Source organism: Anoxynatronum sibiricum, from assembly GCF_039414295.1.
GTDB classification, from domain to species: Bacteria; Bacillota; Clostridia; order Peptostreptococcales; family Tindalliaceae; genus Anoxynatronum; species Anoxynatronum sibiricum.
Map to the genome: position 1 here is coordinate 115344 of NZ_JBCITM010000007.1, position 57671 is coordinate 173014.

The 57671-nt window shown below is 51.2% G+C and carries 52 protein-coding genes and 2 riboswitches (2 of these 54 cut by a window edge); of the genes, 2 read left to right on the top strand and 50 right to left on the bottom strand.

Annotated features, from left to right (window positions below):
* From AAIG11_RS08685 to AAIG11_RS08700, 4 genes are all read right to left on the bottom strand, one after another.
* Nucleotides 1-906, bottom strand: the start of a protein-coding gene (locus AAIG11_RS08685; RefSeq protein WP_343185850.1) for an Ig-like domain-containing protein. Its footprint begins 936 nt before the window's first position; the window shows 906 of its 1842 coding nt (coding positions 1-906); it begins with the start codon at nt 904-906; its stop codon lies off the left edge, out of view.
* A 457-nt stretch (nt 907-1363) separates the two neighbouring features.
* Nucleotides 1364-2695, bottom strand: a complete 1332-nt coding sequence (locus AAIG11_RS08690; protein WP_343185851.1) for a 2-hydroxycarboxylate transporter family protein — start codon at nt 2693-2695, stop codon at nt 1364-1366.
* Between the two features lie 49 nt (nt 2696-2744).
* Nucleotides 2745-3908 (bottom strand): NAD(P)-dependent malic enzyme, encoded by a 1164-nt coding sequence (locus AAIG11_RS08695; protein WP_343185852.1) that lies wholly within the window; start codon nt 3906-3908, stop codon nt 2745-2747.
* Between the two features lie 184 nt (nt 3909-4092).
* Nucleotides 4093-4248 carry a hypothetical protein gene (locus AAIG11_RS08700; RefSeq protein WP_343185853.1) on the bottom strand — a complete coding sequence of 52 codons (156 nt, stop codon included), beginning with the start codon at nt 4246-4248 and terminating at the stop codon, nt 4093-4095.
* Nucleotides 4249-4336: 88 nt separating this feature from the next.
* Between AAIG11_RS08700 and argH the strand changes: the two genes are divergently transcribed.
* Nucleotides 4337-5740, top strand: coding sequence for an argininosuccinate lyase (gene argH, locus AAIG11_RS08705; protein ID WP_343185854.1), 1404 nt, complete (start codon nt 4337-4339; stop codon nt 5738-5740).
* Here the strand turns inward: argH and mutY are convergent.
* The 46 genes from mutY to panB form a co-directional block, all read right to left on the bottom strand.
* A complete protein-coding gene (mutY, locus tag AAIG11_RS08710) occupies nt 5695-6783 on the bottom strand; it encodes an A/G-specific adenine glycosylase (protein ID WP_343185855.1) in 1089 nt (362 codons plus the stop codon). The genes argH and mutY overlap by 46 nt on opposite strands.
* A complete protein-coding gene (locus AAIG11_RS08715) occupies nt 6770-8032 on the bottom strand; it encodes a DNA recombination protein RmuC (protein ID WP_343185856.1) in 1263 nt (420 codons plus the stop codon). Before AAIG11_RS08715 ends, mutY begins: the two co-directional genes overlap by 14 nt.
* 131 nt (nt 8033-8163) lie before the next feature.
* Complete coding sequence (locus tag AAIG11_RS08720) at nt 8164-8616, bottom strand: hypothetical protein (RefSeq protein WP_343185857.1); 453 nt, start codon at nt 8614-8616, stop codon at nt 8164-8166.
* Between the two features lie 231 nt (nt 8617-8847).
* Nucleotides 8848-10122: a DUF418 domain-containing protein gene (locus AAIG11_RS08725; protein ID WP_343185858.1), complete on the bottom strand. Its 1275-nt coding sequence runs from the start codon at nt 10120-10122 to the stop codon at nt 8848-8850.
* A gap of 237 nt (nt 10123-10359) precedes the next feature.
* On the bottom strand, nt 10360-11748 hold the full coding sequence (lpdA, locus tag AAIG11_RS08730) for a dihydrolipoyl dehydrogenase (RefSeq protein ID WP_343185859.1): 1389 nt from the start codon (nt 11746-11748) through the stop codon (nt 10360-10362).
* Between the two features lie 28 nt (nt 11749-11776).
* Nucleotides 11777-13111, bottom strand: a complete 1335-nt coding sequence (locus AAIG11_RS08735) for a dihydrolipoamide acetyltransferase family protein (RefSeq protein WP_343185860.1) — start codon at nt 13109-13111, stop codon at nt 11777-11779.
* A gap of 4 nt (nt 13112-13115) precedes the next feature.
* On the bottom strand, nt 13116-13592 hold the full coding sequence (locus AAIG11_RS08740) for a PPC domain-containing DNA-binding protein (RefSeq protein ID WP_283409612.1): 477 nt from the start codon (nt 13590-13592) through the stop codon (nt 13116-13118).
* Nucleotides 13593-13628: 36 nt separating this feature from the next.
* The gene (locus tag AAIG11_RS08745) at nt 13629-14891 is read right to left on the bottom strand and encodes a TRAP transporter large permease (protein ID WP_343185861.1); all 1263 of its coding nucleotides are present in this window, start codon (nt 14889-14891) and stop codon (nt 13629-13631) included.
* Nucleotides 14892-14917: 26 nt separating this feature from the next.
* Nucleotides 14918-15391: a TRAP transporter small permease gene (locus tag AAIG11_RS08750; protein ID WP_343185862.1), complete on the bottom strand. Its 474-nt coding sequence runs from the start codon at nt 15389-15391 to the stop codon at nt 14918-14920.
* A gap of 92 nt (nt 15392-15483) precedes the next feature.
* Nucleotides 15484-16551 carry a DctP family TRAP transporter solute-binding subunit gene (locus tag AAIG11_RS08755; RefSeq protein WP_343185863.1) on the bottom strand — a complete coding sequence of 356 codons (1068 nt, stop codon included), beginning with the start codon at nt 16549-16551 and terminating at the stop codon, nt 15484-15486.
* A gap of 99 nt (nt 16552-16650) precedes the next feature.
* Complete coding sequence (locus AAIG11_RS08760) at nt 16651-17625, bottom strand: alpha-ketoacid dehydrogenase subunit beta (RefSeq protein ID WP_343185864.1); 975 nt, start codon at nt 17623-17625, stop codon at nt 16651-16653.
* Between the two features lie 14 nt (nt 17626-17639).
* A complete protein-coding gene (locus AAIG11_RS08765; RefSeq protein ID WP_343185919.1) occupies nt 17640-18560 on the bottom strand; it encodes a thiamine pyrophosphate-dependent dehydrogenase E1 component subunit alpha in 921 nt (306 codons plus the stop codon).
* 374 nt (nt 18561-18934) lie between these two features.
* Complete coding sequence (locus AAIG11_RS08770; protein WP_343185865.1) at nt 18935-20815, bottom strand: sigma-54 interaction domain-containing protein; 1881 nt, start codon at nt 20813-20815, stop codon at nt 18935-18937.
* 222 nt (nt 20816-21037) lie between these two features.
* The gene (locus AAIG11_RS08775; protein WP_343185866.1) at nt 21038-21577 is read right to left on the bottom strand and encodes a peroxiredoxin; all 540 of its coding nucleotides are present in this window, start codon (nt 21575-21577) and stop codon (nt 21038-21040) included.
* Between the two features lie 185 nt (nt 21578-21762).
* Nucleotides 21763-23172, bottom strand: a complete 1410-nt coding sequence (lpdA, locus tag AAIG11_RS08780; protein ID WP_343185867.1) for a dihydrolipoyl dehydrogenase — start codon at nt 23170-23172, stop codon at nt 21763-21765.
* A gap of 44 nt (nt 23173-23216) precedes the next feature.
* On the bottom strand, nt 23217-24155 hold the full coding sequence (locus tag AAIG11_RS08785; RefSeq protein WP_343185868.1) for an AEC family transporter: 939 nt from the start codon (nt 24153-24155) through the stop codon (nt 23217-23219).
* A 296-nt stretch (nt 24156-24451) separates the two neighbouring features.
* A complete protein-coding gene (gene gcvPB, locus AAIG11_RS08790; RefSeq protein WP_343185869.1) occupies nt 24452-25921 on the bottom strand; it encodes an aminomethyl-transferring glycine dehydrogenase subunit GcvPB in 1470 nt (489 codons plus the stop codon).
* On the bottom strand, nt 25918-27264 hold the full coding sequence (gene gcvPA / locus AAIG11_RS08795) for an aminomethyl-transferring glycine dehydrogenase subunit GcvPA (protein ID WP_343185870.1): 1347 nt from the start codon (nt 27262-27264) through the stop codon (nt 25918-25920). The genes gcvPB and gcvPA overlap by 4 nt, the downstream gene beginning before the upstream one ends.
* 1 nt (nt 27265) lies before the next feature.
* The gene (gene gcvH, locus AAIG11_RS08800; RefSeq protein ID WP_283409601.1) at nt 27266-27649 is read right to left on the bottom strand and encodes a glycine cleavage system protein GcvH; all 384 of its coding nucleotides are present in this window, start codon (nt 27647-27649) and stop codon (nt 27266-27268) included.
* Nucleotides 27650-27740: 91 nt separating this feature from the next.
* Complete coding sequence (gene gcvT / locus AAIG11_RS08805; RefSeq protein ID WP_343185871.1) at nt 27741-28853, bottom strand: glycine cleavage system aminomethyltransferase GcvT; 1113 nt, start codon at nt 28851-28853, stop codon at nt 27741-27743.
* Nucleotides 28854-28990: 137 nt separating this feature from the next.
* Nucleotides 28991-29092: riboswitch (glycine riboswitch) on the bottom strand.
* Between the two features lie 3 nt (nt 29093-29095).
* Nucleotides 29096-29202: riboswitch (glycine riboswitch) on the bottom strand.
* A 91-nt stretch (nt 29203-29293) separates the two neighbouring features.
* Nucleotides 29294-30454 (bottom strand): double-cubane-cluster-containing anaerobic reductase, encoded by a 1161-nt coding sequence (locus tag AAIG11_RS08810; protein WP_343185872.1) that lies wholly within the window; start codon nt 30452-30454, stop codon nt 29294-29296.
* On the bottom strand, nt 30451-31491 hold the full coding sequence (locus tag AAIG11_RS08815; RefSeq protein WP_343185873.1) for an ABC transporter permease subunit: 1041 nt from the start codon (nt 31489-31491) through the stop codon (nt 30451-30453). Before AAIG11_RS08815 ends, AAIG11_RS08810 begins: the two co-directional genes overlap by 4 nt.
* The gene (locus AAIG11_RS08820) at nt 31478-32512 is read right to left on the bottom strand and encodes an ABC transporter permease subunit (RefSeq protein WP_343185874.1); all 1035 of its coding nucleotides are present in this window, start codon (nt 32510-32512) and stop codon (nt 31478-31480) included. Before AAIG11_RS08820 ends, AAIG11_RS08815 begins: the two co-directional genes overlap by 14 nt.
* Nucleotides 32502-34100 carry a sugar ABC transporter ATP-binding protein gene (locus AAIG11_RS08825; RefSeq protein ID WP_343185875.1) on the bottom strand — a complete coding sequence of 533 codons (1599 nt, stop codon included), beginning with the start codon at nt 34098-34100 and terminating at the stop codon, nt 32502-32504. The genes AAIG11_RS08820 and AAIG11_RS08825 overlap by 11 nt, the downstream gene beginning before the upstream one ends.
* Before the next feature lie 93 nt (nt 34101-34193).
* Nucleotides 34194-35366: a DUF3798 domain-containing protein gene (locus tag AAIG11_RS08830; protein ID WP_343185876.1), complete on the bottom strand. Its 1173-nt coding sequence runs from the start codon at nt 35364-35366 to the stop codon at nt 34194-34196.
* A 59-nt stretch (nt 35367-35425) separates the two neighbouring features.
* Entirely contained in the window at nt 35426-36187 is a 762-nt protein-coding gene (locus tag AAIG11_RS08835) for an acyl-CoA dehydratase activase (RefSeq protein WP_343185877.1), read from the bottom strand.
* A gap of 23 nt (nt 36188-36210) precedes the next feature.
* The gene (locus AAIG11_RS08840) at nt 36211-37353 is read right to left on the bottom strand and encodes a double-cubane-cluster-containing anaerobic reductase (protein ID WP_343185878.1); all 1143 of its coding nucleotides are present in this window, start codon (nt 37351-37353) and stop codon (nt 36211-36213) included.
* A 77-nt stretch (nt 37354-37430) separates the two neighbouring features.
* Nucleotides 37431-38183 carry an ABC transporter ATP-binding protein gene (locus AAIG11_RS08845; RefSeq protein ID WP_343185879.1) on the bottom strand — a complete coding sequence of 251 codons (753 nt, stop codon included), beginning with the start codon at nt 38181-38183 and terminating at the stop codon, nt 37431-37433.
* 29 nt (nt 38184-38212) lie between these two features.
* Nucleotides 38213-39055: an ABC transporter permease gene (locus tag AAIG11_RS08850; protein ID WP_343185880.1), complete on the bottom strand. Its 843-nt coding sequence runs from the start codon at nt 39053-39055 to the stop codon at nt 38213-38215.
* Nucleotides 39056-39131: 76 nt separating this feature from the next.
* Nucleotides 39132-40265, bottom strand: coding sequence for an ABC transporter substrate-binding protein (locus AAIG11_RS08855; RefSeq protein ID WP_343185881.1), 1134 nt, complete (start codon nt 40263-40265; stop codon nt 39132-39134).
* 258 nt (nt 40266-40523) lie between these two features.
* Nucleotides 40524-41375 carry a bifunctional 5,10-methylenetetrahydrofolate dehydrogenase/5,10-methenyltetrahydrofolate cyclohydrolase gene (locus AAIG11_RS08860; RefSeq protein ID WP_343185882.1) on the bottom strand — a complete coding sequence of 284 codons (852 nt, stop codon included), beginning with the start codon at nt 41373-41375 and terminating at the stop codon, nt 40524-40526.
* 101 nt (nt 41376-41476) lie between these two features.
* Nucleotides 41477-43153: a formate--tetrahydrofolate ligase gene (locus tag AAIG11_RS08865; RefSeq protein ID WP_343185883.1), complete on the bottom strand. Its 1677-nt coding sequence runs from the start codon at nt 43151-43153 to the stop codon at nt 41477-41479.
* Between the two features lie 331 nt (nt 43154-43484).
* Nucleotides 43485-44027 (bottom strand): GNAT family N-acetyltransferase, encoded by a 543-nt coding sequence (locus AAIG11_RS08870; protein ID WP_343185884.1) that lies wholly within the window; start codon nt 44025-44027, stop codon nt 43485-43487.
* A 59-nt stretch (nt 44028-44086) separates the two neighbouring features.
* On the bottom strand, nt 44087-45001 hold the full coding sequence (locus AAIG11_RS08875; RefSeq protein WP_343185885.1) for a DMT family transporter: 915 nt from the start codon (nt 44999-45001) through the stop codon (nt 44087-44089).
* 64 nt (nt 45002-45065) lie between these two features.
* Nucleotides 45066-45449 carry a Rid family detoxifying hydrolase gene (locus AAIG11_RS08880; protein ID WP_343185886.1) on the bottom strand — a complete coding sequence of 128 codons (384 nt, stop codon included), beginning with the start codon at nt 45447-45449 and terminating at the stop codon, nt 45066-45068.
* Between the two features lie 29 nt (nt 45450-45478).
* A complete protein-coding gene (locus AAIG11_RS08885; protein WP_343185887.1) occupies nt 45479-46492 on the bottom strand; it encodes a pyridoxal-phosphate dependent enzyme in 1014 nt (337 codons plus the stop codon).
* A 4-nt stretch (nt 46493-46496) separates the two neighbouring features.
* On the bottom strand, nt 46497-47672 hold the full coding sequence (locus AAIG11_RS08890) for a M24 family metallopeptidase (RefSeq protein WP_343185888.1): 1176 nt from the start codon (nt 47670-47672) through the stop codon (nt 46497-46499).
* Nucleotides 47673-47715: 43 nt separating this feature from the next.
* A complete protein-coding gene (locus AAIG11_RS08895) occupies nt 47716-48447 on the bottom strand; it encodes an aspartate/glutamate racemase family protein (protein ID WP_343185889.1) in 732 nt (243 codons plus the stop codon).
* 18 nt (nt 48448-48465) lie between these two features.
* Nucleotides 48466-49743 carry a TRAP transporter large permease gene (locus tag AAIG11_RS08900; RefSeq protein WP_343185890.1) on the bottom strand — a complete coding sequence of 426 codons (1278 nt, stop codon included), beginning with the start codon at nt 49741-49743 and terminating at the stop codon, nt 48466-48468.
* Nucleotides 49744-49758: 15 nt separating this feature from the next.
* Complete coding sequence (locus tag AAIG11_RS08905) at nt 49759-50415, bottom strand: TRAP transporter small permease (protein ID WP_343185891.1); 657 nt, start codon at nt 50413-50415, stop codon at nt 49759-49761.
* A gap of 72 nt (nt 50416-50487) precedes the next feature.
* Nucleotides 50488-51648, bottom strand: a complete 1161-nt coding sequence (locus AAIG11_RS08910) for a TRAP transporter substrate-binding protein (protein WP_343185892.1) — start codon at nt 51646-51648, stop codon at nt 50488-50490.
* Nucleotides 51649-51798: 150 nt separating this feature from the next.
* Nucleotides 51799-53016, bottom strand: a complete 1218-nt coding sequence (locus AAIG11_RS08915; protein ID WP_343185893.1) for a M20 metallopeptidase family protein — start codon at nt 53014-53016, stop codon at nt 51799-51801.
* A gap of 19 nt (nt 53017-53035) precedes the next feature.
* Nucleotides 53036-53848 (bottom strand): IclR family transcriptional regulator, encoded by an 813-nt coding sequence (locus AAIG11_RS08920; protein WP_343185894.1) that lies wholly within the window; start codon nt 53846-53848, stop codon nt 53036-53038.
* Nucleotides 53849-53973: 125 nt separating this feature from the next.
* Complete coding sequence (locus AAIG11_RS08925) at nt 53974-55209, bottom strand: Glu/Leu/Phe/Val family dehydrogenase (RefSeq protein ID WP_343185895.1); 1236 nt, start codon at nt 55207-55209, stop codon at nt 53974-53976.
* Between the two features lie 42 nt (nt 55210-55251).
* Nucleotides 55252-56190, bottom strand: coding sequence for a hypothetical protein (locus tag AAIG11_RS08930; RefSeq protein WP_343185896.1), 939 nt, complete (start codon nt 56188-56190; stop codon nt 55252-55254).
* Between the two features lie 28 nt (nt 56191-56218).
* On the bottom strand, nt 56219-57067 hold the full coding sequence (gene panB, locus AAIG11_RS08935) for a 3-methyl-2-oxobutanoate hydroxymethyltransferase (RefSeq protein WP_343185897.1): 849 nt from the start codon (nt 57065-57067) through the stop codon (nt 56219-56221).
* Nucleotides 57068-57526: 459 nt separating this feature from the next.
* Between panB and AAIG11_RS08940 the strand changes: the two genes are divergently transcribed.
* Nucleotides 57527-57671: the 5' portion of an ABC transporter ATP-binding protein gene (locus AAIG11_RS08940; protein WP_343185898.1), read on the top strand. The gene runs 1583 nt beyond the window's last position; only the first 145 of its 1728 coding nucleotides appear in the window; it begins with the start codon at nt 57527-57529; the stop codon falls past the right edge of the window.

Sequence of the window (57671 nt, forward strand, 5' to 3'; positions counted from 1 at the left end):
GGGGTCATCGCCATCATCAGGGTCCCCGTCATCGTCATCATCACCGGGGTCTTCTTCAGGTGGTCTCACCTCAATGGTTGCCGTCCCCACCACTTCATCTGCGGATATTGCCCTGATCGTCGCCGTGCCTTCGCCCATGGCCGTGACAACACCCTCCTGGGAGACAGTGGCCACCTGGGCATTGTTACTCTCCCACACCAGCCAGTCTTCAGCTGCGGTGGCATTGATGGGATTGAAGGCGGCAGACAGCGCACTCCATTCGCCAATGTCCAGGGTCACTGCCCCAGGCGTCACCTGAATGGATTCTGTTGGAATAATGGGTTCAAAGGAATGCCCATTGGTAAGGGCATACTGTTTTGCCGTTGAATAGGTATTAGCCGTCACTGTTTCACTTTCTGCTTGGTACACATAACCTACCACCGTCATGTCACCCGGCTCTGTCAGTGAAGTTACAAAAGCCTGGTCTTCAATGGTGGCAGCCCCATTCCACACCACCACTCTGGTGAGGGGATTCTCTTGAAAAGCACCTTTTCCAATATGGCTCACCGACACCGGAAGTCGGAGGATGCTCATCTGATTTCCGACGAATGCAAAATCACCAATGGACTCAAGCCCCTTAAGAATGCGCAGTGTTAACATGTTCTTTTCCTGAAAGGCTTCCCCAGAATCAGGTTCCGTTGTGCCTTCAATGGCCACAACCGGCATCCCTTCAATGCTTGCGGGAATGATCACATGTTGTTCGTCCTGTCCATACACCAGCCCGGTGATGGTCACTTTCCCATCGTCAACACGATAGGTCAAACTCCCACTAACACCCTGCTGGTCATCAGCAAATACCCCGCCAGGCCAACAGGTTACCATGATCATGATGATTGCCATGAGACATGCCACATTTTTTCGATTCATCAAGATGCCCCCTCTGTCTCTGCAGATCGAACAGATAGCCCTTCACATCTTCTCTTTTCTGCATTTCATGATAGATGCTCATTCTTTCGATCAATGCATCATTCTTGCAAACCGTCACTTTCACATGCTTCATATAGGTTATCGACAGTTGAGGGTTTCCACATTAGCCTTCCTGCTCACCGCGATGAATCTCTTCCCTCTTTTTAGTGCCTATTTTGATCGCTGTTTCTGTTGGTGAATCACGTCAATCACCGATCCATCCCGGCATTCCACAACCCCCACAATGTGTTCTGTAAATACCACTTAGTCAGGTGTGCCGACAAATAAGCCGCAGGCGCTGATAAATCAGCGTCCTGCGGCCATGATAGCGTCGCAATGAAAATCTCGTTTTTCTGTTAATGCATCTTATTTTCTGCCAGATTTCATTTATGGCAATGCGTTCCATCGAATTTCTTCATCAGAGGAAAAGATTGATCAGAAAACTGGCCAGAATCAGCATAAAAGCACCGCCGATTCGAGAAGAAATCTGTGCGAAAGGCATGAGTACCATTCGGTCTGCTGCTGACAGCACCGCCACGTCACCGGTGCCGCCCATGTTGGCCATGCATAGACCCGCAGTGATGGATGCTTCGATGGGATAGAAGCCCATGAGGCGCCCCACGAATCCAGAACCCAGTATGGCAGCAATGACTACGACGACTACCAGGATGATATATTGAATGGTAAAGGCTTGGATGATCTGGCCCAGATTAGTGTAAGATATGCCGATGCCCACCAGGAGAGCACCTGTGGTATATCCCATGATAAATCGGAACCACTGGTTGGCTGCAGATTCAAACTTATGTGGGAGCCATCCAAAGGCTTTAAACACAGCGACAGTGATGATCATCAGGGCGTAGGGATGAATGGATGGGAGAAACTGACCCAAAAAGTTCCCCCAAGTGAAAAAAGCAGTCGCCATGAGCATCCCCATACCCATCAGTTTGATTTCCAGGGGCAGCTCTTTTTCAGGTTGAACATCATCTTTTGCACTATCATCTTTAACCATCATCAGTTGTCCTTCACCTGAGAGGTTGGGTTTACCTTTACCATATTTGTTCAGTAACCCTGCAGCCACAATGGATACCGCGTTCCCCATGGCCAGGGCTGGCACCATGATGGAGAGAACGCCTTCCGGCTCCAGGTTTAGAGGCTGGGCAAATATCTGGGACAGGGGTACGGCGCCGGCACCCATACCACCACCCATGATGGGCAGGGCAATGAAAAGCATTGCTTCACGGGCACCAAATCCAATCAGCGTGCCTACGAGGGCTGCAGCCCCCATGGCGGCAATGACGCCTCCCAGAATAGCGGGCAGGTAACGGATGGAGGCTTTGATAAGGAGTTTACGGTTCATGCCCAAGATACTGCCGGTGATAAGTGCGGCAATGTAGAAGTCCAGAAACCCACCACCCTTCATGAAAGTGTCCATCGTGGCCACGGTGGCTTCAGGCAAAATGTTGAAATACACCAAAGCAGAACTTCCGAAGATGCAGACAATGGCGCCGCCTCCCAAGTAGGTGTTGACAATGGGAGTATGGGTTCCAATTTCAAAGAAGATAGCACCCAAAATGATCATGGAAGCAAAGCCGCCGATCATACCGCCGGGCAGCCGGCCGGTGAAAATCGCTGCCATTACGACTGCAGTTAACAATAGAAATAAAGGGACAGGGAAACCGATGATGGTATAGACTTTCTTCTCAGTATGGGGGAGTTTTTCATTAAAAACACCCACTTGTTCGCTACTCATGAATGATTTCCTCCTTTTTCATCACCTTAATGAACATGCTTCCCACATCTTATGGTGTGTAAGGGATGCGGTTCACACCTGTTTTGACTGCCGCTTCTGACACCGCTTTGGCAACCCTCTCCACCACCCGCAAGTCAAAGGCATCCGGAATCACATAGTCATGGGATCGTTCGTCATCTCCGACGATGGATGCAATGGCGTTGGCCGAGGCGATTTTCATCTCTTCATTTATATCACTGGCACGCACATCCAATGCGCCACGGAAAACGCCCGGAAAGGCCAGGACATTATTGACCTGGTTGGGGAAGTCAGAACGTCCAGTACCAATAACCACCGCTCCTCCAGCCTTAGCCTCTTCCGGCATGATTTCCGGCGTGGGATTTGCCATGGCGAAAACAACGGCATTTTCATTCATCTGTTGAATCATTTCTTTGGTCACCATATTGGGGCCTGATACGCCAATATACACATCAGTGTCCTTAAACGCATCTTCAAGTTTACCCTGCCGCTTTTCCCGGTTGGTGACCCGGGCCATTTCTGCCACATATGGGTTCTTGTGTGACTGACCTTCGCAAATGATACCTTCACGATTCACCAGGAAAATGTCTTTCACGCCAATGTGGAGCAATAACTTGGCAATGGCAACACCTGCGGCGCCAGCGCCCGTAATCACAAACCGGCAGTCTTTAAATTCCTTCTTAACCACTTTCAGCGCATTGATGGTTCCTGCAAGGGTCACAATGGCGGTTCCGTGCTGATCATCATGGAAAACGGGAATATCCAGCGTTCTTTTCAGCTTCTCTTCAATTTCGAAACAGCGGGGCGCAGAAATATCTTCCAGGTTAATGCCTCCAAAGGTGGGTGCCAAATACTCTACTGTTTTAACAATTTCGTCTGGATCTTTCGTATCCAGGCAGATGGGAAACGCATCCACATTCGCAAAGCACTTGAATAGAATAGCTTTTCCTTCCATGACAGGCATGCTGGCTTCAGGTCCGATGTCTCCCAGCCCCAACACAGCGGTTCCATCGGATACCACAGCAACCAGATTACCTTTTGCTGTATAGCGATACACCAGCTCCTTCTCCTCTGCAATCTGCTTGCAGGGTTCAGCCACTCCCGGGGTATACGCAATGCTGAGATCATCCCGCGTTTTTACCGGAACCTTGGACACCACCTCAATCTTTCCCTGATTTTCTTCGTGTAACTTCAAGCTTTTCTCACCTGTCGTCGACAATGCATTCCCTCCTTGTACACTAAAACGTTTTCCGGCATAAAAAAACCTTCATTATTTCACTGAGACCATTTTATGGTAATCTCAGAAAATTGTGAAGGTTATGTCCATAACGTCCATCTTTCGTTCATATTGTTTTTATTTACTATTAATAAACTATCGTTCAGACGATTACTGCTGGTATTTTGGCACCACCATCAGTGTCATGAGTGCCTCCGTTATCACACCGAACTTCCAGTTCCAGATCTTCTCCTTTCCAGTTGCTGTTACAGTGGGTTAAATGCATCTCAAAAAGACTGCGATAAGAATTAATACTCATACATATGCATAAATATGCTTTTTTGTTGACTTCATGCCCCTGCTCCAGTATGATGAAGAAAATCATCCGCATCAGGGGAGGAAAAACCATGAACAACGACACCACCCATAAAGCCCTATGGAGCGGCCGCTTTGCCGCCTCTCCCACCGAGAAAATGCAGCAGTTCAGCCAGTCACTGGATGTGGACTGGCAGTTTTACCGGGAAGATATCGCCGGCAGCCGGGCTCACGGCGCCATGCTTTATCATGTGGGGCTGTTAACAGCCGAAGAGCAGGAGTCCATCGATAAAGCCCTGTATGAAATTGAAAAGGAAATCGAAGCGGGAACCCTGGTTCCCCAGGTGTCTCTGGAGGATGTTCACATGAACATCGAAGCCCGGCTCATTGAGAAACTGGGACCCATGGGTGCCAAAATTCACACCGGACGTTCCCGAAATGACCAGGTGGCCACAGACTACCGCCTGTTTATGAAAAAGCGCATCACCGAGCTGCTGGAAGCGCAGAAAAAACTGCTGGAAGCACTGGCCAACCGGGCAGAAAAGGATATAGATGTGTTTATTCCCGGATTCACCCACCTGCAGCATGCCCAGCCCATTTCCCTGGGCCATTTCTGGATGGCTTATTTCTGGAAGTTCCACCGGGACATGGTACGCCTCAGCGCTGCCCTGGACACCACCGACCTGAATCCTCTGGGAGCCGGTGCCCTGGCCGGTACCACCCTGCCCATTGACCGGCACGTGACCACCAGGCTGCTGGGCTTTGCCGGCGTGACGGAGAACAGTTTAGACACAGTTTCTGACCGGGATTACCTGCTGGAATTCCTCTTCGCCGCTTCCACCTTTATGCTTCACGTGAGTCGTTTGTGTGAAGACCTGATTCTCTGGAACACCTCTGAGTTTGATTTCATTGAACTTCCGGACGCCTTCTGCACCGGCTCCAGCATGATGCCCAATAAAAAGAATCCTGATGCGCTGGAACTGATGCGGGGGAAAACCAGCGGCGTGCTTGCCGCCCTGCAGGACCTGATGGTGAACTTGAAAGGCCTGCCCCTCACCTATAACCGGGATCTGCAGGAAGACAAGCGCCCAGTGTTCCACGCCCTTAAAACCGTGGGCGAAGTGCTGGGGCTGCTTCCCTCCCTGTTGACAGAAATTCAGATTAAAGAAGCTTCCCTTCAACCTCATCTGGAAAAGGGGTTTCTCCTGGCCACGGATGTGGCGGAATATCTGGTGGAAAAAGGGGTGCCCTTCCGGGAAACCCACCACATTGTGGGTCAGGCCGTGCAGCAATGCCTGGCCAAGGGAACCGGCTTTGAAGGACTGAGTCTCACAGAATGGCAGTCTTTCCACGCCGCCATTGAAGAAGATCTTTTTCCCCGCCTCACCATCGAAGCCGCCGTTGACCGCCGCAAAAGCTTTGGCGGCACCGCCCGATCGGAAGTGAAACGTCAGATTGATGCCGCCCGTTCCTCCATCAGCCGCCTCACCTTTTGATACACCTCGGGAAAGGCTCTGGCAGACAGTTCTGAATGAGGCACCCATTCACACGCCGGCGGCAGCTCCGCCGATAGGGCACTCACCACCCACATCGTCCAGTGGCGGTGACTGAACACATGCCGCAGTTTGCCGGCAGCCTCCGGCTGCTGAAGGGCAATCTGCCACCTGGCGGCCGCTTCTTCTGCCGCCAGAGCTGGCAAGGCCTCCATGTCATGGGTTCCTGCCGAAATTTCCATCATGGGAAACGCCCACAGCCCGCCCAGCAAACCGATGGGTGGGTTTTTCTGTGCGGCCACACAGGTGCCTGCCGGATTTTGCAGGTACATCACCAGGTAATGATGCCGGGTGGTACGGTCTTTTTTGATCCGAAGGGGCAGTTGATCCACCCGGTGCTGTCCATGGGCTTCGCAGTGGTCTTGGATGGGACAGTTCTGACACAGTGGACTGGCGGGCAGGCAGATCACCGCTCCCAGTTCCATCATGGCCTCATTGAAGTCACCCGGTCGGTGCTGGGGCATGGCCGTTTTCAGTACCTGCTGCACTTTTTTTACGGTGGCCGGCTCCAGCACGTTTTCTGCCAAGGCTGTCAGGCGGCAGTATACCCGCAGCACATTGCCGTCCACCGAGGGAAGAGGCACTCCATAGGCCATGCTCAGCACCGCCGCCGCTGAATAAGGGCCTATGCCTGGGAGGGCCAGGGCTGCTTTTTCCGTCGCCGGAAAGGTGCCCTGATGTTCCGCCACCATGACCCGGGCAGCCTTCAGCAGGTTTCGCGCCCGGGAATAGTAACCCAGACCCTCCCACAGTTTCAGCACTTCGTCTTCAGAGGCTTGCGCCAGGGCTTCAATATGGGGAAATCGTTCCACAAACCGATTAAAATAGGGAATCACCGTATCCACCCGGGTTTGCTGCAGCATGATTTCCGACAGCCACCGGTAATAGGGGGTGGATGTCTGCCGCCAGGGCATGGGGCGCTGGTTGGTTTCAAACCACTGGAGCAGGGCAGGAGTCCAAGGGAATGTCTTGTTATTCAAAGTCACGATTCATTTCCTCCGTTGACTGGGAAAACTCACTTCCCAACAGTTTTTCCCCGGCTTCCGCCGGCAGGGCTTCCACCTCACGCAACCGCCGCTCAATGGCCCGGGTGCGCACCCCGGCAGTGTCGATAACCTTACCGGCTTCATCCAGCTTTTGACGAGTCTTTTCCAGAATACCGGCAAACTTGCCAAACTCACTTTTCACTGCCCCCAACAGCTCCCACACCTCGCTGGAGCGCTTTTCAATGGCCAGGGTTCGAAAGCCCATCTGCAGGCTGTTGAGGAAGGCGGCCAACGTGGTGGGGCCGGCAATCATCACTTTGTATTCCCGTTGCAGTACTTCGAAAAGATCCAGGCGCAGCACCTCGGCATACAGCCCTTCAAAGGGAAGGAACAGAATGCCGAAATCAGTAGTGTGGGGTGGTTCCACGTATTTGTCCCGGATGTTTTTAGCTTCCGTCTTCATCCGCTGCACCAGCTTTTTGCGGCACTGGTCGATCACCGTGGCATCACCCACTTCATAGGCTTCCAGCAACTGCTGGTAATCTTCCGTGGGAAATTTGGCATCTACAGGGAGCCATACCGGAATGTCGTCCTGACTTCTGCCAGGCATTTTCACGGCAAACTCCACCCGCTCATTGCTGCCGGGGCGGGTAGCCACGTTTTTGCCGTACTGGTCACTGGTCATCAGCTGCTCCAGCAGGTTTTCCAGCTGGTATTCCCCCAACGTGCCCCGGGTCTTCACATTGGTGAGCACTTTTTTCAGGTCTCCCACACCGGCGGCCAGGGTCTGCATTTCCCCCAGCCCCTGATGCACCTGTTCCAGCCGTTCACTCACCTGCTTAAAGGATTCACCCAGCCGGTGCTCCAACGTCTTGTGAAGTTTTTCATCCACTGTCGCCCGCATTTCTTCCAGCCGGGTATTGTTGTCGTGTTGCAGCTGGGTCATTTTCTGCTCCATCACTTCCCGAATACGCTCCATGCGACGCTCTGTGACAGATTCAAACTGGCGCAGGCTGTCCGTCAACTCCCTGCGAGCTTCTTTTTCGTTGCGGCTGAAGGCTTCCCGGTTTTTTTCCAGTTCTTCCTTCATTTGCCGTTCCATCCGTTGAGACTGATGTTCAAGGACTTCACTTTTCCGCAGCAGTTTTTCCAGTTCTTCCTGATAGGATGCAGGTTTCTGCCGCATCACCAGTACCAGCAATAACAGCAGTTGTATCCCCATGATCAGGTAGATGATCCAGACTTCCATTGGTGATCCTCCTTTGCTGTCTTTCTTTTTCATTCCAGCGTTGCTTCAGCCGGATGGTTTTCAACCGCACTCTTCTGCGCTGATGATTCCGGCACAGCAAGGAAAAAGACCGAGATTTCTCAGTCTTTGTTTTAAATATAAGTGTCCACCACTTGCCCTTTCAGGTCTTCTGCACTGATGCTTCCCCGGGTGACCGTTCGGGTTTCACCACCGGCCACATAAGGTTTTCCGCAGTCGGGACAAATTCCCCCATGAAGCACCACCGTCTGGTAAAGGACTTCACGGCCTTCCCGTTGCGCCCGGGCCTTCTCATTTCGAACATGCTCATGTTCATGGGCCCTCACCTTAACCGATGCCTGCTCAGGCGATATATGCGTGGGGCTTTGAAAGGAAACACTGGGGTCGTCAGATTGATCTTTGTATTTTCGGCTATCACAGGTTTCACAGGATTCTCTGCCGCCCAAGGCAGTCTGCTCACCTTTTGAGATCGCCGAAATCCCTTCACCCCCAGCTTTAGGTAACACGACACCACGGGCCTGGAGCAGGTGTTCCATACCACTGCCGTCTCCAACTGGTTTAAACATCACTGCCACCCCCTGCCTACAAACTGCTTATCCAAATAAGAGTCTTTCCAACTGGTACTGCTGTCTGTGATCTGTTGGATTGATTATACCATAAACTCCCTGCCAATGGTAAAGGCAGGGAGCCAGACTTTCGACAAATTACGATGAAGGCAAAGCTTTTGGGGAACTTATGCGGGAAAAAAAGACTGTCCTTGCATGAAATGCCAGCCCTGAAGCCTCAGTGGCTCTGATTCAAGCCGTCTTTCTTCCATAAGTGCCTTTACGCCAGAGGTACTCTGCCGGTCCCTGGCGAAAACGCCTCAGGTAAGGACGGCTGACCAGCAGCTGAAGGGTGTAAATCACCAGCGACAGCACCATACCCTGCCAGAGAGGCATGCGCTGCAACAGTCCCAGACCGTGACCATAGAACACCAGGGAGAGGATCACCGACTGGGTCAAATAATGGGTGAGGGCCAGTCGACCCACACCCTGGAAGAAGGCCAAGCGCTCCTGCCAGCGGGGATACTGCCACAGCCGCAGCAACGAGGTGATGTAGAAGAGGCACAGGGCCACAGTGGAAATTTCCCTGGCCCATTCCGCCGCCAGTCTGGCGGCCAGTCCAGCTCCGGGAATCAATTGAAGATCCACCACCACATAAACGGCTGTCAGTGACCAGCCGATGAGTCCGCTATTACGCCAGATACGGCGAACCCGTTCCTGCTGCTCTGTTGACTCACTTTTGGCTATTGAGTCGCCTTGGCTTGTTGAGTCATGCAGCTTTTGAAAGATGCGGGTTTTGCCTGCATAAAGACCGGCAAGAAACAAGGCCAGCAGCTTGGGAATGATAAAGATCGTTGAAAGAAGGACAATGGGCAGTTCCCGGGTAAGGCGGTAAACAATCGTGGCCGGATAGCTGCCTTCCTGATACTGCTTCACCGTCTGTTGAATCTGGGCTTCATAGATTTCTGTCTGTTGGGGAGTAAGTGACTCCAGGCTCACCGACTGCAGGGCCATTAAGCTTCCCAACACCAGGGTGGCCAGGCACAGCAGGATAATGATCCATTTTTTCAGCTGCTGAGGCTGTTTTTTGCGAAAAGCCATGAGAAGAAAGCCGGTCAGGGCATAGGACATGAGAATATCACCATACCAGAACAGGGCAAAATGAATGAGTCCAATAAACAGCAACAGGAGCAGGCGCCGCCGAAACAGCGGAATGGCCGGAAGGCCTTTTTCTGTCAGTCGTTCAGTGAACAGGTAAAATCCCAGCCCGAAAAGAAATGAAAAAAGGGTGTAGAACTTACCGGTGGCAAAAATCTGAATCAACAGGGCCGCCACCTGGTTCGCCGCTCCTGTGTAGCTTAACGGAGCTGCCGAAAAACCCATCATGGTGTTGTTGTACATTTGGGTATTCACCAACAAAACGCCAATGAGGGCAAATCCCCGGAGCATGTCAATGACATGGAGGCGTTCACCCGCTGAAACTGGTATCGGCCTATCCAAGTATGTGTCTTCTTTCAACTGATTCATCTTAATCCTCCGTTCATGCATCTTCATTAAGTCTCTCTGTTTTCATCTACGATGTCTTGTCTTTTTTGTTTCAATTAACAGATGACAAGGAATAGTGAATCAAAAGCTTATAGCCATTACTAAAACGTTATCAACAGCTTTTTTGCGCATGCTGTTTCCTATGCCAAAAAAAATATAGCGGGCACCGCAACAAGGCGACACCCGCAAGAGAAGGGAGGAGGATAACGAATGGGTTTATCAGGGCTTGGGCATATGAATGCAGTGTCCCTGGGCGGCATGGGCCGCTTCCAGAATAGCCTCTGACAAGGTGGGATGAGCATGAATGGTGGTGCCGATCTCTTTCAGAGTGGCTTCCAGACGCAGGGCCAGGGTGCCTTCGCTGATGAGATCAGTTGCCCGGGGCCCCAAAATATGCAGCCCCAGCACTTCGTCGGTGGCTGCATCAGCCACAAATTTCACCATACCTACCCCGTTGTTCATAATCAGTGCTTTGCCATTACCGGTGAGGGCAAACTTGCCCGTCTTCACGGCATAACCCTTTGCTTTGGCAGCCGCTTCTGTTAATCCCACCGAGGCATATTCCGGGCGAATATACACACAGGAAGGAATGGTATCGAAACGGGCTTCCGTGTAATGACCCATGATGGTTTCCGCCGCGGCCACGCCCTGGGCTGATGCCGTATGCGCCAGCATGGTGCCGCCGGTGCAGTCGCCGATGGCGTACACATGGGGCAGGGAGGTTTGCAACCGGTCATTCACCAGTACCCGTCCTTTTTCAGTGCGAATACCTGCTTTTTCCAACCCCAGAGAAGCAGTAGCCGGCCTTCTTCCAGCGGCCATGAGAACATGTTGTGCTGTCACCGTTACCGGCTGGCCTTGGCACTGGGCATTCACCACAAACCCTGTTGGTGCTTTTTCAATGGTTTTTACCTGGGTGTCAGTATGGAAATGAACACCCTCTTCTTCCATGATCATCTGAACCATTGCCGTCAGCTCCGGTTCCATATTCACCAGAATTTCCGGCAGCATCTCGATGACCGTCACTTTTGTGCCCATGCCTGCATAAATGCCGGCAAATTCGGTGCCAATCACACCGCCGCCGATGACACACAGGCTTTCGGGAATGGTTGGAAGGGACAGGGCTTCGGTGCTGGTGAGAATCTCGGGATGGTCGGCTCCCGGCAAAGGCAGCTGCACACTTTCTGATCCGGCGGCCAGAATGGCCTTGTCAAAGGGCAGTAACCGGGTTCCCCCCGATGCCTCCTTCAGCAGCAGCTCCTGCTCGTTGGCAAAAGATGCCTCCGCCTGAATCACATCCACATTCCATGAACGCAGCAGCCCGCCCACACCTTCCACCAGCTGGTTCACCACTGCCTGTTTCCGTTCCTGGAGACACGGCCAGTTCACCGACACCGCCGGTACTTCCAACCCGTAGGTGTCTGCATGGCGTATTTCCTGAAGCAGTTCGGTACTGTGAGCCAGCACCTTGGTGGGAATGCACCCCACATTCAGGCAGGTGCCTCCCAGGGAAGCTTTTTCCACCAGAGTCACTTCGCCGCCCAATTGTGCCGCCCGAATGGCTGCCACGTATCCGCCGGGCCCGCCTCCAATCACTACTATTCGCATGGTTATTCACCTCAGTTGATCACACCGTCTACCAGAGAAGTGTGAGGGGATTTTCGACAGCTTCCTTCAGGTCCTGCATGAAATGTGCCGCCACGGCACCGTCCACCACCCGGTGGTCGGCTGACAGGCTCAGGTTGATCATTGGCTTGAAGACCAGTGCGCCATTTTCAGACACCGGTGTTTCCACGATACTGTTGACACCCAGAATGGCCACCTCAGGCTGATTGATAATGGGGGTGAAGGCCTCCATGCCAAACATGCCCAAATTGGTAATGGTGAATGTTCCGCCGCTCATCTCTTCCATGGTGAGGGCATTGCCTCTGGCCTTTGCCGCCAGGTCACTGATCTCACGGCCAATCTCGCGAAAGCTTTTCAGATCAGCGTTTTTAACCACAGGCACCAGCAAGCCGTCATCCAACGCAACGGCCACGCCCATGTTCACATAGTTGCGCACCAGAATCTCATTGCCGTCAACACTGGCATTGAGCAGGGGATGTCTGCGCAGTACCCGGGCGGTGATGGCCACCAGGATATCGGTGTAGGTGATTTTGCTTTTTTGCTTCACCCGGTCACGGAAGTTCATCATTTCAGTGGCATCCACCCGCAGCTGGTAATGAACTGCCGGAGAAATCTGCACGCTTTGCAGCATACGCTCTGCAATGACCTGACGCATTTGAGTCATGGGAATGCGGGTTTCTGTCAGGTTGCTACCCGCCAGGCGGGCTTGATCTGCCATTTGTTTCAGAATGTCTTCTTTCATGATGCGGCCGTCTTTACCAATGGTGGCCGGATCAATTCCGGCTGTACGGGCCATTCCCGCCGCAGCCGGCGAGATTTTACAGGCCCCTCCTGCTGCCGATGCCTGCAACACGTCTTTTTCAACCACCCGGCCCTCGGGACCGGTGCCGGCAATCCGGGCCAGGTCAAGTCCCAACTCCTTCGCCCGTTTTTTAGCCAGAGGTGAGGCTTTCACGTATCCTTCCGTTACCACCGCCGATGCTGCCGGGACTATTGGCACTGGAGGGGTTGAAGCGGTTGCTGGCGGAGCTGCCGATACCGGAGCTGCCGTTTTGGTTTCCGCCGGGGCAGTTCCAGTCTCATTCAGCTGGGCAGTGATGTCTTCCCCCACTTCTCCGATAATGGCTACCGGTGCTTTAATCTGCTGTTTTTGCCCCTCCGGCACCAGAATTTTCAACAGAGTTCCAGAAACAGTGCATTCCACATCATTATTAATCTTGTCTGTGGCCACTTCGTAGAGGATTTCTCCTTTTTCCACCAAGTCGCCTTCCTTTTTATTCCATTTGGAAACAGTGCCTTCTGTCATTGTCAGGCCCAGTTTCGGCATATTGAGAATGGTTGCCATGTTTTCACTCCTCTTTCGGCAAAGGGGTAAAGAAGCTGAACCCGCTTTGATGATGATAGATGCGTTTCAGGGAAATATCACTGATTTCCTGGATCACCACTTCCATGGTGGCCAGCACCAGGTTCCCTTCATCCAGCATGTGGCCTGCCAGCACATTTCGGTCTTTGTCGCAGAAAGATGCATGGAGGTGAACCTGCCAGCCGTCATGTTCGTCCAGCCCCACCAGTCCCTGACCTCCCAGAAACTCAAAGGGGCCGTCCAGTTTTTGTGCCTCGCTGTAAACCATTTTGTAATACGTCTCTTTGTTCTCCACCGCGTAGACAAAAGATGCCTTGCGGAGACTGCCGATGCACACGGTGATAAAACCGGCCTTGACACCATGTTCCCGACAGCATTCAATAATGGAGGGAATCAGGTCTTCTCCGGGTAATATGCGTGCCACCAGGGTCTTGCCCCGGGTGGCGGCTGCTGTATAGCTCACAGTCATCCTCCTTTTCCGGCTAATGGCCGTATGATGTTACATGCCCATGAGTGCCGGTAATCCCAGCGACAGGATGGGCAGGTAAGTTACCAGCAGCAATGCCACCAGTGAAGCCACCAGGAAGGGTACAATGGACTTGGATATTCGGTTGATGCCGATATCTGCAATGCCACAAGCCACATAAAGATTCACACCCACCGGTGGTGTGATCTGCCCGATGGCCAGGTTTACCGTCATCACCACCCCAAAATGAAGGAGGTCAATTCCCACGATGTTGAGAATGGGAAGGAAGATGGGCATCAAAATGTAATAGGCACTGACGGCATCGATGAAACAGCCGGCAATGAGCAAAATGATGTTGATGATCATGAGGATGCCATACTTGTTGGAAGTAATGCTTAAAAGCACATCTGCCAGATCCCGGGCAATTCCCTGGGTGGTGATGATCCAGGCAAAGAGGGAAGCTGCGGCAACAATGAGCATGACCACCGCTGAGCTGACGGAGGATTCCACCAGAAGGCTGGGAACTGCTTTGGGTTTCAGGTCACGATAGATGAACAGCCCCACAATCAAACCATAGAAAACCGCCACACCGGCTGCTTCTGTAGGTGTGAAAATACCACCGTAGATACCACCAAGGATGATCACCGGGGTCATGATTCCCCAAACAGCCTCCACAAAGGCTTTTCTCAGCTGTTTTCCCGTTGCGGCACCCGTTTGCTTGATGTTGTATTTACGGGAAACGATGAGACTTGCCACAATGAGCATCAACCCAAATAAAAGACCAGGAATAATCCCTGCTATAAAGAGTTTTCCGATGGATACCTGAGCCACTACCCCATAGACCACAAAGGCGATACTGGGGGGAATGATGATGCCAATGGCTCCGGAGGCAGAAAGCAGGGCCGCCGACATTCCCTTGTCATATCCGGATTCTTCCATGGCGGGTACCAGCATATTTCCCAGGGCTGCCACGGTTGCCGGTCCGGAACCGGAGATGGCTGCAAAGAAACAGGAGGTCAGCACGGTGACAATGGCCAGACCACCCTTGAGATGACCCACCACCAGATTGGCAAAATTGATGAGCCTTTTGGAGATCCCTGATTTTTCCATAATGGTGCCTGCCAGAATGAAAAAAGGAATGGCCAGTAATGTGAACTTGGCTGTTGCCGTGTACATGGTGAAGGGAAAAATAGACAGCGGGATATCAAAAATAAAAAGTGTCACAACGGAAGATAAGGCCAGTGATACCGCAATGGGAACATTCAGGATCAGAAGGATGAACAGTGATCCAAACAACGTTAAGGCTACCGGGCTCATGTTGATCACCTCTTTCCTTTCAGAGTTTCATAGCCGCCCACTAAAAAGGCCGCTGCCATAAACAGACCACCAATGGGAATAGCTGCGCCAAAGATCCAGGCGGGCAGTCCCAGTGCAGGGGTTCGCTGACCAAAGTTGAACTGGTCCCGGGCCATGGTGAAGCCAAATCGCAGCAGTACCAGGAACAGGGCCGCTGACAACAGTGCCACGCCGAACATCATCCACCGCTGGTTTTTTTCGTTAAGTCGGTCATAAATGATGGGCATACCCAGATGGGCTCCCTTTCGGGCGGCCACACTGGCTCCAATAAAGGTGTTGTAAACAAAAAGATTGGTGACCAACTCTTCTGTATAGGCCAAAGAGGTGCTGAGAAGATAGCGGGACACCACATTGGCAATATTAATAATGGCCATCACTGCCAGACTTAAAATTAGGATCAGTTTGGCCACACGTTCCAGTTGATTATAATACTTGATCATGATGGCACCTCCATGTTACAGTGCGGTCTGCCAATGGCAGACCGCTGCTGTAACGTTATAAGGGTTACATACGAATCAGTTGCTGATGTTTCTTAGAAGTTCAGGAACAGGTTCATCAGGTCTTCACCAATGATGGGTTCATATTTTTCATAAACCGGTGCCATCAGGTCACGGAAAGCAGCCACTTCTTCATCTGTCAGTTCAATGACTTCCATGCCCTGCTCTTCCAGGAAGGCAATGGCTTCTGCTTCTTCCTGACGGTTCAGATCGATCTGGTAAGCAGCTGCTTCTGCTGCAGCTTCACGGAAGATCTGCTGCAGTTCCGGGCTGAAAGAGTTGAACTTGTTCATGTTGATACCGATAACCAGCGGGTCATAGGAGTAGTTCCACAGGGTCACATAATCCTGTACTTCATAGAGTCTATTGGTGGTAATGACCGGCAGTGGGTTCTCCTGACCGTCGATGGTTCCCTGCTGAAGAGCGGTGAACACTTCTGCAAAGTTCATGGCTGTTGGGTCGGCTCCCAGTGCCTGAAACAGGTCAATGTACATTTGAATACCGGGGATACGGATTTTCATACCGCTCATATCCGCCGGGGTTCTAACAGCTCGGCGATTGGTGGTCAGCTGGCGGTAACCGTTTTCACCAAAGGCCAAAGGTTCAATGCCTTTGCTTCGAACGATGTCTTTGATGGCTTCCCCCGGTTCACCGGCCATGGCCTGATCCATGTCACTGATGTTGGGAATGATCCAGGGCATGGAGACCACGCTGAATTTGGGGTCCATGATGGAGTAAATGATGGTGGAGTGGAAGGACATGTCAGTCACGCCCTGCTGCACCTGTTCAATACCAACCCCCTGGTTGCCACCAGAAAGCTGTTCGTTGGGGTACACTTCAATATTTACTTTGCCACCGGTGCGCTCGCTGACAATTTCAGCCATTTTCATGCCGCCCATGTACCAGGAGCCCACATCTGAAGTGGTGACGCTCATGCGCAGGGTCATTTCCGGAAAATCAACCTCAGGGGCTGCTGCCGGTTCACTGCCTTCTGCTGCCGGTTCTGGAGCTGGAGCTGGAGCGGGTGTTGACTGCCCACAGGCAGTGGCAAAAAGGCTCACCAACATTAGCAATGCCAATACAAGTACCAACTTCTTTTTCATTCTTTCTCCTCCTTCATTCTCTTTTTTTGTTTATCATGACAGACCTGCCGTTGCGACAGGTCTGAGCCATGCTCTTCAGGTTCATCAGCGCTTCAGTTCCTAGAACATTCCTTTTATGCCTGCCACCATTTCTGCCGTAGTGGGGCGATAAGCCGCCTCCAGCGTGGGGCTGAATGGCACGGGGGTATACTTGGCACCCACACGGACAATGGGGGCATCCAGCTGATCAATGGCTTCTTCTGCCACCATGGCTGAGATCTCAGCACCCACCCCGCCAATTTTCACGGCTTCATGGGCAATCAACAGGCGGTGGGTTTTACTCACTGATGTGAGGATGGTTTCCCTGTCGATGGGTGAAATGGTGCGCAAATCAATGACTTCAGCGTCAATGCCATCCTTGGCCAGTATTTCGGCGGTTTCCATGGCATTTTTCATCATAATGGAGTAGGAAACAATGGTGACATCTTTGCCTTGCTTCACCACATTCGCTTTGCCGATGGGCACCAGAAAGTCTTCATCCTCAGGTACTTCACCGCTCTGGCGGAAAAGGTCTTTGTTTTCAAAGTACAAGACCGGGTTGTCGTCCCGAATGGCAGCTTTGAGAAGCCCTTTGGCATCTGCCGGATTGGAGGGTGCCACCACTTTCAGTCCAGGAATGTGGAGAAACCAGGATTCCACGCTCTGGGAGTGCTGTGCCGCTGCTGAACGAACCAGCCCGTCGGGGGCCCGCAATACCATGGGAACCGATGTCTGGCCGCCAAACATGTAGCGGATTTTTGCCATTTGATTAAAGACTTCATCCATGCAAACACCAATGAAATCTGCAAAGTGCATGTCTGCCACCGGCCGTGTTCCCGCCAGAGCCGCTCCGACGGCAGCCCCAACGATGGCCGTCTCAGAAATAGGAGTATCCCGCACCCGGTCATGACCGAATTCTTCAGGAAGTCCTTTAAACTGTCCGAAGATGCCTCCCTGTTTGGCAATATCTTCTCCCATGACAAAGACGGTTTGATCCCGTCGCATTTCTTCCTGCATGGCCTCCAGGGTGGCCTGTGAAAAGGTTATCGTTTTCATCCTGTACCCTCCTGTTATACGTATAGATCCGTATAGAGTTCTGAAACATCGGGAAAAGGACTTTCCAGCGCAAAGGTGATGGCTTCCTGAATCTCCTGTTCCACTTCATCCCTGATGGCTTTCAGTTCTGCTTCTGTCAGCAGTTGGTCCTGCACTGCTTTTTCTTCGAATCGTGTGATGGGATCGTTTGCCTTGAATCGATTCATGGTGTCTTCCCGGCTGCGGTACACTTGGGGATCTCCCACAAAGTGACCGTCTATACGCAGGGTTTTGGCTTCCAGCAGGGTTGGTCCTTCACCCCGGCGTGCCCGTTCCACCGCTTCCTGGGCCGCTTCGTAAACGGCGAAAATATCGTTGCCGTCAACAGTACATCCCGGAATGCCATACGCAACGGCTCTCACAGCAATATCCTGCACAGATGTCTGTTCATGGAGGGCCGTGGTGGAAGCCCATTCATTGTTTTCACAAACGAAGATCACCGGCAGTTTCCATACTGCCGCCATGTTCATGGCTTCATGAAAGGTGCCTCTGTTGGAGGCGCCGTCGCCAAAGAACACCACCGAGATGTTATTTGTTCCTTTCAGGGTCTCAGCCAGTCCAGCCCCTACGGCCATGTTATAGCCCCCGCCGACGATGCCGTTGGCTCCCAGCATGCCCACACTGAAATCGGCAATGTGCATGGAGCCGCCTTTTCCTTTGCAATAGCCGGTTTTCTTGCCAAAAAGCTCTGCCATCATGCGATCCACCTGTGCACCTTTGGCAATGGTATGTCCATGGCCGCGATGCGTGCTCTGAATGTAGTCTTTTTTGGTAAGATTGGCACATACGCCGGTGGCAATGGCTTCTTCACCAATGTAGAGGTGGACAAAACCCGGGATTTCACCTTTTTGAGAGAATTCACTGATGGATTCCTCAAAGCGGCGAATCCGTACCATGGTGCGATAAAAGTGAACTAATAATTCCTTTGAATACAAATCCGACACCTCCTGAACAGTTTTTAAACTGGTTTGTCCTGACCATCTATACTGCAAAGGGCGTGCCAGTTTTTCCTGTCTGAGGATCTTTATCTGACGCACAGCTGTTTTCAAGGGTTGCACGAATTGTCTAATGGTGTTCCTGCTGAAGTGCATCTTTTCCGACTCAGACTTTATCCACTTAATTGTCATCCAAATTGAAAAACTGCTCAACAAATGAGCAGTTTTTTTACTTGATAATCCTGTGTTTCCTAATACCGCAAGCTTTTCAGCTTGATTTGCGCATTATTTGAGCAGTGCTCATTTTTTGAGCACACATTCCATGTTTCAACGCCTTAGTCCCCTGCATTTACTGTTGATACGGCATCATACTTCTGCATTTTGTTATAAAGTGTATTTCGACTGACATTCAGCAGCTTGGCAGTTCGGGATACATTCCCATTGGTATAGGCAAGTGCCTTGAGGATGGTTTCTTTTTCAACATCCTCAAGCGGCCTTAGATAGAAGTTTACGTCGGGTTTCACTTCCACCGAAGCATTTTCACGGGTAATGAAGGCCGGCAGATGGTCTGGCAGGATCTGTTCTCCATCACACAGGTTAACTGCCTGTTCCAACACATTTTCCAGCTCCCGCACATTTCCCGGCCAGTGATGCCCTTTGAGCATTTCGTACACCCGGGTGTCGATGCCCTCAATTTTCTTCTGTTCCCGGCCTGCAATTTTCTGTACAAAGAACTCCGCCAGCAGCCGTACATCGCACTCCCGCTCCCGCAGGGGTGGCAGCTGAATACTGAGTACATTTAAGCGGTAATAGATATCCCACCGGAACAACCCCTTGGTGCAATCGTTGTATAAGCTGCGGTTGGTTGCTGCAACGATGCGCACATCAACATCAAATACCGTATCGCCGCCCACCCTGACAATTTTCTTGTCCTGAAGCACCCGTAGCAGCTTCGCCTGAATATTGAGAGGCATATCGCCGATTTCATCCAGAAAAATGGTGCCTCCGTGAGCCAACTCAAACTTGCCGGGACGGCCGCCTTTCACGCCGCCGGTAAAGGCGCCGGCAGCATAACCAAAAAGTTCGCTTTCAATCAACTCTTTGGGGATTGCAGCACAGTTGATGGCCACAAATGGTCCTTCACTCCGCTGGCTTTCCCGGTGGATGGCATGAGCAAAGAGCTCCTTTCCAGTACCGCTTTCTCCCTGAATCAGAACACTGGAAAGACTTTGGGCGGCCACTTTTGATTTCTGAATGCACTCCCGCAATGCCTGGCTGTTTCCCAGGATATCGCCGAAACTGAAAGTGGCCTGGGCTCCCACCATGGAGTTGATCATTTTTTTAATCTGTTTAATCTCTTTGAAAATGTCAATGACACCCACCAGTTCACCCTGTTCATCCTTAATGGGCATGGCCGTCTTCAGGAGGTGCATTTTTTTCCCTTTCAGGTTTTCAAGCACATATTCCCGGTCGGTGTAGCCTTTTCCTGTTTCCAGCACGTCAAGAATGATGGGTTTAAAGGGCACCAGATCCCCCACATGTTTGCCAATGCAGGTATGCTGATCAAGAGCCAGCAGCTCAGCGCCTTTTCGGTTGATATACGTGAGTTTGCCGTGCTGATCGATGGTGAGGAAGCCATCGGACATGTTCTCCACAATGGCACTTTGGTATTTCAGCTGTTCTTTCAGTTTGATGGCTTTATCCATGTTCTTAATCTGATTTTCAATGCCTTTGGCAGATGCAATCACCATACCCAACGCATTGGGGTTTTCCTGACGGGTATTCTCCGTGAGGCAGAGCACCCCCTGGAGCATGCCATCGGCATCCACGATGGGTGCTGCATAGCAAGACCAGTTATGATGTGCCGGTGTTGGATGCTCTTCCCCACAGAGTTTTGACGGCATGCCGGTGCTGATGGCTTCAGAGATGGCTGTTTTCCCCACCCCTTCCTTCATCCAGCAGGTACCTTCCAAAAATCGCATTTCATCGTTGCAAAGCTTCATCAGCGTTTGTCCGCCGGCAACCTTCAGAATATTGGCTTTTTCATCCGTCAGGACAATCACAAAATTTTTTTCCGGCATAAACGAAAAGATATAGTCCATGAAAATCTGGGCATTTTGAATCAATTCTTTCTTATCATCCAGCAGGTGTTGAAAGGCTTTTTGATCGATTCTGATCTGGCTCAGTTGATCATCCGGTATGTGTTCATATGACATGAGTTCCCCTCCGTTACCTGTAGTGCAACGGCCCTTCGCTGCAACCGTTTTCAGCAGTGTCTCCCCCATTGGGCTGTCTTTCCTGATTTGTGTCCTATTCTACCACATTCCACCAAAAATGAAAGAAAAAAAGACCGACAGCGATCTGCCGGTCCATCAAAAAGGGAGTGACTGAAAATAACGATATGTTCGATGTAACGATATGATCGATATTGGGCGAAACTACAGCATTTCATCTCCCGGGTTCCAGTTTACGGGGCACAACCCGCCGGTTTTAAGAGCCTGGAGCACCCGAAGGGTCTCCTCAACGCTGCGACCAACGTTCAGGTCATGGACCACACTGTAGCGGACCACACCTTCAGGGTCGATTATGAAAAGACCGCGAAGGGCAATGCCGTCTTCTTCCACCAGCACGCCATAATCCTTCGCCACTTTCTGTGTCATATCAGAGGCCAGGGGAAACTGAAGCTTTCCAAGACCGCCCTTATCATGCGCCTGATGAATCCACGCCTTATGGGAATGTTCACTGTCAGTACTGACACCCAGCACTTCGGCGTTGGCCTTGGCGAAGTCTTCAATTCGTCCGTTGATTCCGGTGATTTCAGTGGGGCAAACAAATGTAAAATCAAGGGGATAGAAGAACATGACCAACCATTTGCCCTTGTAATCATCCAAGGATACCTTCCCAAACCGTTCCCCTTCACCATCCACGTATTTCATTTCAAAGTAAGGGGCTTTGTTGCCAACAAGACGCTCTGCCATTTTTTCAACCTCCTGATGTGTTTGAATGTGTTTATCTTTTTAATTTATATCCTGTCACAGACTATTTAAACATAAATGGTAATTATTTTCAATGCATATTTGTAATTATTTTAATTTCCGACCAAAATATTACCGGCTCCCTTTTGGAGAGCCGGTTCACTGAGGATGCTGCCTGATGTAATTTGTTACTTTTTAGGTTTGCGGGGAGGCGCATTGTGAATGGCTTCACCCTTGGTGGCCAGCACCGCCTCCAGCACACTTTCTGCCAGGGTTGGATGCGCATGAATGGTGTTGGCCACATCTTCCAGGGTCATGTCATGGGCCAAAGCCAAGGCCAGTTCATGAATCAGATCAGAAGCATGGGGTCCCATGATATGGGCTCCCAGCAGCCGATGGTCATCTTCTCGGGCCAGTATTTTGACAAATCCATCAGTCTCACCCATGGCCAGGGCTTTTCCATTAGCACCAAAGAGGAACTTGCCTGAAATATAGGGGATGCCCGCTTCTTTCAGTTCTTCTTCTGTTTTTCCCACACCTGCCAGCTGGGGATCCATGAAAACACAGTCCGGTACTACGTCAAGCCGAATTTCCGGTGTGTGTCCCATGATTCTTTCCACCGCTGCAATTCCCTGATGAGAGGCCACATGGGCCAGCATCATGCCGCCCAAAGCATCTCCTATGGCGTAAATACCGGGCACATTGGTTTCAAAGTTATCGTTCACCTGGATGCCTTTGGCATTATGGGCCACTCCTGCCGCCTCAAGTCCCAGACGACCCAGCATGGGCTCCCGGCCGGGGGCCATCAACAGCACATCAGTGGTGACGGTATCGGTTTCGCCGGTTTTCTTGTTTCGTACCTCCACTGTCAGCACATCATTTTCCCGGGCAACACCAGTGACACGGCAATCCTGCAACAGATTCAGCCCCTGTTTTTTCAGATAGGGCTGAACCCGTTTTACCATTTCGCCATCCATGCGCTTCAACAGCGTGGAAGAGATTACCGTTACTTCAGATCCCATGGCCTGGAAAATAGCTGCCAGCTCAATGCCAATGACGCCACTGCCGGCCACTGCCAATCGCTTGGGTACGTGATCGATGTTCAGCAAGTCATCACTGGTGATAACTCCCGGCAGATCGGCCCCTTCCACCGGCAGGACAGATGGTTTGGAACCGGCTGCCAGCAGTATGTGCGCCGCTTCCAGAATCTGGGTGGTGCCGTCTTCCATGGCGACCGCAATTGTTTTATCTGCCTGAAGGGTTGCCCAGCCTTTGATGATTTCCACTTTGTAGGCTTTCAGCAACCGTTCAATCCCTGACACCAGTTGGGTGACCACCGACTGCTTTCGTTCCTGAATGGTATTGAAATCGATGGTAAACCCTTCCAGCTGAATGCCGAAGTGGCCCATTTCCTTTAGTTCATTAATTTTTTTGGCATTGGTATACAGTGCCTTGGTGGAGATGCACCCCCGGTTCAGGCAGGTACCGCCAATGTCTCTTCCTTCGATAAGTGTTACCTGAGCACCCAGCTGTGCTGCACGAATGGCCGCCACATACCCACCGGGACCTGCTCCGATAATCACCAACTCTTTCTTCATTCAAACTGCCTCCCTTTAAGTGATAAACGCCGCTTTGTTTTTTCTTACACCCCACCCAGCAGCACCAGGTACAGGGGAATCACCACCAGACTGGCGATGGTGGTTGCCGAGGCGCCCAGAGCCGCAAACTGATCGTCTGCCCCGTAAGCCCGGGAAACGATCACCGCCTGGGTCATCACCGGCATGGCTGACTGAATCACAAAGACATTCCGCATAATGGCGGGCACCGGTATCAATTGCAACAACAGATAAATCATCAGTGGTGAAATCAGATACCGCCCCATCAGTACCAGCACCAGTGCCTTGTTCAGCCGCATTTGGCTGAGAGGCAGTGACACCAGTACAATTCCCACAAAAAACAGGGAGAGGGGGGTGGTGATCCGACCCACGGTGGTGGCCGTATCTAAAATAACCCGGGGCAGCGGAATGTTCAGTAAAATCAGCAGCGCAGCGAACAAAAACGCCACAAAGGGAGGTGTAAATACCTTTCGCAACGCCTGCAGTGAGAATCCGCCTTCTTCCCGGGCATCACGCCGGATGCCGTAAACTCCCACAGTCCAGAACATGATGGTATTGGCCACAAAGTAAATCAGTACATAGGGAATGCTCACGTCTCCAAAGAGAGCCACATTCACCGGCAATCCCACAAAAATGGTGTTGGACATGGCAAACATGCAGGAGAAAACACCCTGCTGATTTTGAGGAATCCGAAAAAGCCTTGCTGTGACCATGGCACACCCGTAAGATAAGAGCATACCTGCCAGGGGAATCAGGAAACCCATTCCCATGACCAGGAGCTGTTCCCGGTCGAAAAAATTCATCATGTTGGCCACCATCATCGCCGGCAGGGTGATGTTCATCACCAGCCGGGAAAACATGGCGGAGGTATGCTCATCAAACCATTCTTTTTTAGTGAGCACATACCCGATGGCAATCATGATCATGATACTGAGGACACTTTGGATCGCATTGAGAAAAATCATGGTGGTCGCTCCTTCATCCGGTTTAATCTTCATTAGGCTATTCATTATTATGCATGATTATAACCGACCCAAAGCGCCCCGTCAAAACTTTTTGCTGCCATGAGGCTGCGTCTTCGCAAACCGTCGGCAGTAAAAAGAATGCCGGAGATTCTCCGGCAATCCCAGACTTCAACCAAAAAAGACAGAGACAAGTCGAAACTCTTTGCCCTCACCTGTAGAGTGCCGGAGGTTCTCCGGCACTCTTTTCGTTTACTCATACTGTGTCACGCCATCTTTTTTTCGGTGGTATTGTGGTGCTACTGAGAGGCTCCCGGCATGGCGCATTTCAGCACCGGCTGTCGGGCCGCCTTCACTTCATCCAGTCGGCGTACCGGGGTTACATGAGGTGCTGCTTTCAGCAGTTCCGGATTTTCGTCGGCTTCTTTGGAAATGGCTGCCATGGCTTCAATAAAAGCATCCAGCGTCTCCAGACTTTCTGTCTCTGTGGGCTCGATCATGAGGGCTTCCGGCACAATCAGAGGGAAATAGACCGTGGGCGGGTGGAATCCGTAATCCAGCAGGCGCTTGGCCACATCCATGGTATTGACTTCCAGCTCTTTCTTGCCCAGTCCTGCCAGTACAAATTCATGCTTGCACACCCGGTCGATGGGGAGACGGTAGTAGTTCTTCAGGTGATGCATCAGGTAGTTGGCGTTCAGTACCGCCATCTGACTCACTCTTTTAAGCCCTTCCGCTCCCATGGTTTTCATGTAGGTGTAGGCCCGCACATTGATGCCGAAGTTGCCATAGAAGGCACGAATACGGCCGATGCTTTGGGGCCGGTCTTCATCCAGATAGTAGGTATCGCCTTTTTTCTCAATCATTGGTGCCGGCAGGAAGGGTACCAGGTGTTTCTTCACACCCACGGGACCGCTGCCGGGACCGCCGCCGCCGTGGGGGGTGGTCATGGTTTTATGAAGGTTCAGATGCACCACATCGAATCCCATGTCTCCGGGACGGGAAATTCCCAGAATGGCATTGGCATTGGCACCGTCATAGTACAGCAGGCCTCCGGCTTCGTGAACCAGACGGGCCACTTCCTGAATGTTTTCTTCATAAAGTCCCAGGGTACTGGGATTGGTCAGCATCAAGCCTGCCACTTCGTCACTCAGGGCAGCCTTCAGGCTTTCAAGGTCCACGTTGCCGTCTTTGTCAGACTTGATTTCCACCACATCGAAACCCACCACCTGAGCGCTGGAAGGGTTGGTGCCATGGGCCGAATCCGGCACAATGATTTTGGTTCGTTTGTGGTCATCACGGCTTTCATGGTAAGCCTTCATGATCATCAGACCGGTCATTTCGCCGTGGGCGCCGGCTGCCGGTTGAAGGGTCACCCGCTCCATCCCGGTGATTTCCGCCAGCATTTCATCCAGCTCATACATCAGCTGAAGGGCTCCCTGAACCGTTTCTTCCGGCTGATAAGGGTGTAAATTGGCAAAACCGGGGAGTGCCGCCATATCTTCATTGATTTTTGGATTATATTTCATGGTGCAGGAACCCAGAGGGTAAAAACCCTTGTCAATGGCGAAGTTCTTCTGGGAGAGGTTGACAAAATGGCGAATTACATCCACTTCGCTCACCTCTGGCAGCGCGGGTTCATCCTGCCGCAGCATGCCGGCGGGAATTCCCTGCTCCACCTCCATGTCCTTCAGTTCATCCGGCGGTAATCGATAACCGGTTCTGCCAGGCTTCGTAATGTCGCACAGTAATTTAGTGTATTCTTTCATGCTTTTGCCACCTCCAGACCTTTCACCAGCCGCTGAATGTCATCCAGGGTGCGTTTTTCCGTCACGCAGAAGAGCAGGCTGTTGGGTTGATCCTGGTAATGTTTCCCCAGTTCATAGCCACCCAGAATCCCCTCTTTCAAAAGGGCTTCATTGACAGCCGCCGGCGATGTGGGCACCTGCACTGCAAATTCCTTGAAGAAGGGCTTGTCGAAAGCCCGCTTGTAACCTTCCACCTTCTCGATTTCCGCCAGGGCGTGATGGGCTTTTTTGTAAGACTGGCGCGCCACTTCCTGGATGCCTTTCTTACCCAGCACCGACATATACACCAACGCTGCCAGGGCGTTCAGCGCCTGGTTGGAGCAGATGTTGGAGGTGGCTTTTTCTCGGCGGATATGCTGTTCCCGGGTCTGCAGGGTTAACACATAGCCAGTTTTGCCTTCAATATCGGTGGTTTGACCGGCAATACGGCCGGGCATCTTGCGCATCAGTTTGGTGGTGGCCGCCATGAATCCCAGATAGGGGCCGCCGTAGCTCATGGGGTTTCCCATGGCATGGCCTTCACCCACCACAATGTCGGCGCCCAAATCTCCTGGCGCTTTCAAAATGCCCAGGGAAATGGGATCCACATTCATAATGAGCAGGCCCTTGACTTCGTGAATCATTTTTTCGACTTCTTCCACCTCTTCAATAATGCCGAAGAAGTTGGGATTCTGTAAAATGACACCGGCTGTTTCTTTGGTGATCATCGCCTTCATTTTTTCCAGATCGGTGACACCTGCTGAGGCCGGTACTGTTTCCACCTTCAACCCGTTGAAATGGGCGTAAGTGTTCAGCACCTGGCGAGTTTCCGGATGCACGGTTTCTGAAATAAGAATGGCCTTGCGCCGGGTGGCATCCGCCGCCATGCTGGCTGCCTCTGCCGTGGCTGTGGAGCCGTCGTACATGGAGGCATTGGAAAGATCCATCCCAGTGAGGTTGGCAATCATGGTCTGAAATTCAAAAATGGCCTGCAGGGTCCCCTGGCTGATTTCTGCCTGATAGGGGGTGTAAGCGGTGTAGAATTCTGATCGGCCGGTGATGTGTTTCACCACCGTGGGAATGTAATGGTCATAGGCACCGGCTCCCAGAAAACTCAGGAGCTCGCCGGTGGGTTTGTTTTTTCCCGCCAGACCGTTCATCAGCCGCTGCACTTCAAGCTCTGACTTTGGTGCCTCCAGGTTCAGTTCCCGGCCAAGGCGCACTTCTTTGGGGATGTCGGCAAACAGCTCTTCCAACTCTTTCATCCCCAGCGTATCCAACATGTATTTCACATCTTCTTCGGTGTGGGGAATATATGGAAACATATTATGCCTCCTCTTCACAGAAACGCTCGTAGTCAGCAGGTGTCATCAGTTCATCCAGCTGGCTTTTGTTGGTGATCTTAAATTTCAGGAACCAGTTTTCCAGCGGCGACTGATTGATCTGACCCGGGTCATCTTCCAGCTCAGTGTTGATTTCGGTCACAACGCCGTCCAAAGGCATGTACATGTCTGCAGCAGCCTTTACAGATTCCACCACTCCGAAGGAATCACCAGCACTGTATTCTTCATCCACTTCCGGCAGTTCCACAAACACAATATCTCCCAGTGCTTTTGATGCGAACTCCGTCAGTCCCACATAGGCTTCCTCTCCCTGTACATCCACCCACTCGTGCTCATTGGTAAACAGCAGGTCTTTCATAACTCTCATGTTCAGTCCTCCTCATTTTCATGTTTTTGGGGTTTCCTTTGGTATTGCTTGATGTTGATTGATGTTGATGCTTATTGATAGAACCTGGGAGTTATCCCCGGGCCTTGGTTCTCTTTCGATAAAGGGGCAGTTTCACGATTTTTGCCTTCACCTGTTTGTTTCGAATCTGAACTTCCAGCGTTTCGGCACCTGTCACTTTTTGCCTGTCCACCAGGGCCTGCCCCACGTTTTTATTCAATGTGGGAGACAAATAACCCGTGGTGACAAAGCCGATTTTTTCACCATTAAGCAGCACTTCATAATCACTGCGGGCAATGCCCCTTTCAATGAGTTCGAAGCCCACCAGCTTCCGGGGCGGCCCTTGCTCTTTCTGTTGAGCCAGCACTTCCCGGCCGATGAAATCCTCTTTTTTCAGGGAGACAAAGTATCCCAGTCCCGCTTCAAGCGGAGTGATGCTGTCGGAGATCTCATGCCCGTACAGGGGTAAACCGGCTTCAAAGCGCAGGGTGTCACGGCACCCCAAACCAGCCGGTTTGACTCCTTTGGATGCACCGGCTTCCATAATAGCCACCCAGACTTTCTCCAGTTCGTTCCAAGAGGTGTATACCTCAAAACCATCCTCACCGGTGTATCCGGTGCGGGAAACCAAACACTGCACTCCGGCAATGGCAACGTTGTCTTTGAAATTGAAGAAACCAATTTCAGACAGATTGGTGTCTGTCAGAGACTGCAGGATTTCTTCTGCCAGAGGTCCCTGCAGGGCCAGCTCTCCTGTCTCGGAAGACTGGTTGGTGAGACTCACCTGGTATCCGGCGGCCTGCTCCTGCATCCAGACCACGTCTTTATCCACATTGCCGGCGTTAATCACCAAGAGGTACCGGTCAGACTCATATCGGTAAACCAGCAGATCATCCACCACGGTTCCGTTAGGGTAACACATCATGGTGTAGAGAATCTCGCCGTTGACCATGGCTGAAAAATCATTGGTCAGCAGCTTTTGTAAATATGCCAGCGCCTCCGGTCCCTCCACCAGCACCTCGCCCATGTGTGACACATCAAACATCCCGGCCTGCTCGCGGACGGCATTGTGCTCCGCAACGAGCCCCTCATACTGCACCGGCATTTCCCAGCCGGCATAGACCACCATTTTACCGCCATTGGCTGCGTGCCAGTCCGTCAATGGTGTTTTTCTTGATTCTTCCATAACGCGCCTCCTCTCTATTCCCTACCATACCCCGCAAATCACTGCCTCATTCATGTGAATCATTAAACAGAAAACCCGCAAACCGGCACGAAAAAAGGACACACAAACCCATCACTTGGTGATGGTGTCAGTATGTCCTCTGTTATCAGGCCTGAGAGTTTCTGAGAAAACGGTGCTCGGCATCATCCGACGCAGTTTTCACCTTGCCCCTTCGGCGTTCCCTGAGGAACTTTCCAGAGTCCCGTCCAGCCACGATCCTGTTGCCTGAAAGATTCTATACCAGGGGTCCAGTCCGGTATATTGCTTCTTCGGCTCTCCTTATACTTCGGAGATCTCCCGTGACCTTCATTCGGTTATTAAAATGCTTTCTTATTTCATTTTAATTGAGTTTGTCGAAAGATGCAACAATTGTTATTATAATGACAATGATTTGGATGAACTCATCTTTTTTCTCTTTCTGATTGAAGCATCTCAACAAAAGCTTCAATTCTCAGCCTTAATTGACCAATATCATTTTCTGAGTAATCTGTTTCTATGTGAAGGTATTTCATATCACAGTCCTTAGTGATAAATCGCTTCACTTGTTCTGCCTCCACATTATAAGTATGGCATGCATGCCAAGTCAGTTCCACCACCCCTTCTACTCGATAACTGTGAATCAACTCTTTTAGCAGCTGAAACCTTCCGGGATTGGGTGTCATACATGGACAGGCAATGTTTACATAATATTCGGCCAAAGCAGCAAGAGGCTCCTGATTTTCATTCACCCTTCGACTGACAGTTTTCAGACCACCACATGTTTCCATGGCCACAATCACCGCACCACTGTCTTCCAACAAATGCATCACCTTTTTATTGGTGGAAGGACATCCTGTCAAAAGTAAGCGTGGCCTATCTGCCATTTCCTGCATGAAGGCAGGTTCCCCTTTCCGTTGTTGAAGCAAGGTAATCGCCTCTTTCATTTCCTGAATACGCCTGTCGATATGACAGTCAAATCCACCCCCGCCGGTAATCACATCTGCTTCTCTTCCAAAGACAAATGGTATGTCCCCTCGATTCAGTTCATAGACTTGTTGGACCGTCTGACGATGCTCGTTGAATAGCTTGATTTGTTCTCTTAAAGCTTCTTCGGTAATTATATTGCCTGTTTCCCGTTCTAAGATTTCAATCATCCGATGAATTTCATCCATCCATTGCTTCACGCTGGAAGCCTGTTCATAGGTTTGTGGCAAGTAAAGCACATGTACAGGCTTGACCCCCTTTAACAGCTCAAACATTTTCTTTTTTCCATCACAGGTAGCATCGGCAAACAGAAAATCACTGTAATGAAAATAGGGGCAGGTATCATCCAAGGCATGTCCATAGCTTGCTTTGATCAAGGGACACAGATTTCTTGGTAGGTGTTTTTCTGCCGTTGGAATAGGCTTTTCCGTTCCTGCACATAAGGATACCGGGATGGCTTTGGCTGCAGCAATGACCTCTTCCGGCGTAAAAGCACAGTAGATCCCCACCACTTTAGCGCCCGCTTCTATCAGATTTCTTCCTTCTTGAAATACATTGGCTTCGATGGTTTCCTGATAATGCTCGCCAAACTGCTTCATACTAATTCTCCTTCCTGTTGCTTCAGGCTCATCATTAATGCAAAAACGATGGTCCCGTAAGCTATAAAGCTTCGAAAGTACTCACCCAGGGCTGCATTGGCAAACAGGTTCTGTCCTGCCATGGGAGAAACAATGAACAGTGTGTGGAACAGAATTAGTCCTTGAAATGCCTGGGTAATAGTGGCCCGCTTCAATGTGGCCCCGCCCGCCATTAACGCCGCTGCAGCAAAGATGTTCACATTGAGATGCCCTGTGTACACATTCACCACTCCCATATTCTGAATAAACAGCAGATGGCCTAAAGAAGCCATCATGGTAGAGAGTACAATGGCTTTCTTTCGGGTTTCGTCAATATCTATCCCCAGCTTCTCTGCAATGTCAAGGCTCTCTCCCACCACTCTAAAACGGTAACCCAGCGGTGTCCTTCTCACATAAGCGATGAATACTGCGACCACTCCAATGATGATAAAGGGTACCATGGAATAGGATCCTCGCACTGTATGGAGCGTCAGCACACTGTCAAACAAATTCTTGTACATGACGGTGTCCAACATGTTTCTTAACCCAACACCTTTCGACAGCACCAGTTGAGAGTTTCTTACCGGAATAACCGTTCCATACCCCACCATAAAAACAAGATGATACAGATTGGTGGCCAGAAAACTCATGACAATCCCACAAATCATTTCCTTGCCTTTTGCCCGATTATACACCCATGCAATCATACATCCACTGAAGTAAGAAAGAATGAGACCAACCGTCAGTGCAAACAACAGCCCTGCCAGACCGGGAACCTGAAAATCCAGGGCCAGAATCAACCCGACCTGTGCGCTGATGGCACCAATGGAAATGGCAAAGTTGATTCCCATACCCGCCATAATAGGAATGAGCAACGCAAGCACCATCACCCCGTTTCTCACGATTCTGGCATACACTTCACCGCCCATATAAGCAAGGCTCAGGCCTGCAGCCTGGATACCTGCGATGGATAGAATGAGGAACACCAACGGAACAATGAACTGTCTACCTTTTTTCATAGAGACCTCCTCTTCCTTCCTGCAGGAACGCATAGAGTATGATGCCGTTGGTGACCATCATACGGATCATTTCCGACATTTCCGGGACCAAGAAGGCGTTTGCCACCGGAACCGATAGTAAGTAAGTGGTCTGATATAAATAGGCTCCCACCAATGCCTGGCTGACTGTGGCTTTACTTCTCCCCGCTCCACCGATGAGAAGCGCAGATACCGCAGGGAAAGCCATCATCTGGGCCCCATCATAGAGTTGTACAAACCCATAGCTCTGAGCATAGACACAAATCCCCATGGCTGCCACCACTGCCGACAAAATGATTCCCAAGGTTCTATGGTGATGAATGTTCAATCCTGACAAAACCGCATAGCGTTCATTTTGGCGAACGACTTCCATTTCATAGCCAGTCTGGGTCTTCATGAAAAAATGAAGGAGTCCGGCAATCAGCAGCACAAAGCCCATAAGAGCAACGGGCACCTGTATGGATCCAATGTTCATGACCAGTGTGTCATCCAGTATTCTTCCAAAATAATGCTCCAGGGAGATACGGGGTCTTAATCCTTGTCCTCCTACAGGATAAAGCATTTGACGGTTGGTGAAAGGGGCCATTGTCCAGAAGAGGTTCATCAGGGGAATAAAGGCAAACCCGATGAAGGTGCCCATGATTTCCTCTCGCCCCTTTAACCGGTTTAACAGCATGGCATACAGGTATCCAAAGGGGACGGCAATGATCATCCCGCACAGCAGGGAAACGCCAAAGCCAGTCCATCCTGCCAAGCGCCATTCAATGGCCAGGCACATCCCCAGCAGCCCAGCTGAGATACCAATTCCCATGCCAAAATTCACACCTGCGCCCACATGGATCATGGGGATGAGAGATAAGACCAGCACCCCATTCATTGCCCATTTTACAATAGAATCGTTGATCAAAGCCGCAAATGGGACTTGCAAAAAGACCATGCATGCCACAAGAAACAACAAGTACCCAAGAATCATCACTTGGGGTAGCTTCAGATTAATTTTCATCGTCCGTGCTCCTTCGTCTTCCGGCAAAAACCCTGCTAAACTCCGTTTCTGGCTGTTCCGGGGTTAACACATCCACCACGCATCCCTCATACATAATGGCAATGCGATCACAAATCCTTCTCAGTTCTGAGAGCTCTCCTGAGGACACCACAATGGTGAGTCCCCTATCTTCCCGCATTGTAAGGAGCATTTCCAGTATCCGTTCTTTGGAATAGATATCGATGCCCCGAGTCGGTTCACCAATGAACAATACCTTTGGATGGGTGGTTATGGCTCGGGCAATGCATACTTTCTGTTGATTACCGCCGCTTAACTGGCCCACTGGCTGTTGGTAGCTAAGACACTTAATCTGGAACTGCTGAATTATCTGATCCGCATACACCTGGATGGCATCCTGCCTTAAAGGGGATAAGCCCTTCAATGATGGGTATTTCAAGAAGCGTTGCTGATGGCCGCCTTTGCCAATGACAATGTTTTTCCATATGGGGCTGTCCCCCAAGATGCCCAGCTCTTTACGCTCATCCGGCAATAGATACATCCCTTGTTGAACCAGTTCCTCAACATTCCCCATTTTCATTGTTTTCCCTTGATAAGTCACCGTTCCTTCCACAGGGAGCAGGCCGAAGAGGCCGTAGCCAAACATCTCCTGGCCTTGTCCAGCCATCCCTGTAATGCCCAGGATTTCCCCCTCATACAGTTCCAAAGCCGTGGGCCTACCAGCCCAAGCACCTGTAGTCCTTCCATACTGTTCAAATGACAGAAGCGGCTTCGATCCTTTCTTGATTGTCCGCCTCTTTCCATTAGATGCCTGCAGCACTGTTCTTCCAATCATGTTCTGGGCAATGGCTGTCACATCAAAGTCAGGTGGGTGATCGTACTGTGCAGCAATGACTCCGTCCCGCAAGACAGTAATGCGGTGACACAGAGCGGCAACCTCTTCCAGACGATGTGAGATGAACACCACCGCCGTCCCCCGCTCTGCAATCAATCGAATAGCATTCATCATCCATTTTGCCTCAGTGGGACCAAGGGGTGCCGTTGGCTCGTCCAAGAGCAGCACTTTTAGATCATTTTTATCCATTTCTCGGGCGATCTCCACCATTTGCTTCATGGAGATGGATAAACGACCCACCAACGTGGCAGGGTCCAAGGTGATTCCCATATCACGAAAGATTTTTCTTGCATCTTCTCTGTTTTGCTGGCAATGGACATACCCCAGTTGCTTTCCCGCCACTTTTTTTGTCCAGGACACCAGATGCTCCCGATTTAGCTTAATATTCTCTGCCGCTTCCAGCTCCCTCACCAATGCCAATTCCTGATGAACCATCCCTACACCAGCTTTGTTGGCATCTTTTGTGCTGTTAAACTTAACTTCATTGCCTTCCATGATGAGGCAGCCTTCATACCCGCCTGTTTCACGAATCACGCGGCTTCCGTAGAGTATATTCATTAAAGTGCTTTTTCCAGAACCATTTGCCCCTACGATTCCATGTATTTCTCCAGCCCTCAGGGTGAAACTGACGTCTTTCAATGCAATGCTCTCCTGAAATATTTTCGTCAGTTTTCTTCCTTCCAGTACAACTGCCAAGGCTGTTCCTCCTTACCCAATGGTTTCTTGCCCTTCATTTTTGAAAAAGAGCTTGGGCATCAAACTCCCAAGCTCTTTCAATTTTGCCCTGACTTAATAGAAAATAGACTCCATGATCATCAGGTAGAAGTTATCTGCATCCCCATTCATGGGCTCAAAATCTGTATTCACTCCAAAGGTACGATAGGAAAAATCATCCAAGAACTTTTTGTTCATCACGTCAGTCTTAATGTCCAGATCCTTGTCAATAATTTCCTTTGCAAGCTCAACGGCGTACTCTGGAAGGAAAATGGTGACGGGCATGGGCCAACCAGAGAGTCTGCCTGTCATATCGGCTGCAGCGGCTTTTTCACTGATCATGGCGTTGATTTTGTCATAATTGGCAATATCTTCCGGTGCAATTTCCAGGCTCATCACTGCTGGGTAGGCCTGCGTGGGTGTGGGACAGCACTGTTCTGCCACCATGAACTTCAACTTAAGGGCTTCATCAAGGATCACATCATACATGGGACAGTTTGTTCCAAAAATGTTGATGTCAGGCCCATACTTTTCTACCTGTCTTGGCAAATCTTCCCGTAAAAACTGGAGCATCGGGGCTACGCCGTCTCCAGCCTGAGGATCTGGTGTTACCACTTCTACAAACTCCAGGCCCAGTCGCTCACATGTTTCCTGCATCATGTCTTTCCGTCTAGAGATCATTTCACGGCCAAGGTGTGTGGGGAAAGAATAATGAATAAAGGTTTCCGCTCCCATTTGATGGGCCTTTTCTGCAATGGTGACGCCTCGTCTACCCCAGTCTGTGTCCAGATTAATGTCAATGTACTGGGCCATCATTTCCGGATCATCCCAAATGGGCGCTGTCACTGTAATAATGTCTGGCCGTTGCTCCTTTACTTGCTGAAGACCGGTAATCAGACCGGAGTATCCTGCAGCAATAACAATCGCTTTCATTTCCGGATCATCTGCCAGGCTGACAATTTGGCTGACTCCTGTTTCCACTTCTGTGGTAAAATTATCCGGCAAGCTGATATGCTTCACGATGTCCGGGTACTTTTCAACCATGTTTTGACCTGCCCGAAACTCATCTTCGCTGGCAGAAAGAGTGGGAGTCACAATGGCAATTTTATATGCCCCCGTCTCTACTGAAGCCGTCTCTTGCGACTTGGATTCCTGTTCGCCAGATGGCGCCTGTGATGTTTGGGTGCTCCCACAAGCTGTCACCAACAATAAAACCACTGCTAATAAAAATGCAATTTTTTTGTTCATCGTCTCCGCTCCAATCTTTGTATTGTGTCTTCTTTATTTTCTTGCCTGTCGTTGTTGTATCATCCCATGAGAGCCGCTCCAATGGCGCCGGTAAACTGGGCCAAGGGGGAAAGTTGCAGTGTGACTCCCAGTTTATCTTGAATCGCCCGTTGCAGATAGCGGTTTTCTGCCAATCCACCAGAAAAATAAACGCCTTCCACCACACCCACCCGCTGGGCCTGGGTGCAGATTTTACTGGCCACGGAAGTGAGGAGGCCAGCGGCAATGCTGGCTTTAGAAGCGCCTGTGGCTAAAAGCCCCACCACTTCTGACTCTGCAAATACAGTGCACATGTTGTTCAACTGAATGGGCGCCGCTTCCCTGGCAAGTTCTTCTAACTGGCTAACATCCACTTCCATATGAGTCGCCATGACTTGCAAAAATCTTCCTGTGCCAGCGGCACATTTGTCATTCATGATAAAATCAACCACATTGCCCTGGTCATCCAGGCGCACTACTTTAGTGTCTTGGCCGCCAATATCGATGACTGTACGATTGGCAGGGTTAATAAAGTAGGCACCTTTCCCATGACAGGTAATTTCTGTAACCTGCTTATGGGCCTTTTCCATGGTCTGGCGCCCATAGCCGGTGGCCACTACTCGATGGACTGATTCCAGGCTTACCCGATGCTCCTTTAGCAAGGTGTACAGCAGGTGCTGACCTGTTTCTTTAGGGCTCCAGCCGGTGGGCATGCGGCATGTGCCGATCACTGCTCCATCCGACATCAATGCTCCTTTAGTGACAGTTGATCCAATATCAATTCCTACTGTTAACAATGACAATTTCGTCTTCTCCTCTTCACTTCTCAGCATTGAGTGGTAATGGTTTCCAGGAATGCGTCAATGCGCAGCTTCAACTGACCTGCGTCTGATTCTGAGTAATCGGTTTCAATTTGAATAAAGGGGAGACCCAGTTCTTCCCGCACAAAATCCCGGACAAAGAATGACTCGATATTGTAGGTGTGACAGGCCTGCCAGGTGAGATCCAACACGCCGTCAACCTGATACTCCGCTGCCATACGGGCAATCAGATCCAGTCGTCCCTGGTTGTCGTACATACATGAGCAGGGGGTGCTCAGGTATTTTTCTGCCAGGGCTTGCAACGGCTCTTTGGTTTCGTCCACCAACACATCCAAACCTTTGTAGCCGGTACAGTTTTCAAGTGCAACCACACGGCCGCCGCCTTCTTCAATGAGACGAATCACCTTGTCAGAACCAATACCCACCGGCACGCCTGTCAAGAGAATACGAGGTCCCTCCTGTCCCATTGCCGCCTTTAAAGCATCCAGATTTTCTTCCACTTCACGAATCAGCTGCTCCACCATCTCAATGCCATCTTCTTTGTTGACATTAAACCCTTTAATCCACTGGGCTTTCATCATGTCCATGCCTGTCAGCGGCGCTGGTTTGTGAGCATTCAACTGATGAAGCCGTTTCATGGCTTCTCTTTCCCGATTCACCAGTTTGATGGCTTCTTTCAGCTTATCTTCGGTGATTTCCACCTTGAGCGTGTTTTCCAGGTAGCTTTTAAAGCGCACCATCTCATTTTTCCAGAGGGCCAGGTTTTCTTCTCCATCGGCAGTCTGGGGAAGGTTCATTAAATGCATGGGTTTTAATTTTCCCATGAGCTCGTACATTTTTTTCTTGCCGTCACAAGTGGTTTCTGCCAACAGAATATCCGAGAAATAGAAGTAGGGGCATTTATCGGTGATGGCAAATCCGTAGCTTGACTTGATGAGAGGGCAGAGGTTGCGGGGAAGCTCTTTTTCAGCCGCTTCCACAGGGTCGTTGCTGGTGCCGCACAAACTAACCGGTATCGCTCCTGCCGCCAGGGCAATTTCCTGGGGCGAAAACACACAGTACATCCCCACTATCTTGCGTCCTGCTTCGCTGGCCTCCTTGATTTTAACTGAATTGACGCCCCGCAGTTCTTCGATTTTTTCCATCATGGCCGGTCTGTTCATTAGTTCATCGCTCCTTCTCATATAGATTGCGTCCATTTTCATGAATGGTAGCAGATGCCTTTCTACTGACGGCTCACCTCATCCAACCGCTGGAGAATCTCTTTGAAATGTGCTCCGAATTTATCGCACCAGCGATCCCTGGGATAAGGCAGATCAATGGTGTACTCTGCTACAATTTCTCCCGGATGAGGACTCATCAGAACCACTCTTGTGGCCAGAAAAACCGCCTCTTCCACGCTGTGGGTGACAAACACAATGGTCCGTTTATCGGCCACCCAGTAATCTATCAAGTCCTGCTGCATTTGATACCGGGTGTAGGCATCAAGAGCCCCAAAAGGTTCATCCATATAAAGGATTTTGGGAGATACAGCCAGTGCTCTGGCGATGGCCGCTCGTTGCTTCATCCCACCCGACAGTTCATAGGGAAGGCACTGGGCAAATTCATGAAGTCCAAATCGTTGCAAAAGCGCCATGGCCTGCTCTTTCTGTTCCGCCCGTTTCACTTGTCGCAGTTCCAGCCCAAAAGTCACGTTATCAAGAACGGTTCTCCAAGGCATCAGAGAGTATTCCTGAAAAACCATGGCCGCGTCACTTCTGGGACCACGAACCTCCTCGCCGAGAACACGCACCTGCCCCTCAGTGGGTTCAATCAACCCTTCCATCAACCGCAGCAGGGTTGATTTTCCTGACCCGCTTGGCCCAACCAGACAGACAAACTCCTGGTGATCAATTTCCAGCTGAATATCATTGACTGCCAATACCCGCTGTCCTTTTTCCGTATGAAACACCTTTGATACATGCTGTACTTCAATCATTTAACGAGCCCCCCAATGACACATACCCCTTATTTCTCAAGCTTTTGCCAGCGAAACCATCGATCTTCAATTTTGCAAAACAGGTAATCCATCAACCCACCCACAAGGCCAATGCAAATCATGCCGGCAATGACAATATCTGTACGGGCAAGGGTATAGGCGTGTGTAATCAGATATCCGATCCCCGCCAGACTTCCCGGCAGCATTTCCGCAGATACCAGACACATCCAGGCAACGCCAAGGCCCACGCGTAGTCCTGTCACCATTGAAGGAAGGGCTCCAGGCAGCAACACTTTTATCATCATTTCACGTCTGGTTGCCCCCAGGGTTTTGGCTGAATCCACAAGGGTTTGCTTCACATTTTTGACACCATAGATGCTATTGGTCAAAATCGGAAAAAAAGCTCCGATAAAAATGATAAAGATCATCGACAGTTTAATGTTGTGCAATAGCGAATAGTACTGACCGCCTCTGATTCCCATCATGGTGGCCAGGCTGCTGACACCAAACCAGGCCAGTACCAGGGGAACCCAGGCCAGGGGAGCTATTGGGCGAAAAAGACTCAGGAACGGCATCACCAGTCGGTCAAGTCTTTTGGAGTAGCCGATGAAAACTCCCAGCGGAATGGCAATCATGGTCGCCGCCAGGTATCCCAGCGCAACCCGGAGCAGGCTGATCCAGGTGTTGCGAATCAGCGAACCGATGCTAACCAGTTCAGCTGTCGGTTCTGCTAATATGGACAAGACCGCATTGACTGTGGGCAGTACCATCCGGTTATCCATTTTCACAGCAGCCACCTGCCATATGATTAAAAAGAAAACCGGCAGTATCACCGGCATGATCCATTTGATCCAGTTAAGTTGTTTGTTCATGGGTATCTCCCTGTGTGTTTTCTGTCTGACGCCACAGTCACTGCATTCCAGCTCATCATTAGCCGTTAATGCTTGCCTACTGTCCCAGAATTGAGCGGATAAAGCTGAAATTAAAAATGTCGTCATGAGTTTCTTCATAAGTTTTGTCTGCAAACTGTTCGTTCAGGCTGTCACTTTCATGCAGTACATCATACACCAGTCCCAGGTTTGTCACCCATGTTTCGCTGGGGTTGGTAGTGTATTTAATCGCAGACATTCTGGCTGCTTCCAGTGACACCCCTGTAAAATCTGAGGTGATTTGCGCGGCCTCCTCTGGATGATTGGCTGCATAGTCTGCCGCAACTGTCAGCAGTCTGGTAAATGCTTCCACCGCCTCGCCGTGATTGTCAATGGTTTCTTGTGTGGCACCGGCCACGCAGCAGGGAAAATCATGCCATTTTCCTGCAGGGGGCATTTCCCGAAGATCCAGCACCATTTTTCCAACACCCTCAGTGACTGCCAATTCGGGGTATGGTGATGGCCCTACCCAGGCTTCCACTTGCTTGCTGGTCAGTGCCGGCAACAAATTATTGGTGCCTTTGAGATCCACCAGCAAAATATCCGCTGTCACATCATCGGGATTTTTGGTGTAGCTGAGTCCAGCATCATCAAGTGCCGCAGCAAAGAGAATCACTGGTGCACTGGTGGGTGAATGGTATCCCACCATAACAGGTGCATCAGCTTCACGGGTCATGGCAGCAAAGGCTTCCCAGTTGTCGACGTCAGCATCCTGGGCCATCACAAGACCAATCCCCTCCGTGTGCACGGGACACAACATTTTCAGTTCTGCGCCCTTATCCACAGCCGAAATGAATGCGGCACTGGAAGCCAGCGCCAGATCCACATGGCCCTGGGTCATCATGGTCATGGTTTCTGAGCCATTTTTATTGACAATCAAATCAATATTGGCAATGGGTGCATCGCCTTCCATCAGCACGTATTGTTCCCGTTCAATCACTGTTTTCAGCCAGGTTCCGTCTGCTTCAAAGGCTTCTGCCCTGCTGGCCGCCACCATCAGTGGTGTTTGGTGATTGGTGAACACATATGCCACTTTCAGATCCGGAATTTCGGCATTATCTGCTTCAGTACTTCCTGAACAGCCCACCATCAGCGTCAGTACCAGTAGCAGCAGTACCAGCCTGATGTTTTTTTCTTTTAATTTGAATAACATGGTGTTCCTCCTCTGGATGTTGGTTATTTATTTAACGTGCCACCAGCTATTATACTGTCACTTTAAACGCTGCGTCCAATCAATAAGCTCAATGCTTTTTTCATTTTTCATAGGCATTTTCTATCTTTAAGATATTTTGAGCGATTTCCATCCTGACAGCCATCCATGCGCCATTTAAGCATCAAAAAAAGAGCGGACTTATCATCCGCTCTTCAGCCTGTCTGATTGATCATTCACTTCTGATCTGTTACCGACTTCTCACTTTAGCTGCAACTTGCAGGCTTTAATCACCTGTTTTGCCAGCACCGCAGTGGTCACCGAACCCACGCCGCCAGGTACGGGTGTATAGGCGTCAGCCATTTCTTCTGCAGCAGCAGCGGCCACATCACCAGTCAAATTGCCGGCATCATCCACGTTGATGCCCACGTCTGCCACCACGGCACCTTTCTTGATGTGAGACGCTGTCACAAATTCTGAACGCCCAATGGCGGCCACCAGTAGATCTGCTTCTGATGTCACTGTTTCCAGATCTTGGGTGCGGGAATGAGCAATGGTCACTGTGGCATTTTCTGCCAACAGCAGCAGGGCCACAGGTTTGCCCACCACCATGGAACGCCCCAGTACCACCGCCCGTTTGCCGGACAGTGCCACTTCATAGTGCTTCAGAATTTCCATCACTGCCATGGGGGTGCAGGGGGCAAAAGCCGCGGGGTCTCCCGTCAGCAACTTGCCGGCATTCACCGGGTGAAAACCGTCCACGTCTTTTTCCGGCGCGATACGGTACTGGACTTCCCCCTCTTTCAGATGTTTGGGCAGGGGGCGAAAAATCAGGATGCCATGCACCGCCGGGTCTTGGTTATGCTGATCCAGCAGTCTGAAAAAATCTGCCTGGCTGATGTTTTCCGGTACCACTTCGCTGTTAACCTTGACACCTACTGATTCGCAACGTTTGATAATGGCCCGTTCATATGCCTTGTCATCCGGCTTTTCACCTGCCCGAATGAGTGTCAGGGCCGGTTGGATGCCTTTGGGTTTCAGATAATCCACCTCTTCGCGAATAGCGGCGGACAGGGCGTCTGCCACCGGTTTTCCTTTTAACAGTGTCGCCATGGGTCATCCTCCTCTTTCATCCTCCGATTCATGTCCATGTTCACGTTCATGATTAAAAAGCGGAGACACAGGTCTCCGCTTCACTTTTTTATTTCCGATGCTTAGAACAACCCTGAGATTTTGCCGGTTTCATCCACATCGATATGCTCTGCAGAAGGTACCTTTGGCAGTCCGGGCATGGTCATGATGTCGCCTGTCAGGGCTACCAGGAATCCGGCACCGGCAGATACTTTAATGGAGCGCACGGTGACGGTGAAGCCTTCTGGCCGGCCGATGAGGGTGGGTTCATCTGACAGAGAGTACTGGGTTTTGGCCATGCAGATGGGCAGGTTTCCAAAGCCCAGTTTCTCCAGTTTTTTAATTTCTTTTTCAGCAGCACCTGAGAAAGCAACGTCTTTAGCACCATAAACGCGGGTGGCAATGGCTTCGATTTTTTTCATGATGGGCTGATCCACTTCGTAGGCATAACTGAACTTGCTGCCATCATTTTCTTCCATGAGACGCATCAGTTCACGGGCCACTTCTTCCCCGCCTTCGCCGCCTTTTGCCCACACTTCAGAAAGGGCCACGTTGACGCCGGCAGCATTGCAGGCTTCGCGCACCATGGCCAGCTCAGCTTCTGTATCCAGAGGGAACCGGTTGATGGCTACCACAGCAGGCAGACCAAAGACCTGGGTGATGTTTTCCACGTGCTTCATCAGGTTTGGCAAGCCATTTTTAAGTGCTGCAAGGTTTTCTTCGTTCAGGTCGGCCTTGGCTACGCCGCCGTGGGATTTCAGGGCGCGAACGGTGGCCACGATGATGACAGCGTCTGGCTTGATATTGGCCATACGGCACTTGATGTCAATGAATTTTTCAGCTCCCAGGTCAGCTCCGAAGCCGGCTTCCGTCACCACGTAGTCAGCAAAGTGCATGGCGGTACGGGTGGCCATCAGAGAGTTACAGCCGTGGGCGATGTTGGCGAAGGGACCGCCATGAATGAAGGCGGGAGTGCCTTCCAGGGTTTGTACCAGGTTGGGTTTAATGGCATCTTTCAGCAGGGCTGTCAGGGCTCCGGCAGCTTTCAGATCGCCGGCAGTGATGGGTTTATCATCGCGAGTGTAGCCAATGACCATGCGGCTGATGCGCTCTTTCAGGTCTGTGAGGGTGGAGGCCAGGCAGAAGGCCGCCATGACTTCCGAGGCAACGGTGATGTCAAAGCCGTCTTCCCGGGGCACGCCGTTTCCTTTGCCGCCCATGCCGTTGACCATGCTGCGAAGCTGCCGGTCGTTCATGTCCATGGCCCGTTTCCAGGTGATTTTACGGTTGTCAATGCCCAGGGCATTGCCTTGCTGGATGTGGTTGTCAATCATGGCAGCCAGCAGGTTATTGGCTGTTCCAATGGCATGAAGATCGCCGGTGAAATGAAGGTTGATGTCTTCCATGGGAATCACCTGAGCGTATCCGCCGCCGGCAGCACCGCCTTTAACACCGAACACAGGGCCCAGTGAGGGTTCCCGCAGGGCGACGATGGTATTTTTACCCAGTCGTGCCAGGGCATCGGCCACCCCAATGGTGGTGGTGGTTTTGCCTTCACCCGCCGGTGTGGGGTTGATGGCAGTGGTTAAAATCAGCTTGGCACTTTTTTCGTTGGTTTCACCCTGTAGAAAATCAGTGTGCACCTTGGCTTTGTACTTTCCGTATAAATCAATCTGGTCTTCCGTCAACCCCAGTTTACCCGCTATTTCACGGATATCCTTTGGCACTGCTTCCTGGGCAATCTGAATGTCGCTTTTCATCATACATCCTCCTTTTTTGTAAACGTTTTACAATGATCCGCATGCCTGCGGTTATTGGTGAAAATGGCTGAAGGAGCTTTTTTATAATATTCAGAACACCAATTCAATCATTAGCATAGTATACCCGTTGTCCCTTGTCAATTGTCAAAATGCCACAAGGTGAATTTATATAATTCGACGCTTTTGTTGAAGAAAAATGCAGTTCCCACCATCTATCAGGCGGGAACAGGAATGTCCCGATTTATTTCTTGATCCAACAACATGTGATTTTCATCCTTATTCGTTGTACATTTTTGACAGAAGGATGCTTTGGTCAGCCAAAGTGATCCTATCACCTTTCCGTCGCAAAATCGTCGACAGGGGTCCATTCCCTGTACTCCCTGTCCAGCATGGACAATACGTGCATGGAGAGAAAATCATCGCCTTTTTTCTTGCATTCCCGCAGGGTTCCCTCAAAAACAAACCCCTCCGATTCGTAGAGCCGTCGGGCCTGAGGGTTGAAATCAAACACATCCAGCCACAACCGATGACACTTGTAGGATTCAAAGCAAAGCTGCTTAATCAGCCGAACAGTTTGACGCCCATAACCCCTGCCTTTTTCTGCGACAGTGATTCGATCGAAGGAAATCACCTGATGCTCACTGGTCAGACCCGAGAGAATGACGTAACCAACGGGACGGTCATCTTCCACCAGCGTGACCATGAAATGCTTTTCATCCTCTGAAGCAATGCAGGCCAGGTGCCGTTCCTGCGACCAGTTGTACACATAGTCCCGGTTATCAGGATGTCCCTCCGTTGCCATGACCCAGTCAAGGTCTTCAGGCACTGTTTCTCTGAGGCGGATATGTTGATTTTCCACCACTGCTTGCGTCATGAATTTTTCCGCTCCTTCCCTTCCTGTTGATCACATCTCAACAGTCCATCATCCATACCTCAGGCAGTCGGTCGTTTCCACCGACTCCAAAGTGCCTGGTTGTGCTGCACCATCACCACTGACAAAAACACCATTAAAATCCCCAGGATCTTCATACCCCCCAGGCGGTCACCCAGCAGCAGCGCTGCCGCACCTACGGCCACAATGATTTCAAGGGTGGTGAGGATCCCTGCCCTGGAGGCCTCAATACCGTGGGAAAAGGCGCGGATATAGAGCCCATACCCCATGGCAGTGGGAAGCAAACCCTGAAGAAACAATCCCAGCCAGACCACCGGTTCCGGATTCACGGCAAACACCCCCAGGGGATCAGTCAAAGGAATGGCAAAAAGCGCCCCAAATCCAAAAAAGTAAAGTCCCAGAGTCCAGCGGTTGTAATGGCGGGTGAGGTGCTTCACTGCCACTGTGTTAACGGCAAAAGTGAAGCCTGCCAGTAATCCCATCACGACACCGTATCTGTTGATTTCCAGAAGATCCAGCCGCCCCTCTGTCACGGTGACAACTGTGCCGACAGTGCAGAGAACCAGGGCCGTCAGCTTCAGGGGGGTCAGCAATTCTTTGAACAGCAGCCGGGACATGAGAATAACAAATGCGGGGGAGGTATACAGCAGAATGGTGGCCGTGGCCACGCCGGTGTATTCAATGGCGTTGAAAATAAAGACATTATAACATGCCTGACCGTAAAATCCCATAAACATGGTGATGAGCAGTCCCCGGCGGCTGATGACCATGTGGCCCGGCTGCCGGAAGATCATCCAGACGGCTGTGATGAGAAAGGCGAAGGCCAGCTTCCAAAAGACAATATGGCTGGCTTCCAGTCCTCTGTCATACAACAACTGGGCATTGACGCCCATGGTGCCCCACAACACACTGGCCGCCGCCACCATCAGGTACCCTTTGTTTTCTTCAGACAGCATCATTGTTCATCCCCGTTCCCAGAGAAGGGTACTCCCCGGAAAAAAAACTTCCGGGGAGGTGACATCATTCGCCTGCCAGAGCGGTCACGCTGACCTCCAGCAGCACAGCTTCAAAAAGAACGCTTTGCACGGTAATTCGGGCCGGATAGGGCTCAGAGACGTACTGGCCGTAGACTTGGTTGAATTCCATAAAATCAGCCAGATCTTTCAAATGAACATCCACTTTCACGATGTCGGCCATGGTGCTGCCGGCCGCCTCAAGGATCGCCTGAATATTTTTCATCACCTGATGGGTCTGCTCTTTGATGCCACCGGGCACCACCTCATCAGTTCCCGGATATTCCGGTGTCTGACCGCTGACAAACACAAATCCGTTGGCAATGATGGCATGGTTGTATGGTCCTGCCGGCAGGGGTGCCGCTGCTGGATGAATCGCTTTTTTGTTCATGAAAAGCCCCTTTCTTACATGAAATGTTTTCAAATTGTCCTGAAGGTTTCCTGCATCAGTGCCAGGTATTGTTCAGGCTCCACACAGCTGCCGCTGAGTATGATGCCAATGCGCCTGCCGGCTGCTGCCACCTGGCCCTGTTGCAGTGCTGCCACTCCCACAGCCGCCGCCCCTTCAATCACCAGGCTGTGGTGTTCAAGGGCATACCGCATGCCGGCGGCAATGGCTTCTTCCTTCACCACCACATGCTGATCCACCAGCTTGCGGATCAGCGGCAGGGTGTAGTGATTTTCTCTGCCGATGCCTCCCAACAGTGATCCGGCCAATGTCTCCTGTTCTTCAATGGCCACCGGCTTTTCTGCCTTCAGACTTTTCAGCATGGCCGGTGACCGGTCAACGGAAACACCGACGATGTGAATCTGGGGGTTAATGGCTTTTGCCGCCAGGGCTGTTCCCGCCAGTAAACCGCCGCCGGACAGCGGTACCAGAAGAGTATCCAGCTCCGGTTGCTCTGCCAGCATCTCCAGGGCCACCGTGCCCTGGCCGGCAATGACCGCCGGGTCATCAAATGGGGGCACCGCCACATAGCCCTGTTCCCTGATCAGGTGTTCATAATGGGCTTCAGCCTCATCCTGAGATTTTCCCCCCACTTCTGCAACTGCCCCCAGCTGTTCCACCAGGGCCACCCGGTTTTTCGGCACATGTTCCGAAAGGCATACCACTGCCTTCACCCCGGCTTCCCTAGCCGCATAAGCCACTGCACGGCCATGGTTTCCCGTGGAGAAGGTAATCACACCCCGCTGTTTTTCAGCCTCAGTGAGTCCCATGATTTTATTGGCAGCGCCCCGCAGCTTGAAGGCCCCGGTATGTTGCAGGGATTCCAGTTTTAGATAAATGGATGACGCTTCCATAGATTGTGTCAACCGTGGTGCAGGAATCAGGGGTGTCTGCCACACGATTCCCCTGATGCGCCGCTGTGCCGCCAGTACATGCTGCAGTTCCAATGACTGCCAGCTTAACAGGGTATTTTTAAGTGCTGTCATGGTGTCACCGCTTCACGCAGATTTCCAGGGGATAATCAAAGAAATGCTGAATGCCCGTGTCTGTCACATAGAACGAGGCATCCACCTCAAAACCCACATCATCCAGCCAGATTCCGGGAATCAGGTGCAGGGCCATGTTTTTCTGCACCACGGTTTTATCACCGGGTCTGACACTGATGGTCTGCTCGCCCCAGTCTGGCGGGTAATTCACTCCGATGGAATAGCCGATGCGGGATTCTTTCACCAGACCTGTTTTCTCAATGGTCCTGCGCCAGGTGGCTTCGATTTCTTCGGCGGTTACACCAGGTTTAATCATGTCCAAGGCAGCGCTCAGCCCTTCCAGCACGGTCTTTCCTGTATCCCTCATCAGAGCCGGAGGTTCCTGCCCCAGATACATGGTGCGGGCAATGGGAACATGATAGTGCTTGTAAACACCGCAGAGTTCCAGCAACACTGCTTCTTCATTCTCGTATCGTTTTTCTGTCCAGGTGAGGTGAGGGGTTTTGGTGCCTTCTCCCGCCATCATCAGTGGTACGATGGCCGGGTAATCGCCGCTGTGCTGTGCTGTACCCCGATACTGAACAGCTGCAATGGCCGAAGCGGCATCGCATTCCCGCACCCATGGAGCGATGACTTCCTGGGCGGCGGTCATCACATGGTGGGCAATTTCACCGGCAATTTTCATAAACCCGATCTCTGCATCCGATTTGATCACCCGCACCCAGTTCACCAGGGTATTGGCGTCTTTAAAGGTGGCATCAGGAAGGGATTTTTCCAGCTCCACATAGGCCCGGTGGGTGAAATAAAACTGGTCCATTTCCACCCCGATGCGCCCTTTGTCCCAGCCTCGCTGTTTAATCACATCTGCCATGTAATGCATGGGATGCTTCACCGTGGACTGGACGTAATCATCTGCATACTCGAGAATGTTTTCATGGGACAGGATACTGTTGAGCCGCGCCGCATTGGCATCCATGCCCCGGCCGATCCACACCGGCTCCTCCTGTTCCAGGGAAACCAACAGGCACTGGTGCACATAAAAGCTCCAACCGTCGTATCCTGACAGATAGTTCATATTGGCCGGCTGAGAAATGAACAACAGGTCGATGCCCCATTCGTTCATTTTTTCCTTGGTCCGGCGCACCCGTTCCATGTACTCCTCTTTTGAAAAAACCGCCATCTTCTGTTCCCTCCTTATTGGTAGTCACTGGCCATCCGCGTTCTTACAAAAATCTGCCGTCTGCTTCACGTACCACTGCCGAAAAAACGTAGTGAATCATGGTGACAAAATCGAAAACCGGCAGTCCCACCGCCCGCTGCACCGCCGGTGCGTAGGGAGGCAGTACGCTGCATTCCAGGAGAATTATTTTCACTGCCGGGTCTTCTTTCACCAGAGCCACAGCGGCAGCCGCCACTTCTTCTTCCACCCGCTTGACATCCAGCAAACCGGTTTCTTCAATAAAGGCCGATGAAAAAGCAGGCGCCTGCTGTAAGCCTTTCATTCGGATGCGTTCACCCAGATTGGCACCACAAAGGGCCAGTACTGCCGGGGTTAACGCATTGGAGTCAACCGTTAAAATACCCATTTTATGTTGGTCGGGAATCAGGTGTGCCAGAAAGGGAACCTGCAGCAGGCTAGAGAGAAAGACCGGCAGATCCAGCTCTTCCCGCAACGCCTGCTGATAGAGGGCCATGAACCCGCAGTCGCTGGTAATCGCCCTCACCCCTTCCCGTTTCAGCTCTCTGGCTGCTGCCATCACCTCATCAAGTGCCGAGAGATCATGGCTTAAAATCCGCTTCACCGTTAATCCCGGCACCCGTTGAAAGCGAACGGGAAAAGGATAGGTGGTGGCATTGGCCACATCTCCCGGAATGAAAGGGGCCTCACTGTCCAGTAATAAGATGCCAATGGCTTCGCCGTAACTGACCTGACCCGGTTTTTTTCGATAGATCATCTCATCGCCTCCTGCTGTCTAAAAGAGTGCCGAATTGGGCAGGAACAGGGCAATTTGAGGGAAAAGCACCAGCAGCACCGTCGCCAGCATGAGAATGGCAATGAACGGCGGGGTGTTACGAATAATTTCCAAATAGGGTCGTCTGAAAATCAGCTGTGCGGTGAAAATGTCGCAGCCGAAGGGAGGTGTTGCCGAACCGATGGCACACTGCAGCACCACCAGCACTCCCAGCAGAATGGGATCTACCCCGGTCTGAATGACGTAAGGTGCAAAGATGGGACTCAGCACATAAATGGCCACAATGGGGTCCACAAACATGCAGGCAATGAAGTAAGCCGCCACCACAATGAAGATCACATATAAATAGGACGGATTTTCTCCAAAAAGCAGGGGCAGGTATGTTTGGGGAATGCGCAGAAAGCTGAGGAGCCAGGAAAAGGCACTGCCGGCCCCCACCAGGATAAAGACCACTCCTGTGACAACACCCGTTTGCAGAAAATGATCGATGAGATCCCCAAAACGAATGGTGCGGTAGATGATTCCCTCAAGGATCAGTGCGTACAGCACCGAAACAGCCGCCGCTTCTGTGGGGCTGAAAAAGCCGCCATAGATACCTCCAATGATAATCACCGGAAATCCCATCACCAGAATGCCGCCCTTTACTGCATCCATTCGCTCTTTGGCATCGGCTTTGGGAATACCGGCAATGTTATTTTTCTTGGAGTAATAGACACAGTAAATGGAAAACATGAAAAAGATCAGCAGTCCCGGCCCCACTCCCGCCAGAAAAAGTTTTCCCACAGAAGTGCCTGTGACAACACCATAAACGATGAACCCGATACTGGGGGGAATCAAAAAGGCAATATCACTGGAATTGATGATGAGTCCCAGGGTAAAGGGACTGGAGTAACCAGCTTCCAGCAGCATGGGCCGCATGGTGCCGCCAATGGCTGCCACAGTAGCCTGGGTTGATCCGGATACGGCTCCGAAGAGGGTGCAGGCGGCATTGGTGGTAATGGCCAGCCCGCCGGGAATATGCCCCAAAAAAGCTTTTACCATACGAATCAGCCGTTTCGCTGCCTGTCCTGCCGTAATGATATTGGCTGCCAGAATGAACATGGGCACCGCCACCAATGACGGCGGAATCATTCCGGTGACCACCTGTTGAATGATGACATTCATGTTGAAAGTGGGCATATTGACGTAAATGTAGAGAATGAGAGATCCCAGCAAAACAACCATGAAGGGAAATCCCAACAGCAGTTTGGTAATCATGGTACCTACCAGTAGTAGCATGTTCTCACCTCTCTCTTAAGCCATGGGCGGATGCTGGCCTGATTTGTCAGTATCTTCAAGTTCCTTCATTTCTTCCACCATTTCCTCCGCCATGTCTTCAAACTTTTCTGCCAGCTGCTGCAGTTCCTCTGCCTCATATTCACCCTGTTGTTCCGGTGACAGCCACACCTCAGGCACCGTCAGATTTTTAATGATGGTTCGCACATACTGAACCCCGGCAGAGAAGAAACCCAGGGGGATAATGGCCAGAAAAGTCCAGTAGGGCAGCCGCAAAGCCGGCGTACGGTGAGACATGGTTCGGGCAGTGCTCATGTAGCTAAAGGCATAGCTGGACAGCAGAAACATGACCACAGCACTGATGGTGCAGATGATAATGATCATCACTTTTTGCATTTTGGGGTTCATGGCGTCAAAGAAGGCACCCATTCGAATGTGCCGCGCTTTTCGGACGCCGTAGCTGACCCCCACAAAGGTGATGAGGACCACCAGCAGTTCTGTCAGTTCTTCCACAAAATAGATGCTGACAAAAAAGGTTCTGGCAAACACATTGACAATCACCAGCGTGGCCAGGCAAAAAACACCCAGCGACAGCACAATCACCTCAAACCAGTCAAAGGCACGACCAAAGACTTTAAAAAGAAAGGAGAAACTCATCTTATTTTCTGCTTCCATGGCGACACTCCTTTCAGAGTTCTCCGGCAAACCATCCATCGGTTTGCCGGAGAAAAGTAGCTGTATTAGTGGTTAGTCAATTCCCAGAGCTGCCTTGGCATTTTCGATGTCATTCAGCAAGGCTTCCAGAATTTCCTCAGCCTGTGGCCCGCCGATTTCCAGGAACTTATCGTAGACAGGCATGGCCAGTTCTCTAAAAGCCTCCTGCTCTTCGCCTCTGATTTCGTGATACACAATTTCAGGCCGCTCAGCCATCATGGCCGCCAGATCTTCTTCATGGCGGGCTTCAATCCATTCGGCTGCCGGAATAATGGCATCGATCCACCAATTTCGCATTTCCTGCTGCATTTCCGGGGGCAGTGAGTCAAAGAACTGCATGTTCACCGTGGGGATGCCGGTGAAGGGTTCTGCATATATTTCAGTGAGGTAGTCCTGCACTTCATAGAAGTTCATGCTGCGGATGGCAAAAATGGGATTCACCTGTCCGTCAATGAGGTTGGTCTGCAGGCCCCCATAAATTTCTCCGTAGTTCATGGGCGTGGGTGCCGCCCCATAAGCCAGGTAGTCTTCCACCAGCAGCGCTGATCCCATGACCCGCACTTTCAATCCCCGCATGTCATCCACATTCTGAATGGGACGGTTGGAAGTGATGGTCTGCCAGCCTTCGTACATGAGACTCAAGGGAACCAGTCCGTTACGGCGAAAAGCTTCTTCAAGAACGTCCATGAAATCTCCGTTGCGCACCACCCAGTCCATGGCTTCTCCAATCCGTTCATCTGGCCACAGATAATGGAGAGCCAGTACCTGGGCCTCGGGAACAAAGGCGCTGATCCAGGCAAAATCGGTGAAGACGTATTCCACCACACCCAACTGAGCCAACTCATTGATATCCCGGGTGTCACCCAAGGTTCCGTAGGGGTATACCGTCACGTCGTACATACCGTCGGTGACTTCCCGCATGTGATCGGCATAATGCTCAGCCCACACGGTCATGAAGTCACCTTCGATTTCTTCAGAAGCAAACTTCGGCTCCAGTTTGCGGTCCAATACCAGTCCACCAGATGCTTCTCCCGGTTCTGCCGGTTCCGATGGTGCTGCCGGTTCAGCAGGTTCTGCAGGTTCTGCGGGGGCTGGAGCCGGACTGCCGCAGCCTGCCAGTGCAATGGTGCCCACCAGTGCAATCAGCAGCAGTAAAACGGTCAGTTTCTTCATGGTCGCCGTGCTTTTTTTCATTATTTCTCCTCCTTTTATGGCTCGATGTTCTATTAACCATCCCTTTCTGCGCTTTTTGGCTGCGTTGCTTCCAGGTTTCAGCGCAGGCGGGATTGGTGTATCCTTGGCAATCTTTCGAATAATCAGTAAATATGCGTGGCAGGTATCCCCTTACAGGCGGTTCTCTACCCCAGACTCATCCGATGCCACCGGTCTTGCCGGTGCCTGAAAATAAGCCATTGCTGCCTTCACCAGCAGCTCCACGCCTTTCACCAGCACCGATTCATCTATGTTGAACTTGGGGTGATGGTGGGGGTAATGGGTTTTCTTCTCTTCGTCACCGGCACCCAGAAAAGCGAAGGCACCAGGCACCCGGGCAGTGAATTCTGAAAAATCTTCACTGGCCATACTGGCATAGGGCAGCAGGCACGTGTCGCCTCCCATGACGCGGGCTGCCGTTTCTGTCATCAGCCGGGTCATTGCCGGGTGGTTGATCAGCGGAATGTTTTCCCGAAACCAGGTCATTTCACAGGTACAGCCATGGGTGGCGGCCACTTGTTCCGCCAGACGGCGCAGCCGCTGCACCGGTCTGTCTTCCCGGTCATCATAGAGCGTGCGTATGGAGCCTTCCAACGTCACTGTGTCGGGAATGATATTGGCTTTGGTGCCGCCGCTGATTTTGCCGAACATGATCACCGTGGGCTTCATCAGGCTGATTTCCCGGGTTTGAATGCGCTGGGCCGTTTGAATCAGGTCGGCAGCAGCAATCACCGGATCTCTGGCGGTTTCCGGGTAACCGGTGTGACCACCGGCACCCCGCATGGTGATACTGAAGATATCCAAGCCAGCCATCACACCACCTGATGACAATCCGACAGTACCGCTTTTCAGCGGCGTCCAGACATGCAGGCCCAGTGCTGCATCCACTTGTGGGTTTTCCAGCACGCCGGCTTCGATCATGGGCAGGGCCCCCGCATTCTCTTCATTGGGTTGAAACACCAGCTTGATGGTCCCTTTCAGTTGTTCCCGGTGTTGCATGAGCACCTTAGCCGCCACCAGCAGTATGGCCGTATGGGCATCGTGGGCACAGGCATGCATGACGCCCTCGTTTTGCGATTGGTAAAGAAGACCGGTTTCTTCCTGCACCGGCAGTGCGTCCATGTCGGCCCGCAGCATCAGCACCGGCTCCTGTTTCGTTCCTTGTATCATGCCCACCACACCGGTTCCAGCCATGCGACAGGTGGAAACTCCCAGTTGCCCCAGGTAGGTTTCCACTGCCGCCGCCGTCCGGTGTTCTTCAAACCCTACTTCCGGATGGGCATGAAAATCCCGGCGCAGGGCGATGAGTTCCTCTTCCAGTGCTTCAATCTGTTGCCGAATGGCATCCATGAGGCATTGATCCCCTCCTTTATCCCTGCCAGCCCAGAAAGACCGACAGTCTGTTGGTGGCATCTTTCAGCCCTGTCTGAATCTGGCTGATTTTGTTGAAGGTCATGCGAATGCTGGCACCGCTGACACTCACGGCCGCCACAATCTCATTCTTGTAGTCTCTCACCGGCATGGCCACACAGGTAAGCCCCGCGCAGAACTCTTCATCGTCAATGCTGTAGCCCTGGCGTCTGATTTTCTCCAGTTCGGTCATCAGATCATCCATGTTGGTGATGGTGTTGGAGGTATATACTTCAAAGGGTGTGTCTCCAAAAATGAGGATCACTTCTTCCCGGGTCATTTCCGAGAGCATGACTTTTCCCATGGCGGTGGCATGAAGGGATTCCCGGGCGCCAATTTGCAGGTTGGCGATAAGGGAGGTTTTGGGACTTACCTTGGAAATGGTCACCACGCTGTCTTTCACCCGAACCCCCAGGTTCACCGTTTCCTCACAGTGGTCGCAGAGCTCCTGAAGAATCTGCTTGTCAACGTTATACAAGTTGCGCTGACGGGGAATCACATTTCCCACTTCAAAGAGTTTCCAACCCAGCTGATACCGTTTGCTCTCCTCATTTTGTTCAATGTAGTTTTTGGCCACCATGGTTTCCATAATGCGGTGAACCGTGCTTTTTCCCAGCTTCATTTCCTTGCTCAACTCACTGATGCTGATCCCGTCCCGATAGTTGTCTCCTGAAAGTAAATCAAAGACTTCCAATGCTTTTTCAACGGTTTGCACCGGATATTTGGGAATTTTGACTTCTTTCTTTTGAGTGGTTTTTTCTGTTTTCTCCATGATTGATACACCTGACTTTCACTTTTTCTTCCCAGTATAGCAGACAGATGAGAACAATTCATACCGGTAGGGAAACAAGTGAGGGAAAATGGGTTTTCCACAAAGACCGGAAAACCCACCAGAGATTAGACCCAGCCCCGCGCTTTCATGGATTTGCTGACTTTTGTCAGCGCATTGATCCAGGCAGCATTGCGCAGCGATGTGTGTTTCGCCTCTGCCGTTGCCATTGTTTCACGATAGGCCTTCACAATGCGTTCTTTCAATCTGGCATTCACTGTTTCAAGATCCCAGTAGGAATCCGTCAGGCCCTGGGTGCGCTCAAAAGCACACACAATGGCACTGCCACAGTTTGTCAGAACGTCGGGGACAATATGCACCTGTTTTTCCTGCAGTATTTTTTCACCTTCTGGAGTTACCGGCCCATTGGCGCATTCCATGATCACCCTGGCCTTCACCTGATGAGCGTTGTCTTCATGAATCACACTCTGAACGGCTGCAGGCATTAAAATATCACATTCAAGGGCAAACAGCGCTTCATTGGTAATGGGAGTGGTACCTGGAAAATCAACGACTGAACGAGTTTCATCCACATAGGCTTCAAGGGCAGGCATGTCCAGTCCCTGAGGATGATGAATGCCGCCATGAATATCTGCCACGGCGATGATTTTGTAGCCTTCCTGATGCAGAAGCCGGGCAGCAATGCGCCCCACATTCCCGTACCCCTGAAGGGCAACAGTGGCACCCTTGGGAATGCCCAGATCTTTAATCACTTCCATGGTGACAAAGAAGGCCCCAGTGCCGGTGGCTTCCATACTGCCCACGGTACCGCTGGTTTCTGCCGGTTTGTCGTTGATAGCTGCCGGGCTGTGGAATCCGTTGATTTCTTCGTATTCATCCAGCATCCAGGCCATGGTTTTGGCGCTGGTGCCAATGTCAGCGCCCGGTACATCCACCCAGGCACCCTTCATGGGAAGTTTTCGGATGTAAGCCCTGGAGAGTCGTTCCAGTTCACCTTCACTGAGCTTGGCGGGATCCACCCGCACACCGCCCTTGCCGCCGCCGGCGGGAATGCCTCCCACTGCATGTTTAATGGTCATCCAGAAACCCAGCGCTTTCACTGTATCCAAATCCAGATTGGGGACAAACCGCAGGCCATTTTTCACCTGGCCCAGGGCATCGTTATAATGTACCCGGTAAGCCGTGAAAATCTCCAGTTCACCATTATCCATTTTCATGGGGATGGCAAATTCAAAAACCCGTTTGGGCTGACTGAGCATCTTGACAACATTAGGTTCAATCCCTGCCAGTTCACTGGCTTCAGCCAGGGTTGTCAAGGCGGTTTCAAAAGGATTCTTACTCATCAAATTCCTCCCGTCTTTTTCTGTATTCACGTTGCTTCGTGTCTATGGCTTCGGGACGGCCAGATCGTCTGTGTAGTCATTGAAAACCAGCTTGGTATCACTTTCGTCGCACCATTCTTTGCAGACCTTGGCCATGCGCACTTTCACTTTCACCAGATGGTTCAGATGAGCATCTTCATGCCAGGAATTGTACAGATCACATTCATTTTTGCCCGGCTCAAACTTGAAGTACACCGGTGCACAGATTCGGGCGATTTCATCGGCTTCCACATGGCGCTGGTTGCCGCCCATGGAATCAACAATACTCATGTATACATCCATGGGAATATTGGTGACACTTCGAATGGCTGCAAACATGGCCAGGGAAAGATCGGCCAGGGGGTTGAAACTGTCGGCTCCCAGTTCTTCCAGCATTTTGGCTCCCACTGCATTGCCGTGACCTGCAAAGACAGAAACCTTAAATTTCACATCTGCCGGCAGCACGCCTTCTGCCCGCATTTTGCTGGCAATATACAGCAACCCCTCGTCAGGAATCAGGAATCCCCGGATACCGGCCTCAATGCACCGGTTGACTTCTTTCAGCCACAGATACAGATTGTCCTGTCCCCTGACACGCATGCCTGAAACATAACCTTCGGGTGTCAAATATTGCCGGCCGGTGTCCCATCCCCGGGTGGCCATGGGGTTCACCAGGGTTTCCATTTTGGCATCAGCACCAATCTGGGCATAGTATTTCAGTTCTGCCTTATCCAGATAAGCTGATCCGCCAACAGTTCCAATTACCCGGTGAATGGGCACCTGCTGTTTTTCAGCCTCTTTCACCAGAGTTTCAAAGTTAGCAGCGTTTTCGATGCCGGGCACTTCCATCCGATAATGGGCACCGCCTTCAAAAGTGGTGCTGGAAGATGGCAGGTCGTGGCGATCTTTCAGTGGAAAGCTGGTTTTTTCTGTGATGAACTTCTCAATTTCTTTCATGGACATGGTTGGTTTCCTCCTTTGATTCTATGGTTTATGCGTACTCCTTAAAGAGCTTTTCAAATTCTTCAATGGGGTCAGTGATGTGGTACACATAATCATCAGATGGGAAAACGCCTTCTTTCACATCTTTCACATATTCCTTGAAGGCATTGATCTCCACCTCTGCCACATTGGCATAGACTTTTACGAATTTGGGAGTAAATGCCTGGAATTTCCCCAGCATGTCACTGCTGATGAGCAGTTGACCGTCGCAGGCACCTGCGCCGATGGAATAAACGGGAATATCCAATTTTTGGGTGATGAAGGCTGTCAGTTCCGGCGGAACGGCTTCCACCAGAATGGCAAAAGCACCCGCTTCCTGTACTGCCAGGGCATCTTCAATGACCCCCCGGGCATTCTTCACGTCTCGCCCTTGGGCTTTGAATCCACCCAGCTGGCCTGAACTCTGAGGAGTCAACCCTATGTGGCCGATGACAGGAATGCCGGCGTCGGAAATGGCTCTTATCCTGGTTTTAACCCGCACGCCGCCTTCCAGCTTAATGCAGTCCACATCTGCCTCTTTCATAAACCGCACCGCATTGTCCACTGCCTGTTCGTCGGAGGACTGATAGGAGCCAAAGGGCATGTCGCCGATGATCCATGTATTGGGAGCCCCTCTTCGAACAGCCTGGCAATGGGAGATGCAGTCTTCCATGGTGACCGGTATAGTGCCTTTGTATCCCAGGGTTACCATGCCCAGGGAATCGCCCACGAGAATCATGTCCATACCTGCCTGCTCCACAAACATGGCCGTGGGAAAATCATAAGCCGTTACCCAAGCCACCTGTTCCCCTTCTTTTTTCATTTTCATCAGATCCAGAATGCTTTTTTTCTTTGCCATTTTCTTTTCCTCCTTTTCTTCTTCGTCACCTTAACTCTTCGTCACCCCTCACGACCGTCTCCAAATTACAGAACGCCTTTCCATTATATCTGCGTTTTTAGCAGCTGCAGCTGTCTCCAAAAGAGATATTCGGTTGATCGAGGGCCTTTCGTTGCATCCAGGCCTGGTTTTTCGGCAATATCTCCCGGAATGACACCTGGTTATTTCTGCCAGCGGACAATAAAACCAATTAATAGAACACCGTTCTGTTTAATCATACTGGAATCGTTTTCCTGTGTCAATAAAAAAGAGGCAAAAAAACAAAAAAAACCGTCGATTCTGATTATTCTTATCTTGGGCCACTTTCCTCTTTTTCTGACCACCCACCGTTTCTTTTCACCCGGCTTTCATGAAAACAACTGCTGTTTTCGGGTATAATGGGAGAGACTGACAGATTGATGCTCGCAAAGGAGTGAACCCATGTTACGGCTGCTCCCCTTTCTCAAACCTTACCGATGGTGGCTCATGCTGGTGGGGATTCTGTTAATGCTCATTGCCCTGCTCACCACCCTGCCCCCGTGGCTGATTCAATATGCCATTGATGAGGTGTTTCCCACTGGCGACA

Bases quoted from the DNA above. Each gene is read 5' to 3' on its own strand.
- AAIG11_RS08690 (WP_343185851.1), bottom strand. From the start codon at position 2,695: ATGAGTAGCGAACAAGTGGGTGTTTTTAATGAAAAACTCCCCCATACT.
- AAIG11_RS08700 (WP_343185853.1), bottom strand. From the start codon at position 4,248: ATGAGTATTAATTCTTATCGCAGTCTTTTTGAGATGCATTTAACCCAC.
- argH (WP_343185854.1), top strand. From the start codon at position 4,337: ATGAACAACGACACCACCCATAAAGCCCTATGGAGCGGCCGCTTTGCC.
- AAIG11_RS08715 (WP_343185856.1), bottom strand. From the start codon at position 8,032: ATGGAAGTCTGGATCATCTACCTGATCATGGGGATACAACTGCTGTTA.
- AAIG11_RS08720 (WP_343185857.1), bottom strand. From the start codon at position 8,616: ATGTTTAAACCAGTTGGAGACGGCAGTGGTATGGAACACCTGCTCCAG.
- AAIG11_RS08725 (WP_343185858.1), bottom strand. From the start codon at position 10,122: ATGAATCAGTTGAAAGAAGACACATACTTGGATAGGCCGATACCAGTT.
- lpdA (WP_343185859.1), bottom strand. From the start codon at position 11,748: ATGCGAATAGTAGTGATTGGAGGCGGGCCCGGCGGATACGTGGCAGCC.
- AAIG11_RS08735 (WP_343185860.1), bottom strand. From the start codon at position 13,111: ATGGCAACCATTCTCAATATGCCGAAACTGGGCCTGACAATGACAGAA.
- AAIG11_RS08750 (WP_343185862.1), bottom strand. From the start codon at position 15,391: ATGATCAAGTATTATAATCAACTGGAACGTGTGGCCAAACTGATCCTA.
- AAIG11_RS08755 (WP_343185863.1), bottom strand. From the start codon at position 16,551: ATGAAAAAGAAGTTGGTACTTGTATTGGCATTGCTAATGTTGGTGAGC.
- AAIG11_RS08760 (WP_343185864.1), bottom strand. From the start codon at position 17,625: ATGAAAACGATAACCTTTTCACAGGCCACCCTGGAGGCCATGCAGGAA.
- AAIG11_RS08765 (WP_343185919.1), bottom strand. From the start codon at position 18,560: ATGGTACGGATTCGCCGCTTTGAGGAATCCATCAGTGAATTCTCTCAA.
- AAIG11_RS08770 (WP_343185865.1), bottom strand. From the start codon at position 20,815: ATGTCATATGAACACATACCGGATGATCAACTGAGCCAGATCAGAATC.
- AAIG11_RS08775 (WP_343185866.1), bottom strand. From the start codon at position 21,577: ATGGCAGAGCGTCTTGTTGGCAACAAAGCCCCTTACTTTGAAATGAAA.
- lpdA (WP_343185867.1), bottom strand. From the start codon at position 23,172: ATGAAGAAAGAGTTGGTGATTATCGGAGCAGGTCCCGGTGGGTATGTG.
- AAIG11_RS08785 (WP_343185868.1), bottom strand. From the start codon at position 24,155: ATGATTTTTCTCAATGCGATCCAAAGTGTCCTCAGTATCATGATCATG.
- gcvPB (WP_343185869.1), bottom strand. From the start codon at position 25,921: ATGAAAGAATACACTAAATTACTGTGCGACATTACGAAGCCTGGCAGA.
- gcvPA (WP_343185870.1), bottom strand. From the start codon at position 27,264: ATGTTTCCATATATTCCCCACACCGAAGAAGATGTGAAATACATGTTG.
- gcvH (WP_283409601.1), bottom strand. From the start codon at position 27,649: ATGAGAGTTATGAAAGACCTGCTGTTTACCAATGAGCACGAGTGGGTG.
- gcvT (WP_343185871.1), bottom strand. From the start codon at position 28,853: ATGGAAGAATCAAGAAAAACACCATTGACGGACTGGCACGCAGCCAAT.
- AAIG11_RS08810 (WP_343185872.1), bottom strand. From the start codon at position 30,454: ATGAAGCAGTTTGGCGAGCATTATCAGGAAACCATCGAAGCCAATGTA.
- AAIG11_RS08815 (WP_343185873.1), bottom strand. From the start codon at position 31,491: ATGAAAAAAGGTAGACAGTTCATTGTTCCGTTGGTGTTCCTCATTCTA.
- AAIG11_RS08820 (WP_343185874.1), bottom strand. From the start codon at position 32,512: ATGAAAATTAATCTGAAGCTACCCCAAGTGATGATTCTTGGGTACTTG.
- AAIG11_RS08830 (WP_343185876.1), bottom strand. From the start codon at position 35,366: ATGAACAAAAAAATTGCATTTTTATTAGCAGTGGTTTTATTGTTGGTG.
- AAIG11_RS08840 (WP_343185878.1), bottom strand. From the start codon at position 37,353: ATGATGGAAAAAATCGAAGAACTGCGGGGCGTCAATTCAGTTAAAATC.
- AAIG11_RS08845 (WP_343185879.1), bottom strand. From the start codon at position 38,183: ATGATTGAAGTACAGCATGTATCAAAGGTGTTTCATACGGAAAAAGGA.
- AAIG11_RS08850 (WP_343185880.1), bottom strand. From the start codon at position 39,055: ATGAACAAACAACTTAACTGGATCAAATGGATCATGCCGGTGATACTG.
- AAIG11_RS08855 (WP_343185881.1), bottom strand. From the start codon at position 40,265: ATGTTATTCAAATTAAAAGAAAAAAACATCAGGCTGGTACTGCTGCTA.
- AAIG11_RS08860 (WP_343185882.1), bottom strand. From the start codon at position 41,375: ATGGCGACACTGTTAAAAGGAAAACCGGTGGCAGACGCCCTGTCCGCC.
- AAIG11_RS08865 (WP_343185883.1), bottom strand. From the start codon at position 43,153: ATGAAAAGCGACATTCAGATTGCCCAGGAAGCAGTGCCAAAGGATATC.
- AAIG11_RS08870 (WP_343185884.1), bottom strand. From the start codon at position 44,027: ATGACGCAAGCAGTGGTGGAAAATCAACATATCCGCCTCAGAGAAACA.
- AAIG11_RS08875 (WP_343185885.1), bottom strand. From the start codon at position 45,001: ATGCTGTCTGAAGAAAACAAAGGGTACCTGATGGTGGCGGCGGCCAGT.
- AAIG11_RS08880 (WP_343185886.1), bottom strand. From the start codon at position 45,449: ATGAACAAAAAAGCGATTCATCCAGCAGCGGCACCCCTGCCGGCAGGA.
- AAIG11_RS08885 (WP_343185887.1), bottom strand. From the start codon at position 46,492: ATGACAGCACTTAAAAATACCCTGTTAAGCTGGCAGTCATTGGAACTG.
- AAIG11_RS08890 (WP_343185888.1), bottom strand. From the start codon at position 47,672: ATGGCGGTTTTTTCAAAAGAGGAGTACATGGAACGGGTGCGCCGGACC.
- AAIG11_RS08895 (WP_343185889.1), bottom strand. From the start codon at position 48,447: ATGATCTATCGAAAAAAACCGGGTCAGGTCAGTTACGGCGAAGCCATT.
- AAIG11_RS08900 (WP_343185890.1), bottom strand. From the start codon at position 49,743: ATGCTACTACTGGTAGGTACCATGATTACCAAACTGCTGTTGGGATTT.
- AAIG11_RS08905 (WP_343185891.1), bottom strand. From the start codon at position 50,415: ATGGAAGCAGAAAATAAGATGAGTTTCTCCTTTCTTTTTAAAGTCTTT.
- AAIG11_RS08910 (WP_343185892.1), bottom strand. From the start codon at position 51,648: ATGAAAAAAAGCACGGCGACCATGAAGAAACTGACCGTTTTACTGCTG.
- AAIG11_RS08915 (WP_343185893.1), bottom strand. From the start codon at position 53,016: ATGGATGCCATTCGGCAACAGATTGAAGCACTGGAAGAGGAACTCATC.
- AAIG11_RS08920 (WP_343185894.1), bottom strand. From the start codon at position 53,848: ATGGAGAAAACAGAAAAAACCACTCAAAAGAAAGAAGTCAAAATTCCC.
- AAIG11_RS08925 (WP_343185895.1), bottom strand. From the start codon at position 55,209: ATGAGTAAGAATCCTTTTGAAACCGCCTTGACAACCCTGGCTGAAGCC.
- AAIG11_RS08930 (WP_343185896.1), bottom strand. From the start codon at position 56,190: ATGTCCATGAAAGAAATTGAGAAGTTCATCACAGAAAAAACCAGCTTT.
- panB (WP_343185897.1), bottom strand. From the start codon at position 57,067: ATGGCAAAGAAAAAAAGCATTCTGGATCTGATGAAAATGAAAAAAGAA.